Origin of the sequence: Bradyrhizobium ganzhouense (assembly GCF_049949285.1) — a bacterium.
Lineage (GTDB): Bacteria > Pseudomonadota > Alphaproteobacteria > Rhizobiales > Xanthobacteraceae > Bradyrhizobium > Bradyrhizobium ganzhouense.
Map to the genome: position 1 here is coordinate 4,465,334 of NZ_CP181318.1, position 53,162 is coordinate 4,518,495.

63 protein-coding genes (2 of these 63 running past the window's edge) are annotated in these 53,162 nt (G+C 64.5%); 30 read left to right on the forward strand and 33 right to left on the reverse strand.

Annotated elements, in window-relative coordinates:
- Both ACLFLU_RS20350 and ACLFLU_RS20355 read right to left on the reverse strand, forming a co-directional pair.
- Nucleotides 1-1,605: the 5' portion of a xanthine dehydrogenase family protein molybdopterin-binding subunit gene (locus ACLFLU_RS20350; protein WP_426406669.1), read on the reverse strand. 1,167 nt of this gene lie to the left of the window's left edge; the window shows 1,605 of its 2,772 coding nt (coding positions 1-1,605); the start codon lies at nt 1,603-1,605; its stop codon lies beyond the left edge, outside the window.
- 194 nt (nt 1,606-1,799) lie between these two features.
- On the reverse strand, nt 1,800-2,888 hold the full coding sequence (locus ACLFLU_RS20355; protein ID WP_426406670.1) for a hypothetical protein: 1,089 nt from the start codon (nt 2,886-2,888) through the stop codon (nt 1,800-1,802).
- Nucleotides 2,889-3,090: 202 nt separating this feature from the next.
- On the opposite strand from ACLFLU_RS20355, the gene ACLFLU_RS20360 reads away from it, so the two are divergent.
- A complete protein-coding gene (locus ACLFLU_RS20360) occupies nt 3,091-4,713 on the forward strand; it encodes an ABC-F family ATP-binding cassette domain-containing protein (protein WP_426414035.1) in 1,623 nt (540 codons plus the stop codon).
- A 162-nt stretch (nt 4,714-4,875) separates the two neighbouring features.
- Here ACLFLU_RS20360 and ACLFLU_RS20365 read toward each other — a convergent pair whose 3' ends face one another.
- Nucleotides 4,876-5,409 (reverse strand): REP-associated tyrosine transposase, encoded by a 534-nt coding sequence (locus tag ACLFLU_RS20365; RefSeq protein ID WP_426406671.1) that lies wholly within the window; start codon nt 5,407-5,409, stop codon nt 4,876-4,878.
- A gap of 128 nt (nt 5,410-5,537) precedes the next feature.
- Here ACLFLU_RS20365 and ACLFLU_RS20370 point away from each other — a divergent pair, with 128 nt between their 5' ends.
- On the forward strand, nt 5,538-6,413 hold the full coding sequence (locus ACLFLU_RS20370) for an MBL fold metallo-hydrolase (protein WP_426406672.1): 876 nt from the start codon (nt 5,538-5,540) through the stop codon (nt 6,411-6,413).
- Nucleotides 6,414-6,423: 10 nt separating this feature from the next.
- On the opposite strand, the gene ACLFLU_RS20375 is transcribed toward ACLFLU_RS20370, so the two are convergent.
- The 4 genes from ACLFLU_RS20375 to ACLFLU_RS20390 form a co-directional block, all read right to left on the reverse strand.
- Entirely contained in the window at nt 6,424-7,569 is a 1,146-nt protein-coding gene (locus tag ACLFLU_RS20375) for a type II asparaginase (RefSeq protein ID WP_426406673.1), read from the reverse strand.
- A 224-nt stretch (nt 7,570-7,793) separates the two neighbouring features.
- The gene (locus ACLFLU_RS20380; protein WP_148777798.1) at nt 7,794-8,042 is read right to left on the reverse strand and encodes a hypothetical protein; all 249 of its coding nucleotides are present in this window, start codon (nt 8,040-8,042) and stop codon (nt 7,794-7,796) included.
- Nucleotides 8,043-8,136: 94 nt separating this feature from the next.
- On the reverse strand, nt 8,137-9,042 hold the full coding sequence (locus ACLFLU_RS20385; RefSeq protein WP_426406674.1) for a dienelactone hydrolase family protein: 906 nt from the start codon (nt 9,040-9,042) through the stop codon (nt 8,137-8,139).
- Nucleotides 9,043-9,047: 5 nt separating this feature from the next.
- Nucleotides 9,048-10,010: an alpha/beta hydrolase gene (locus tag ACLFLU_RS20390; protein WP_426406675.1), complete on the reverse strand. Its 963-nt coding sequence runs from the start codon at nt 10,008-10,010 to the stop codon at nt 9,048-9,050.
- Between the two features lie 125 nt (nt 10,011-10,135).
- Between ACLFLU_RS20390 and ACLFLU_RS20395 the strand changes: the two genes are divergently transcribed.
- On the forward strand, nt 10,136-10,813 hold the full coding sequence (locus tag ACLFLU_RS20395) for a nitroreductase (protein WP_426406676.1): 678 nt from the start codon (nt 10,136-10,138) through the stop codon (nt 10,811-10,813).
- 127 nt (nt 10,814-10,940) lie between these two features.
- The gene (locus tag ACLFLU_RS20400; RefSeq protein WP_426406677.1) at nt 10,941-11,144 is read left to right on the forward strand and encodes a hypothetical protein; all 204 of its coding nucleotides are present in this window, start codon (nt 10,941-10,943) and stop codon (nt 11,142-11,144) included.
- A 44-nt stretch (nt 11,145-11,188) separates the two neighbouring features.
- Here the strand turns inward: ACLFLU_RS20400 and ACLFLU_RS20405 are convergent, their stop codons facing one another.
- From ACLFLU_RS20405 to ACLFLU_RS20415, 3 genes are all read right to left on the reverse strand, one after another.
- Nucleotides 11,189-12,307: an HD-GYP domain-containing protein gene (locus ACLFLU_RS20405; RefSeq protein WP_426414036.1), complete on the reverse strand. Its 1,119-nt coding sequence runs from the start codon at nt 12,305-12,307 to the stop codon at nt 11,189-11,191.
- A 66-nt stretch (nt 12,308-12,373) separates the two neighbouring features.
- On the reverse strand, nt 12,374-12,691 hold the full coding sequence (locus tag ACLFLU_RS20410; RefSeq protein ID WP_426406678.1) for a PilZ domain-containing protein: 318 nt from the start codon (nt 12,689-12,691) through the stop codon (nt 12,374-12,376).
- Nucleotides 12,688-13,803: a DUF2336 domain-containing protein gene (locus ACLFLU_RS20415; protein WP_426406679.1), complete on the reverse strand. Its 1,116-nt coding sequence runs from the start codon at nt 13,801-13,803 to the stop codon at nt 12,688-12,690. The genes ACLFLU_RS20410 and ACLFLU_RS20415 overlap by 4 nt, the downstream gene beginning before the upstream one ends.
- A 301-nt stretch (nt 13,804-14,104) precedes the next feature.
- Here ACLFLU_RS20415 and ACLFLU_RS20420 point away from each other — a divergent pair, with 301 nt between their 5' ends.
- Entirely contained in the window at nt 14,105-15,052 is a 948-nt protein-coding gene (locus ACLFLU_RS20420) for a helix-turn-helix domain-containing protein (RefSeq protein WP_426406680.1), read from the forward strand.
- Between the two features lie 52 nt (nt 15,053-15,104).
- On the forward strand, nt 15,105-15,695 hold the full coding sequence (locus tag ACLFLU_RS20425) for an NADPH-dependent FMN reductase (protein ID WP_426406681.1): 591 nt from the start codon (nt 15,105-15,107) through the stop codon (nt 15,693-15,695).
- Between the two features lie 11 nt (nt 15,696-15,706).
- On the opposite strand, the gene ACLFLU_RS20430 is transcribed toward ACLFLU_RS20425, so the two are convergent.
- Both ACLFLU_RS20430 and ACLFLU_RS20435 read right to left on the reverse strand, forming a co-directional pair.
- Complete coding sequence (locus tag ACLFLU_RS20430) at nt 15,707-17,788, reverse strand: methyl-accepting chemotaxis protein (protein ID WP_426406682.1); 2,082 nt, start codon at nt 17,786-17,788, stop codon at nt 15,707-15,709.
- A gap of 100 nt (nt 17,789-17,888) precedes the next feature.
- Nucleotides 17,889-18,329 carry a DUF1810 domain-containing protein gene (locus ACLFLU_RS20435; protein WP_426406683.1) on the reverse strand — a complete coding sequence of 147 codons (441 nt, stop codon included), beginning with the start codon at nt 18,327-18,329 and terminating at the stop codon, nt 17,889-17,891.
- A gap of 190 nt (nt 18,330-18,519) precedes the next feature.
- Here ACLFLU_RS20435 and ACLFLU_RS20440 point away from each other — a divergent pair, with 190 nt between their 5' ends.
- Nucleotides 18,520-19,488: a DUF2778 domain-containing protein gene (locus ACLFLU_RS20440; RefSeq protein WP_426406684.1), complete on the forward strand. Its 969-nt coding sequence runs from the start codon at nt 18,520-18,522 to the stop codon at nt 19,486-19,488.
- A gap of 78 nt (nt 19,489-19,566) precedes the next feature.
- Entirely contained in the window at nt 19,567-19,824 is a 258-nt protein-coding gene (locus tag ACLFLU_RS20445; RefSeq protein ID WP_426406685.1) for a hypothetical protein, read from the forward strand.
- 106 nt (nt 19,825-19,930) lie between these two features.
- Here ACLFLU_RS20445 and ACLFLU_RS20450 read toward each other — a convergent pair whose 3' ends face one another.
- On the reverse strand, nt 19,931-21,787 hold the full coding sequence (locus ACLFLU_RS20450; RefSeq protein WP_426406686.1) for a tannase/feruloyl esterase family alpha/beta hydrolase: 1,857 nt from the start codon (nt 21,785-21,787) through the stop codon (nt 19,931-19,933).
- A gap of 520 nt (nt 21,788-22,307) precedes the next feature.
- Between ACLFLU_RS20450 and ACLFLU_RS20455 the strand changes: the two genes are divergently transcribed.
- Entirely contained in the window at nt 22,308-22,799 is a 492-nt protein-coding gene (locus ACLFLU_RS20455) for a MarR family winged helix-turn-helix transcriptional regulator (RefSeq protein WP_426406687.1), read from the forward strand.
- A gap of 154 nt (nt 22,800-22,953) precedes the next feature.
- A complete protein-coding gene (locus ACLFLU_RS20460; protein WP_426406688.1) occupies nt 22,954-24,045 on the forward strand; it encodes a TRAP transporter substrate-binding protein in 1,092 nt (363 codons plus the stop codon).
- 163 nt (nt 24,046-24,208) lie between these two features.
- Here the strand turns inward: ACLFLU_RS20460 and ACLFLU_RS20465 are convergent, their stop codons facing one another.
- From ACLFLU_RS20465 to ACLFLU_RS20490, 6 genes are all read right to left on the reverse strand, one after another.
- Entirely contained in the window at nt 24,209-24,991 is a 783-nt protein-coding gene (locus ACLFLU_RS20465; RefSeq protein WP_426406689.1) for an ABC transporter ATP-binding protein, read from the reverse strand.
- The gene (locus ACLFLU_RS20470; RefSeq protein ID WP_426406690.1) at nt 24,979-26,034 is read right to left on the reverse strand and encodes a dihydrodipicolinate synthase family protein; all 1,056 of its coding nucleotides are present in this window, start codon (nt 26,032-26,034) and stop codon (nt 24,979-24,981) included. The genes ACLFLU_RS20465 and ACLFLU_RS20470 overlap by 13 nt, the downstream gene beginning before the upstream one ends.
- Before the next feature lie 6 nt (nt 26,035-26,040).
- The gene (locus ACLFLU_RS20475) at nt 26,041-26,865 is read right to left on the reverse strand and encodes a GNAT family N-acetyltransferase (RefSeq protein WP_426406691.1); all 825 of its coding nucleotides are present in this window, start codon (nt 26,863-26,865) and stop codon (nt 26,041-26,043) included.
- Complete coding sequence (locus tag ACLFLU_RS20480) at nt 26,852-27,889, reverse strand: NAD-dependent epimerase/dehydratase family protein (protein WP_426406692.1); 1,038 nt, start codon at nt 27,887-27,889, stop codon at nt 26,852-26,854. Before ACLFLU_RS20480 ends, ACLFLU_RS20475 begins: the two co-directional genes overlap by 14 nt.
- 11 nt (nt 27,890-27,900) lie before the next feature.
- Complete coding sequence (locus ACLFLU_RS20485; protein ID WP_426406693.1) at nt 27,901-28,674, reverse strand: ABC transporter permease; 774 nt, start codon at nt 28,672-28,674, stop codon at nt 27,901-27,903.
- An 82-nt stretch (nt 28,675-28,756) separates the two neighbouring features.
- On the reverse strand, nt 28,757-29,404 hold the full coding sequence (locus tag ACLFLU_RS20490) for a TetR/AcrR family transcriptional regulator (protein WP_426406694.1): 648 nt from the start codon (nt 29,402-29,404) through the stop codon (nt 28,757-28,759).
- 100 nt (nt 29,405-29,504) lie between these two features.
- On the opposite strand from ACLFLU_RS20490, the gene ACLFLU_RS20495 reads away from it, so the two are divergent.
- The 5 genes from ACLFLU_RS20495 (at nt 29,505) to ACLFLU_RS20515 (ending at nt 33,079) form a co-directional block, all read left to right on the forward strand.
- Nucleotides 29,505-30,509: an ABC transporter substrate-binding protein gene (locus tag ACLFLU_RS20495; RefSeq protein WP_426406695.1), complete on the forward strand. Its 1,005-nt coding sequence runs from the start codon at nt 29,505-29,507 to the stop codon at nt 30,507-30,509.
- 399 nt (nt 30,510-30,908) lie between these two features.
- A complete protein-coding gene (gene minC / locus ACLFLU_RS20500) occupies nt 30,909-31,607 on the forward strand; it encodes a septum site-determining protein MinC (RefSeq protein ID WP_426406696.1) in 699 nt (232 codons plus the stop codon).
- A 19-nt stretch (nt 31,608-31,626) separates the two neighbouring features.
- The gene (minD, locus tag ACLFLU_RS20505) at nt 31,627-32,442 is read left to right on the forward strand and encodes a septum site-determining protein MinD (protein ID WP_426406697.1); all 816 of its coding nucleotides are present in this window, start codon (nt 31,627-31,629) and stop codon (nt 32,440-32,442) included.
- Nucleotides 32,439-32,720, forward strand: a complete 282-nt coding sequence (gene minE / locus ACLFLU_RS20510; protein WP_426406698.1) for a cell division topological specificity factor MinE — start codon at nt 32,439-32,441, stop codon at nt 32,718-32,720. The genes minD and minE overlap by 4 nt, the downstream gene beginning before the upstream one ends.
- A gap of 173 nt (nt 32,721-32,893) precedes the next feature.
- The gene (locus tag ACLFLU_RS20515) at nt 32,894-33,079 is read left to right on the forward strand and encodes a hypothetical protein (protein WP_426406699.1); all 186 of its coding nucleotides are present in this window, start codon (nt 32,894-32,896) and stop codon (nt 33,077-33,079) included.
- Between the two features lie 62 nt (nt 33,080-33,141).
- Here ACLFLU_RS20515 and ACLFLU_RS20520 read toward each other — a convergent pair whose 3' ends face one another.
- The 4 genes from ACLFLU_RS20520 to ACLFLU_RS20535 all read right to left on the reverse strand — a co-directional run bounded on the left by ACLFLU_RS20520 (nt 33,142) and on the right by ACLFLU_RS20535 (nt 35,596).
- Nucleotides 33,142-33,390: a hypothetical protein gene (locus ACLFLU_RS20520; protein WP_426406700.1), complete on the reverse strand. Its 249-nt coding sequence runs from the start codon at nt 33,388-33,390 to the stop codon at nt 33,142-33,144.
- A gap of 107 nt (nt 33,391-33,497) precedes the next feature.
- Complete coding sequence (locus ACLFLU_RS20525) at nt 33,498-33,890, reverse strand: hypothetical protein (protein ID WP_426406701.1); 393 nt, start codon at nt 33,888-33,890, stop codon at nt 33,498-33,500.
- An 88-nt stretch (nt 33,891-33,978) separates the two neighbouring features.
- Nucleotides 33,979-34,209: a DUF6894 family protein gene (locus ACLFLU_RS20530; protein WP_426406702.1), complete on the reverse strand. Its 231-nt coding sequence runs from the start codon at nt 34,207-34,209 to the stop codon at nt 33,979-33,981.
- Nucleotides 34,210-34,591: 382 nt separating this feature from the next.
- The gene (locus tag ACLFLU_RS20535; RefSeq protein WP_426406703.1) at nt 34,592-35,596 is read right to left on the reverse strand and encodes a hypothetical protein; all 1,005 of its coding nucleotides are present in this window, start codon (nt 35,594-35,596) and stop codon (nt 34,592-34,594) included.
- 307 nt (nt 35,597-35,903) lie between these two features.
- Between ACLFLU_RS20535 and ACLFLU_RS20540 the strand changes: the two genes are divergently transcribed.
- Nucleotides 35,904-36,536, forward strand: coding sequence for a L,D-transpeptidase (locus ACLFLU_RS20540; protein WP_426406704.1), 633 nt, complete (start codon nt 35,904-35,906; stop codon nt 36,534-36,536).
- A 157-nt stretch (nt 36,537-36,693) separates the two neighbouring features.
- Complete coding sequence (locus tag ACLFLU_RS20545) at nt 36,694-36,915, forward strand: hypothetical protein (protein WP_426406705.1); 222 nt, start codon at nt 36,694-36,696, stop codon at nt 36,913-36,915.
- Here the strand turns inward: ACLFLU_RS20545 and ACLFLU_RS20550 are convergent.
- Entirely contained in the window at nt 36,912-37,346 is a 435-nt protein-coding gene (locus ACLFLU_RS20550) for a COG4315 family predicted lipoprotein (protein WP_426406706.1), read from the reverse strand. The two genes, ACLFLU_RS20545 and ACLFLU_RS20550, sit on opposite strands and share 4 nt — an antisense overlap.
- A 125-nt stretch (nt 37,347-37,471) precedes the next feature.
- Complete coding sequence (locus ACLFLU_RS20555; protein WP_426406707.1) at nt 37,472-37,930, reverse strand: MarR family winged helix-turn-helix transcriptional regulator; 459 nt, start codon at nt 37,928-37,930, stop codon at nt 37,472-37,474.
- Nucleotides 37,931-38,033: 103 nt separating this feature from the next.
- Between ACLFLU_RS20555 and ACLFLU_RS20560 the strand changes: the two genes are divergently transcribed.
- The 5 genes from ACLFLU_RS20560 (at nt 38,034) to ACLFLU_RS20580 (ending at nt 42,378) form a co-directional block, all read left to right on the forward strand.
- Nucleotides 38,034-39,956, forward strand: a complete 1,923-nt coding sequence (locus tag ACLFLU_RS20560) for an FAD-binding monooxygenase (RefSeq protein WP_426406708.1) — start codon at nt 38,034-38,036, stop codon at nt 39,954-39,956.
- A gap of 138 nt (nt 39,957-40,094) precedes the next feature.
- A complete protein-coding gene (locus ACLFLU_RS20565) occupies nt 40,095-41,069 on the forward strand; it encodes an SH3 domain-containing protein (protein ID WP_426406709.1) in 975 nt (324 codons plus the stop codon).
- Between the two features lie 174 nt (nt 41,070-41,243).
- Entirely contained in the window at nt 41,244-41,522 is a 279-nt protein-coding gene (locus ACLFLU_RS20570) for a hypothetical protein (protein ID WP_426406710.1), read from the forward strand.
- A 246-nt stretch (nt 41,523-41,768) separates the two neighbouring features.
- Nucleotides 41,769-41,975: a hypothetical protein gene (locus ACLFLU_RS20575; RefSeq protein WP_354112392.1), complete on the forward strand. Its 207-nt coding sequence runs from the start codon at nt 41,769-41,771 to the stop codon at nt 41,973-41,975.
- 25 nt (nt 41,976-42,000) lie between these two features.
- Nucleotides 42,001-42,378 (forward strand): hypothetical protein, encoded by a 378-nt coding sequence (locus ACLFLU_RS20580; protein ID WP_426406711.1) that lies wholly within the window; start codon nt 42,001-42,003, stop codon nt 42,376-42,378.
- A gap of 11 nt (nt 42,379-42,389) precedes the next feature.
- Here ACLFLU_RS20580 and ACLFLU_RS20585 read toward each other — a convergent pair whose 3' ends face one another.
- The 3 genes from ACLFLU_RS20585 to ACLFLU_RS20595 all read right to left on the reverse strand — a co-directional run bounded on the left by ACLFLU_RS20585 (nt 42,390) and on the right by ACLFLU_RS20595 (nt 44,174).
- Entirely contained in the window at nt 42,390-42,959 is a 570-nt protein-coding gene (locus ACLFLU_RS20585) for a TetR/AcrR family transcriptional regulator (RefSeq protein ID WP_426406712.1), read from the reverse strand.
- The gene (locus ACLFLU_RS20590; RefSeq protein WP_128961135.1) at nt 42,959-43,303 is read right to left on the reverse strand and encodes a DMT family transporter; all 345 of its coding nucleotides are present in this window, start codon (nt 43,301-43,303) and stop codon (nt 42,959-42,961) included. The genes ACLFLU_RS20585 and ACLFLU_RS20590 overlap by 1 nt, the downstream gene beginning before the upstream one ends.
- Nucleotides 43,304-43,508: 205 nt before the next feature.
- Entirely contained in the window at nt 43,509-44,174 is a 666-nt protein-coding gene (locus tag ACLFLU_RS20595) for an O-methyltransferase (protein ID WP_426406713.1), read from the reverse strand.
- A 98-nt stretch (nt 44,175-44,272) separates the two neighbouring features.
- Between ACLFLU_RS20595 and ACLFLU_RS20600 the strand changes: the two genes are divergently transcribed.
- From ACLFLU_RS20600 to pdxY, 3 genes are all read left to right on the forward strand, one after another.
- A complete protein-coding gene (locus tag ACLFLU_RS20600; protein WP_426406714.1) occupies nt 44,273-44,917 on the forward strand; it encodes a TetR family transcriptional regulator in 645 nt (214 codons plus the stop codon).
- A 90-nt stretch (nt 44,918-45,007) separates the two neighbouring features.
- Nucleotides 45,008-45,649, forward strand: coding sequence for an FMN-binding negative transcriptional regulator (locus tag ACLFLU_RS20605; protein WP_426406715.1), 642 nt, complete (start codon nt 45,008-45,010; stop codon nt 45,647-45,649).
- A gap of 48 nt (nt 45,650-45,697) precedes the next feature.
- Nucleotides 45,698-46,510 (forward strand): pyridoxal kinase, encoded by an 813-nt coding sequence (gene pdxY, locus ACLFLU_RS20610; RefSeq protein WP_426406716.1) that lies wholly within the window; start codon nt 45,698-45,700, stop codon nt 46,508-46,510.
- 8 nt (nt 46,511-46,518) lie between these two features.
- Here the strand turns inward: pdxY and ACLFLU_RS20615 are convergent, their stop codons facing one another.
- The gene (locus ACLFLU_RS20615; RefSeq protein ID WP_426406717.1) at nt 46,519-47,871 is read right to left on the reverse strand and encodes a hypothetical protein; all 1,353 of its coding nucleotides are present in this window, start codon (nt 47,869-47,871) and stop codon (nt 46,519-46,521) included.
- A 342-nt stretch (nt 47,872-48,213) separates the two neighbouring features.
- Here ACLFLU_RS20615 and ACLFLU_RS20620 point away from each other — a divergent pair, with 342 nt between their 5' ends.
- Together ACLFLU_RS20620 and ACLFLU_RS20625 are read left to right on the forward strand one after the other, a co-directional pair.
- Nucleotides 48,214-48,462, forward strand: coding sequence for a hypothetical protein (locus ACLFLU_RS20620; protein ID WP_426406718.1), 249 nt, complete (start codon nt 48,214-48,216; stop codon nt 48,460-48,462).
- A 290-nt stretch (nt 48,463-48,752) separates the two neighbouring features.
- On the forward strand, nt 48,753-48,899 hold the full coding sequence (locus tag ACLFLU_RS20625) for a hypothetical protein (RefSeq protein WP_187437598.1): 147 nt from the start codon (nt 48,753-48,755) through the stop codon (nt 48,897-48,899).
- Here ACLFLU_RS20625 and ACLFLU_RS20630 read toward each other — a convergent pair.
- Nucleotides 48,880-49,467 carry a bifunctional transcriptional activator/DNA repair enzyme AdaA gene (locus tag ACLFLU_RS20630; protein WP_426406719.1) on the reverse strand — a complete coding sequence of 196 codons (588 nt, stop codon included), beginning with the start codon at nt 49,465-49,467 and terminating at the stop codon, nt 48,880-48,882. The two genes, ACLFLU_RS20625 and ACLFLU_RS20630, sit on opposite strands and share 20 nt — an antisense overlap.
- A gap of 127 nt (nt 49,468-49,594) precedes the next feature.
- On the opposite strand from ACLFLU_RS20630, the gene ACLFLU_RS20635 reads away from it, so the two are divergent.
- On the forward strand, nt 49,595-50,014 hold the full coding sequence (locus ACLFLU_RS20635; protein ID WP_426406720.1) for a nuclear transport factor 2 family protein: 420 nt from the start codon (nt 49,595-49,597) through the stop codon (nt 50,012-50,014).
- A 73-nt stretch (nt 50,015-50,087) separates the two neighbouring features.
- Entirely contained in the window at nt 50,088-51,008 is a 921-nt protein-coding gene (locus tag ACLFLU_RS20640; RefSeq protein WP_426406721.1) for a DMT family transporter, read from the forward strand.
- 12 nt (nt 51,009-51,020) lie between these two features.
- Here the strand turns inward: ACLFLU_RS20640 and ACLFLU_RS20645 are convergent, their stop codons facing one another.
- Nucleotides 51,021-51,869, reverse strand: coding sequence for an outer membrane protein (locus tag ACLFLU_RS20645; RefSeq protein ID WP_426406722.1), 849 nt, complete (start codon nt 51,867-51,869; stop codon nt 51,021-51,023).
- A gap of 242 nt (nt 51,870-52,111) precedes the next feature.
- Here ACLFLU_RS20645 and ACLFLU_RS20650 point away from each other — a divergent pair, with 242 nt between their 5' ends.
- Nucleotides 52,112-52,510, forward strand: coding sequence for a VOC family protein (locus ACLFLU_RS20650; protein WP_426406723.1), 399 nt, complete (start codon nt 52,112-52,114; stop codon nt 52,508-52,510).
- 172 nt (nt 52,511-52,682) lie between these two features.
- Here the strand turns inward: ACLFLU_RS20650 and ACLFLU_RS20655 are convergent, their stop codons facing one another.
- On the reverse strand, nt 52,683-53,033 hold the full coding sequence (locus ACLFLU_RS20655) for a zinc ribbon domain-containing protein YjdM (RefSeq protein WP_426406724.1): 351 nt from the start codon (nt 53,031-53,033) through the stop codon (nt 52,683-52,685).
- A gap of 44 nt (nt 53,034-53,077) precedes the next feature.
- On the reverse strand, nt 53,078-53,162 hold the 3' end of the coding sequence (locus ACLFLU_RS20660) for a hypothetical protein (protein WP_426406725.1). It continues 89 nt past the right edge of the window; 85 of the gene's 174 nt are visible here — the last part of the coding sequence; its start codon lies beyond the right edge, outside the window; it ends in the stop codon at nt 53,078-53,080.

The following is a 53,162-nucleotide window of genomic DNA, read 5'->3' on the forward strand; positions in this document are numbered from 1 at the left end:
TACACCGGTGCCGACCAGCCGGTCGCCCGCCGTTTGCCTGAGCTGCGCGCGCTGCTGCCAGATCGGATGCTTTTCGAGCTTGTCGAGGATCTCGGGCGTGCGCACCGAGACGATGTAGGGGTTGCCGGTCATGGTCCGGCCGTTCTGCTTCAGCGCATTGCGGCGGCGGAATTCGATCGGGTCGAGACTGAGCTCGCCGGCGGCCTCATCGATCAGCGCTTCGAGCGCAGTCATGGTCTGCAGCGTGCCGTAGCCGCGCATCGAGCCGGCGGTGACGCCGCGCGAATGCAGCGCGATGGTCGTGATGTCGACCTTGGGGATGTCGTAGATGCCGATCGCGCCGGTCGCGGCGACCACGGCGACGTTGGCCGAGAAGTTCTGCAGCCCGCCGCCGTCGAGCACGTGATCGGCGGCAAAGGCCTTGATCAGGCCGGTCGAACGATCGATGCCGATCCGCGAGCGCATCTTGACCGGGTGGCGTTTGATGCCGCCCTGGAATTGCTGGTAGCGGTCATGGGCGAGCCGCACCGGTTTGCCGGGAAAACAGATCGCGGCGAGTGCGACATAGAGAATGAACGGCGTGTGGTCGCGGCCGCCAAAGCCGCCGCCGACATGGGCGAACTGCGCGTTGATATGCGACGGCTTGTAGGGCGCGTGCGCCTTAGCCAGCAGGTGCGCAAGCGACTCCGCGGCCTCGTAAGGCGACTGCACGCCGAGCACCAGCTCGAGATTTCCGCCCTTGCCGCTGTACCAGGCGAGCCCGCACTCCGGCTCCAGGAACATCGGATCGACCGATTGCGTCTCGAACTCGCGGTCGAGCACCAGGAGAGAGGCGTTGTCGGCGTCAAGCTCGCTGCGGATCTGCTCGCCGAGCTTGGCCGCCTTGACGTAGTCGGCCGGCATCTCCCTGGCCAGCGGCGACCACACCGGAAGTGCTGCGCTTTGCACCTTCTTGGGCGAGACCCAGCCGGCCTGGATTGGCGAATAGACGTCGGGCTTGTCGGGCGAGGGGCCTGCGACACGGGTGAAGCGGTAGGAGCCGTAATCGGGCGCGATCACCGGGCCGGTTTCTTCGCCGAACTTGACGAAGGTGCCGTCGCGCAAGACGAGGCGGGCCTGGTCGAAGGCGTCGAATGTCTCGAAGATCAAAAGCGCGACCGGCTGGCCCAGATAGAGCGGCGTCTTGCCGAGCGGGCAGAACAGATCGCCGGCATAGAACTGCGGCACCTCCGTGCCGATGCGGTCGAGATCGCTGGCGGTGACGACGACCGAAGGCTTGAGGGGTCCCGACAGGCGGGCGAGGTCAATGCCGGTATAGACGTGTGTGGCGTCATTGGCGCGCACCAGGATCGCGTGCGAGGTGGTCTGCGGCCAGCCGGGCAGGTCATTGGCGCGGAAGTCGGAGGCGTAGAGCTTTGCGCCGGTGACTTTTGCGACGCCGTCGACGCGGCCAGCGCCTTTCGTGGCGGGATTGAAATTGCCGCGTCCAGGCAGCGTCTCATGTGCCGCGAAGGGCGCGTTTGCCGCCGAAGCAAGATTCGACAGGCTGACCGAGATGCCGCCCGCCGATAACCACTTCACGAACTCGCGTCGCGAAGGCCGCATGATCTCATCCTTGTACAAGGTCATAACGGGCTCACGATGCTGACGGCATCGCTGCCAAAGCTCTGCAATCGGTACGCGCCAACGCTGGCCCGAAACTGTCATGATTCGTCATGCGACGATAGAACAGCGCAGCGCCTTACCACCTCGTGAAGACGCGGCGGCATGGCCGCCACGTGTCCCGATGTTTCGCTGCGCTATTTGAGATCCGCGATCGTCGCGGGGCCGGGGCCCGGCGTGACCAAAGTCGGCCATTGCTTCGAGCCGAACGGGACCAGCGGCGGCAGGAACGGCGTCATGCCGCGCTTTCCTGTCTCGGCGATGATCGCGGCGCGGGCGTCGCCTCCCATCAGCTCGTAGTCCATCAAATGATAATTGCCGAAGAACAGCGCGCCGACCGAGCGGTCCGCGATGATCCGTGTCAGCGATTCCAGCATGTCTGACGGCGTCGTGGTGAACGAGACCGTCTCGATCAGCAGCAGGCGCGTGTTGATGGCCTCGGGGCCGAAGAACTGCGCGAGCACGCTGAAGATCACGTTGTTCTGCCGTGCGACGTAGATGGTATTGCTGGCGGCATAGGTCTTCTCCCAGTCGGGACCGAGCTGCGCTTTCCAGTCGGCCAGCACGCCCATCCAGTGCGCGACCTGGGTCTGGGCCGCCCAGGCGACGTTCCTGGCGAGGAAGGGGGCCTGCTGCTTGCCGAAAGCCTCTAACTTCGCGAACGGAATGACGCCGCTCGCCAGGCACTCGTCCATGAAGGCGATGTTGTTCTTCAGGATGGTGCGGTTGTTGTCGCGCCAGTCGGCCTGCATCGGCGTGGCGTCGAGGCTGTCCAGCGCCGACTGCATCCGGCTGCGGAAGGCCAGCATCGCGCCGCGCCAGGATTTGTTGTCGGGATTGTCGACATAGGGGCCGACCACCTCGGCCAGTGCCATGGTGCTGTGGCCGACCGATTTCAGCAGCTGATAGACGACCGGCACCTGCGGCGCGTCGAGCGGCGGCTGGCCCGGCCGGTAAAGGATCAGCCGACCGCCGGCGCCGGAGAACAGGCCGAGGATCACCGGATGCTTGTCGAGGATGTTCTTCTGGAACAGCTTTGCAGCGTCGCCATAGAGCTCGAACATCGCCGTGTTCAGCGCGAGTACGTCCCTCGTGGCAACGTCGGCCGGCGCGGCATTTGTCTTGCCGGAGATCGGCGCCATGTAGTCGGGCAGGGTCTGGGCGGTTGCGGCGCTGCCGCCAAGCATCAGTGCGGCGGCTATGGCCAGGCCAAAGCGAGTTTTCATCGGTATTCCCCCGGGTCACATCTCAGCAAACGTCAGCTCTACGGACGTCCGTCAGATTCGCTGGACGGTGCCACCCGCGCTTGTGGCCTAAAATTGCTAAGGATTTGTCAGGAAGGGACAAAACCCGGGTCCGGCCGGGCTTCCTTTGGCGGCCCGCATGGCCTATTACGCCGCAACGCAACAATTCCCCCAAAAAGACCTCATGATCCGCCTCGACAACGTCAGCAAGCAAGCCGGCCACCAGATCCTGTTCATCGAAGCCTCCGCCGCCCTCAACAAGGGCGAGAAGATCGGCCTCGTCGGCCCGAACGGCGCCGGCAAGACCACCCTGTTCCGGATGATCGCCGGCGAGGAACTGCCCGACGAAGGGCAGGTCTCGACCGATCGCGGCATCACCATCGGCTATTTCAACCAGGACGTCGGCGAGATGTCCGGCCGCAGCGCCGTGGCCGAGGTGATGAACGGCGCCGGTCCCGTCAGCGAGGTCGCGGCCGAACTGCGCCAGCTCGAAGCCGACATGGCCGACCCCGACAAGGCCGACCAGATGGACGAGATCATCGCCCGCTATGGCGAGGTGCAGCACGCCTTCGAGGAGCTCGACGGCTACGCGCTCGACGGCCGCGCGCGCGAAGCGCTCTCCGGCCTCGGCTTCAGCCAGGAGATGATGGACGGCGACGTCGGCAAGCTCTCCGGCGGTTGGAAGATGCGCGTGGCGCTGGCGCGTATTCTTTTGATGCGTCCCGACGTGATGCTGCTCGACGAGCCGAGCAACCATCTCGATCTGGAAAGCCTGATCTGGCTCGAGAAGTTCTTGCACGATTACGAAGGCACGCTGCTGATGACCTCGCATGACCGCGAGTTCATCAACCGAGTGATCTCCAAAGTGGTCGAGATCGATTCCGGCTCGCTCACCACCTATACCGGCAATTACGAGTTCTACGAGCAGCAGCGTGCGCTGAACGAGAAGCAGCAGCAGGCGCAGTTCGAGCGCCAGCAGGCGATGCTCGCGAAAGAAATCAAGTTCATCGAACGCTTCAAGGCGCGCGCCTCGCATGCCGCCCAGGTTCAGAGCCGGGTCAAGAAGCTCGACAAGATCGAGCGGGTCGAGCCGCCGCGCCGCCGCCAGACGGTGGCCTTCGACTTCCTGCCGGCGCCGCGCTCCGGCGAGGACGTCGTCGCGCTGAAGAAGGTGTTCAAGGGTTATGGAGCCAAGCGCATCTATGACGGGCTGGATTTCATGATCCGCCGCAGGGAGCGCTGGTGCGTGATGGGCGTCAACGGCGCCGGCAAGTCGACCTTGCTGAAGCTCGTCGCGGGCGCGAGCGAGCCGGACGAGGGCACGGTGGCGTTAGGGGGCAGCGTCAAGATGGGCTATTTCGCCCAGCACGCGATGGATCTGCTCGACGGCGAGCGCACCGTGTTCCAGTCGCTGGAAGACCAGTTTCCGACCGCGGGGCAGGGATCGCTTCGCGCACTCGCGGGCTGCTTCGGCTTCTCCGGCGACGACGTCGAGAAGCGCTGCCGCGTGCTGTCAGGCGGCGAGAAGGCGCGGCTGGTGATGGCAAAAATGCTGTTCGACCCGCCGAACTTCCTGGTGCTGGACGAGCCAACCAACCATCTCGACCTCGCCACCAAGGAGATGCTGATCACGGCGCTGTCGGACTTCGAAGGCACCATGCTGTTCGTTTCGCATGACCGCCACTTCCTCAGCGTCCTGTCGAACCGCGTGCTCGAGCTGACGCCGGAGGGCATCCATCAGTACGGCGGCGGCTACACGGAATACGTCGCGCGCACGGGGCAAGAGGCGCCGGGGTTGCGGTCGTAGCCGCGATCCGTAGCCCGGATGAAGCGAAGCGCAATCCGGGATCGTGCAGCACAGATCGATTTGCGGTGCAGTTGGTCCGGCCCCGGATTACGCTTCGCTTCATCCGGGCTACAAGGGCGTCGTCAGAATTTTGTAGCCCGGACGAAGGCAGCGCGATCCAGGTCAATCTCCACGCTCTCCGAAATCTCCGTTGATCTCGCCGGCGCCGCCCCAATCGGCAGGCAGAACACCAGCGCGAACATACCGATGAAGCGACGAATATGGCCAGTCAGCCGGTGAGGCGACTAGCCTGTGCTTGACCGGGTTGAAATGAATGTAGTCGGCGCATCGTTCGAAATCCGCGTCGTCGCGAATGGTGTGCTCCCAGAAACGTCTCTGCCACAGAGAAAATTCTCCGCGATGGTTGCGGGAGATGGGTGCCCCTGAAGTGGCCAACTGATGCGTGAAAGAGCTCTTGATCCGTCGCCACCGGCCGGAGAAGTCGGAGTCTTCGTTTGGTAGCGTCATAATGACATGCAGATGATCCGGCAGGATGACGATTGCGTCGATCTCGAAAGGCCTTTCGGTCCGGGCCGTTTTGAATGCTGCGCGTAGCTTTTCCGCATGACCGACCAGCGCCGACGATCTTCGGTCATTCAGCGTCACGGTGAAGAAGAAGGTCCCGCCAGGTAGGAAGTTTCGCCGATAGCGAACCATGCGAGGCTTTCCCGGATTGCGCTACGCTCCATCCGGGCTACAACCAAACCGAGAGGCTGGCAACTCTCTCGTTCTCTTGACGCCTAAGACACTCCCGCTACGCTCCCTGAAAAAGGGAGCGAACAACCATGAATCAACTCAGACTCGGCGACATCACCATCGATGCGGTGATCGAGCGGGAAGGGCCGTGGCGGCGGCCGCAGGATTTTTTCCCGGCTTATGACGACGGCGTGTTCAGGCATCATCTGCCGACGATGGAGCCGGAGGTGTTCGACGCCGCGCGCGGCATGATGGTCATCACCTATCAGACATTTGTCGTGCGCACGCCGCGCTACACCATTTTGGTCGACACCTGTACCGGCGAGGACAAGGGCCATCCGCCGCCATTCGACTTTCCCGGCAAGGAGCGCTGGCGCAACGAGTTGTTCGCGCTCTGGATCGGATTCGAGCAGGTCGACTACGTCTTTTGCACGCATCTGCACATCGACCACACCGGCTGGAACACCACCTTGCGCGACGGTCGCTGGGTGCCGACGTTCCCGAACGCGAAATACGTCTTTCACAAGGGCGAGTATGCGGCCTGGGAGGCCGAGAATGCCAAGGGCAACAACCCGCCCGGCACGGTCTTCCGCGACAATTGCCTGCCGATCGTCGAGGCGGGGCAGGCGCTACTGGTCGACGATGACTACGCGCTGGACGATACTGTCACGCTGACCCCGACGCCCGGGCATTCGCCCTGCCATTGCTGCGTGAACATCTTTTCGAAGGGACAACGCGCGGTGGTCGCCGGCGACCTCATGCATCACCAGATCCAGTGCCGCGAGCCGGACTGGTCGGCGAATCCTGATTGGGATGCAAAGCAGTCGGCGGTGTCGCGGCGGAAGTTTTTCGCCTCCGTCGCGGACACCGACACGCTGATCCTGCCGATCCATTTTCCGGCGCCGACGGTTGGACTGATCAAGCCGCTCGGCGCCGCCTTTGATTACCGCTTCAAGCGCGAGTAAAGCGGATGCTCTAATAGCTGTAGAACATCCGCTGGATCTCCTTGGTGTCGGTCGTCTTGGTCAGCGCCAGCATCAGCAGGATGCGCGCCTTCTGCGGATTGAGCGTGTCCGAGACAACGAAGTCGTGTTCGTCGTCCTTGGCTTCGCCGTTGCGTGCGACGATGCCGTTGCCGACGCGGCTGCTGCGAACGATCACGACGCCCTTCTTGTGAGCCTCGTCGAGAGCCGGCTCAATCGCGGGCCGGGCAAGGCTACCGTCACCCGTACCGGCATGCACGATCCCCTTGGCGCCGGCAGCGACAAAAGCATCGATCGGGACCCGGTCCATGTTGGCGTAGCCGTAGACGATATCGACGCGCGGCAGGGTATCGAGGTTGGAGACGTCAAACTCGGAGTCCGCCGTGTGCCGGCGGGTCGATTGGCGATAGAAGTACGGCTTGTTGCCCTGCATGTAGCCGAGGAAGCCGAGCTCAGGCGTGCGGAAGGTGTCCGCCGTCGAGGTATTGTTCTTGGTGACGTCACGCGCCGCGTTGATCTGATCGTTGAGAGCGACGAGCACGCCTTTGCCGACGGCTTCTTCGCTGCCCGCGAGGATCACCGCGTTGAAGAGGTTGATCGGCCCATCCGCGCTGATCGCTGTCGACGGCCGCATCGCGCCCACGACGACGACAGGCTTCTTGCTCTTGACCACCAGGTCCAGGAAATAGCTGGTTTCCTCGATCGTATCGGTCCCGTGCGTGATCACGATCCCGTCGACGTCATCCTGCGCGAGCAGCGTGTTGACGCGCTTGGCAAGCTTCAGCCAGTAGTCATTGTTCATGTTCTCGCTGGCGATCTGGAAAACCTGCTCGCCCTTGACGTTGGCCACCGTCTTCAGCTCGGGGACGGCGTTCAGGAGGGTCTCGATGCCCACGGTCGCCGCGGTGTAACCGACCACGGTGGTGCTGCTCGTCCCGGAGCCGGCGATTGTGCCGCCGGTTGCCAGAACCATGACGTTGGGCAGACCGACGCCCCTCGCGTTCGCGACGTCAAAACTAATGAGAAGCGCGAACAGCAAGCTCACTGTCGCCAATATCTGATTACGCACCCGAAGTTGCCACATCTTGACGTCCCTTTCCTGGAAAGCCTCGTCGACGCGCCCCATTTCGCTCAGCACTGCATGATCCGTCAGCCGACGGCTTCTGTCTAGGGTTGTAATGCTCAGGGTGATTTGGTTTGTGCGCGCGGGAAGCGCGGTGAGGCGGCGAAAGGTCTTCGCCTCAGTCATTCGGACACAAGAACGTGGATGCCCGGGACATCTTGCGCGAAGACGCGCTTCTGCCCGGGCATGACGAGTTCGTGGAGCGATTGCTAGCTAAAGAAGTAGCGAATTCGCAGCGATCAGGCGCCCATCTCGCACTTCTTCATGAAGCTGTTCTTGGCGGCGCCGGCGAGGGCCTTGCCGTCGGAGCCGACGGCTTTGGGCGTGCAGGCGTCTTCCTTGCACTTCTTCATGAACGAGGTCTTGGCGGCGCCGGCGAGCGCCTTGCCGTCCTTGCCGACCGCCTTGCTCTCGCAGGTGTCGTCCGCAAGTGCCGAGCCCGCTGCAAAGGTGGCAACGATCGCAGCCAGGAAAATTCGCTTCATCATGGGTGTCTCCCTAAACCAAAAGATGGCGCTCCGAATTGGAGCCCGGAATCGTGGCGCAATCAAGCACGATCGCGGCGCGGTATCGGTCCTCGCTTCATTTTTTCCAGCGGTCGAGGAGGCCCGCGGCCTTGACGAGGGCGTCGTCCATGGCCGCCTGATTCCCCGGTGCCGACTGCCGCCGCGACGACGGCTCATCGAAATCATGGGTGGCGCCGGGATAGAGGGTGACGTCGATAGGGCTGCCCGCCTGCCGCGACCGGTCGGCGACGTGCTGGCAGATCGCCGGCGAGACCTCCTCGTCGTCGGCGCCGAGGAACATCGCGATCGGTGCCGTGGTCGAGATGGTCGACGCGAGCAGCGCGGTCTGCCCGCAGCCCGGATAGAATACGAGCGCACCGCGATAGCCAGGCTGGTTGGCTTGCTGGTTTCCTTGCCGGATCATCACGTTCAGCGCGGTGCTGCCGCCATTGGACCAGCCTTGGAGGAAGATCTGGCCGGGGATGAGATCGCCGCGGCCGCGCAGAAAAGCGAGCGCGCCTTCGGCGTCGAGCGGCCGTACATCGGTCTCGTTGACGTCGGCGCGATCAGGGTCGCCATGGGTGAAGCGGCCGAAGCCATAGGCCTTGCCGCGCGGCCCAAAACTGTCCGGCAGCAAAGCGAGATAGCCGCGCGCCGACCAATATTCACCCCACATCGCATGGCGCTTCGACAAGGTGTTTGCGTTGCAGGGCGAGGCGGTGCCGGCGCCAACGAAGGTGCAGTCTTCATTCTCATTGCTGGAATACGGGCCACCGCGCCCGTGCAGCATGACGATGGCGGGCCAGGGGCCGGGCGTGGTCGGCTGGAACAGATAGCCGGTGAGCGCCGTGCGGCCGTCGGCGCTGCGGAAATAGACGGTCTGCGGCGCGGCCGCGGCGACCTGCACCGATAGCAGCAACGCCGCGATCAGGCCGACGATGCGGACCAGATGAGGTCGCAGTTCGAAGCCGCCGGGCCGCAACGCGATCAGACCCCGCGCGCGAGCAACGCCTTGAAGTCGGCGCGTGCACGCTGCGCTTCGGCACGGGCGACCTCGGAGGCGTCCCCGAGACCGAAATAGCCATGGATCAGGCCGGCGCCCTCGTGATGCTTCACCCGCACGCCGGCGGTCTCCAGCGCCCGCGCATAGGCTGTGCCTTCGTCGCGCAGCGGATCGAACCAGGCGGTGGTCACGATCGCGGGCGCGAGGCCTGCGAGCGAAGCGGCACGCAGCGGCGAGACCCGCCAGTCGGCGGCTTGACTGGCGTTAGCGAGATAATGGCCGGCGAACCATTCCATGACGGCACGCGAGAGGAAGTAACCTTCGGCGTTCTCGGCGCGCGACGGAAAGCTCGCGTTCTCGCGGGCGTCGGCATAGAAGCCCGCGACGTCGGTGACGGGATAGACCAGCAGCTGCGCGGCGAGCTTGATGCCGGCATCGCGGCAGGCGATCGCGGTGGCGGCCGCGAGATTGCCGCCGGCGCTGTCACCGGCAACGCCAAGACGTTTTGCATCGCCGCCAAATTCCGCGACACGGTTGAACACGTCGCGCGCAGCATTGAAGGCGTCTTCGAAGGCGCCAGGAAAACGCGTTTCCGGCGGGCGGCGATAGTCGACGGAGACCACGACCGCGCCGGTCTCGATCGCAAGATTGCGCGCCTGCCGGTCGTGGGTCTCGAGGTCGCCCGCGACCCAGCCGCCGCCATGGAAGAACACAACAGTGGGCGCAGGTGCGCTGCCGACGCGATAAACGCGTGCATCAAGTGGGCCGGCGCCGCCCTTCACCTTGATATCCTGCACGGCATCGACTGGCGGCGGGGGCACGGCGGCGCGCGATGCAGCCAGTGCGCGCAAGGAATCGCGGGCGCTCTGTGGCGTCATCGTCGTGGGATCGCGCAGCGGCAGCAGCGGAATGATCTGGGCGATGACGGGATCGAGCGGTGCGGCCATGATCGGGTCCTCACGGGGTTCTTGGTCTTGCTTGCGGGTTAGCATAGATTTCGCGCGTCGCATCGGCAACCGGAGACGTGTTGCAGATGTCATGCAGACGAATGAACGGGCAGGGAGGTCCTGAGGTGGAATTCGAAACGCTGGTCCAGTCGCGCCGCAGCGTGCGCGGCTTCAAGCAGCAGCCGGTGCCACGCGCCGTGGTCGAGGCGATCATCGAGAGCGCCAAGCGCGCACCATCGTCGATGAACACCCAGCCCTGGCATGTTCACGTGCTCACAGGCGCGCCCCTGGAAGAGGTGCGCCGCCGCAACATGGAGGAGATGATCGGCGGCGCCAAGGTCAAGCGCGACATCATCAGCCATGGCGAGTACCAGGGCGTGCATCGTACCCGTCAGGTCGATATCGCCAAGAAGCTGTTCAGCGCGATGGGGATTGCGCGCGACGACAAGCCGATGCGGCAGGACTGGGTGCTGCGCGGCTTCCGCCAGTTCGACGCTCCGGTCTCACTTGTGCTGACCTACGACCGCGTGCTCGATCCCGGCGCCGTCTGCCATTTCGATCTCGGCGCACTCTGCTACGGCATCGTGCTGGCGGCCTGGGACCGGGGGCTCGGCTCTGTCGTCAACGGGCAGGGCATCATGCGCTCCGACATTGTACGCGAAGTCGCAAGGATCCCGGAAGACGAAGTCATCATGACCTGCGTGGCGATGGGCTACCCCGACGACAACTTTGCCGCGAATGCCGTTCGCTCGGATCGCGAGCGCAATGACGAGTTCGTCCGCTACGTCGGTTTCGCCGACTGACACAAAGAGGAGATTATTCCCTCGCGAAATTTTTCGTGCGGATTCGTTACGGCCTCTTGCAATCTCCACCGTGCAGGAGGAACAATACCCGGACTCAAAGGTTTGTTGCTGGCGCGAGGGAATTGACATGCGGCGGCTGGCTAGCCTGGTTCGATGGTTCTTCGGTCCGCGGACGCGGCATCCGATCGATGATGATCCCAGCCTTCCCTTCACGCCTGAAGAGTTCGGTAGGCTGGTCCGCAGTGGCCGGCGCGAGGACATGAAGCTGCTCGCCGAAGGACTGGCCTGCCGCTCGATACCGCGCCGCATCAAATACCGGGCGACGCACTAGGCGCACCCGTGACGTTGTTGCCCGCCCGCTGGTTGAGCGCGCGCTCAACGTGAGAGTGCGACCTTCTTGAAGGAAGTGACCAGCGCTTTGTCCAGCTTTCCGGTCATCCCGCAGAGAATATTATAGGCCTCCGTGCGCGGCATTGTCGGCTTGTAGTGCCGGCGCTCGATCAGCGCGGCGAAGATGTCCGAGATCGTGAGAATGCGCACGATGTCGTTGACGCTCTCGCCGGCCAGCGCATCCGGATAGCCACTGCCGTCGAGATATTCGTGGTGATGTCGGACGGCATCGAGAATTTCCGGCGTGACCTTCTCGTGATCCTTCAGGAACTCGTAACCCGCCGCCGGATGGGTCTCGATCATGGTGCGCTCGTCGGCATTGAGGCGGCCGGGCTTGTCGAGGATCGCAAGCGGTATCTGCGCCTTGCCGATGTCGTGGAACATGGCGGCCGAGTAGAGGCGCTCGAGATCGGTCCTGCCGACGCCGAGGCTGAGGCCGAAGTCGATCGCCACGCCGGTCACGAGCAGGCAGTGCTGGTAGGTTCCCTCGTGGTGACGCCGCACGGTCGTGAGCCATTCGGACAGGCCGTGCTCGGTAATGCGATCGGCGATCTTGCGGCCCGCTTCCTTGGTGCCGTCGACGTCGAGCGGCTGGCCCAGCGTGACGGCCGTGAACATCGATGCGATGGCGGTTGCAGCAGTCTCGACGGCGTTGTCCGGCTGCGACGCGCCGCCTGACGAGGCCGATGCCGGCTTGGCCGGATCAGCCAGCGCCGTCAGCAGCTTGATCTTGTTGAGCGGGCCGGGAAGGACGAGCGTCGCGCCGAGCGCATAAGCTTGCGAGATGCAGACGTGCGAGGAGTGCTCGACGAGGAAGATGCGCTTGGTGGCCTTCGCCAGCCTGGCTGACCGCTTCTTGATCGCCGCGATATTGTCGACGTCACGCAGCTCCGCTCGGATCACAATGGCGAACGGCACTTGTGACAGCTTGGCCTCCGCGTCGAGCCGTTCGCCCGCAACGGTGAATTGCCGTTCGAGCGCCGAGCAGATGCCCGACAATTTGTCGGAGGAATCCGCCAGCACATGCACGAGGGGGCGCGCCGATTGCGCCGCTCGGATGCCGCCGCCTTTGACGGGGCCGGTGATGGTTCGCGCACTCTGCACGGTTGACATGGACTACGCTGGAGTCCTGGAGCTGAACGAGATTGACGATGTCTTGAGCCTGCTTGCCTACTTGGCCGGCGCGGGGTCCGCCTTCGCGCTCGCCGGTTTCTTCTTGTCCGCGTTGATGAAGTGCACGCCGGCCATGGTGCCGTCGATCCAGACAAGCTCGCAACGCCGATAGGCGAGCCCGGTCGACGAGAGCAGCATGAAGAACTCCTTGGCTTGCAGCACGTCGAGGGTGCCTTCGACCTCGATCTTGGCGCCGGTCTGCGACACGTCGAGCAGCACGCAGCTGCGCCGCCAGGTGCCGTCCGAGCCCATCAGGTTCACGGCCAGCTTGTGATCCATCCGTACGCGAAGCGCCTTGCGACCATCGAACTTCATTGGCTAACCCCCATTTTCGCGCCGCGATTTCCCGGATCGCTTGTGTTGGTGCTTGCAGCGATTTCCCCCCAGCGCACCGTCCATTGGCTGGTCGACAAGAGAAGCGTTTCGAAAATCAGCTGCGCGCGTTCGCGCTGGGCGAAGGAGAGGCGAGCGCCGCTACGATTGCTCAGGACCGCAAGCGTGGTCGCCCAGTTCAGGCGCGACGCGCGGCAGGCCATCACTACGCCCTCGCAATCGTCATCGCTCATGACATGTTCAACGATCTCGATCGGCGCGCCCGACAGCACCGACAAGGCCGTGAACAGATTGGCAGTCTCGCCACGGATCGCGAAGCGGTTCACCGCGGAGTCGTTGAGCTTGCCGATGCGGTTGAGCGCGACGATCTCCGGCCTGGCGCTCGCATAGTCGGCCGGGCAAGGCCGCTTTGGTGCGATCGGAGCGGGCGCCGCCGAACCGGGTGCAGGGGGCGTGGCAGAGGCGTTGGGTTTGGCCGCACTCTTGCCGGGCGAAGTGGAGAGCAGTTTGCGCACGACAAGGTCGGGCGTGCCCGGCCGGAGCGCCAGCGCCTTCACGATCGCATCGTCCGCCGCGCCCTTCTCGACGAGCACGGCATAGGCGGCATCGCTGAAGCGGGCGCCGGGGTTCCCGATCAGCGCAAGGCAGACCGCGGGATCGCCGCGTTTGACCAGCGCCTCGACCACAGCTGGTTCGATCCGATCCCGGGCCGCGATCGCGAGTTGATGGCGTTCGCAGCCAGAGGCAGCAATCGCCGCGAGGTCGGCCGCTGAGAGTGCCTGCGATTTGAGCAGAAGCGGACAGGCCACGTCCGGATCGTCGTGCGCAGCCAGGTGTCGCAAGGTGTCCCGCGGGGCCAGGCTCAGTTCGGCCAGCGCGTTGCTGAGCTGAACCAGCGCGTTGGCAGCGACGCGTCCGGTCAAGCGAAGGAGCACGCCGTCGACGACGTTGACGAGCAGTTCCTGGGGCCGATCGCGGCTGGCAGCAAGCAGGCGAACAATGCCCGAGAGGATACGGGCGCAGCGCTCCGGCGGGCAGGCTGCGACCGCTTCTTCCAGCTCAACCAAAATATCGGCAGGCGAATTTGCCATCATGGCAGGAGCCTGAATTAAAATAAATTCGACTATTCCAACGGGCTCTATTGCGCCTCAGAGTTGTTAATTTGGATTTTAGGCTTTGATCCTTCGGGTATCAGTGCACCGTCCGCCGCGCTGGAAACGCTATCGAAAATTGGCAGGAAGCGAACCGTCAACTTGTCGTTTTGAATTGGACCCTCGCCAATTGATCGAGAGACGATAGGATGATTCTTTCGGTCTAACGGGGCACCGAAAGGGGGGAACTGACCGGTACTGTCGCCGGATGCGCGTCGTTTCGCGGCGCTGCTTTTCATTTGCCATGACCAACATTGATGATGCGCCAGGGTTGGCGCCAAAGATATTTCGCTTTTCGGACGTCGACGAATTTCGCAACGCGATCCGTGGTCTGGACTTCGAGTTCACGCCGCTTGTGCGAAGGATTGCGGCCGAGCAGATCATCGTGCAATTGCCCGGCTGCGACGTGAACGTGACGCGGGCATTTCCGCGCATCGTGGACGCGCGGCTCGTCGATGATTGCACCGCGATCGGATTCGCGATGGACGACGTTGACGTTCCCATTCGCTTCAACGGTGCGCAGCGCGACCGCTCGGCCATTGTCGTCGGTAGCAGCGGGGCTGCCTACAACACGATCGAGGAGGTGCAGCGGCAAATCGCCTCCGTCGTGTTTCGCCCCGAGGTGAGGGATCGCGGCTGGCCCGCGACGAGTTCCAGCTTTAAGATATTCGAAACCAGTCCCTCGGCGCTGCATTGGCTGCGCAAGGTGGTCGGGGAGGTGGTGGCCGCCGCGTCAGAGCCGGTCGTTTCAGCCGAGGTGCCGCTGAAGGCGGCTGCGATGAAGGAGTCCCTGCTCGGTGCGGTCGATGCCGCGTTCGTCAATATCGCGCCCGCGCGCTGGACCCAGCGGCCGAATGACGAACGGCAATTTAAGCTGTTCCAGGACATCCGTGCGCTGTTGTCCGACGACCTCTCGCAGCCGATCTACAGCGAGGAGATCGCGCGCAAGCTCGGCCTGTCCGTCCGCACCTTGCACGACGTCGTGCGCCGCTATCGCGGCATGAGCCTGCACCGCTATTTGCGCCTGCGCCGCCTGTGGCTGGTGCGGCAGCGGCTGCTTGCTGGTGCCGGCAGCGTCAAGGCCGTCGCGCTCGCGTTCGGCTTCTGGCATCTGTCCGATTTCTCCCGCAGCTATCGCGACCAGTTCGGCGAGACGCCGTCGGAAACGCTGGAATTCGGGCGAAAACGATAGCGCGGCAAAACGGTTGGGGGCCGTCCCGCCGTTTCGTGCTAATCTGCCGGCCATGAGCAATCGCATCCTCGTCCTCTATGGTTCCTACCGGTCCGACCGCATGGGCATTCGCCTTGCGAATTTCGTCATCGATCGCCTGCGCAGTCGCGGCGAGGAGGTCGAGTTCATCGACGCCAAGGCGATCGGCCTGCCGATGCTCGACCGCATGTACAAGGAATATCCCAAAGGCACGGCGCCCGAGGCGCTGGAAAAGCTCGCCGGCCAGATCCGCGGCGCCGACGGCTTCGTCTTCGTCACCGGCGAATATAATTGGGGCATTCAGCCCGGCCTGAAGAATCTCACCGACCACTTCCTGGAAGAGTGGTTCTGGCGGCCGGCCGCGATCGTGAGTTATTCCGCCGGCCGCCTGTCCGGCGCGCGCGCCTCGACCGCGTGGCATGGCACGCTGTCGGAAATGGGCATGGTGGTGATCTCGAGCACCATCGGCGTCGGGCCGATCGCCCAGACGCTGTCAGCCGAAAGCGCGCCGATCGGCGACGGCGGCAAGGCGCTGGAACGCTCGTTCCCGCGCTTTGCCGATGATCTCAATTGGTGGATCGAGGCGGCCAAAGCGCAGCGCGCGCGCAAGGCGCCGCCTTATTGAAGGCTCGCGGCCTACGCCGCCCTGACTTCGCCGAGGAAGCGGTCGAACTGACCGGCGAGATCGCGCGACTGCGTCGAGAGCTGTTCGGCCGCGCCGAGCACTTCCCTTGCGGCCGCACCGGTGTCGTCGGCGGCGCGCTGCACGCCAGATATATTCGTGTTGACCTCCTGGGTGCCGCGGGCAGCTTCCTGCACGCTGCGGGAAATCTCCCTGGTCGCCGAACCCTGTTGCTCAATCGCGGCCGCAATCGCGGTGCCGATCTGGTCGATCTCGGCGATGACGTCGGCGACGTTGCGGATCGCAGTGACGGTCTCGTCGCTTGCGGACTGGATCGCCGTGATTTGCTCGGAGATCTCGGTGGTCGCCTTGGCGGTCTGGCCGGCCAGCGACTTCACCTCAGAGGCGACGACGGCAAAGCCGCGGCCGGCGTCGCCGGCGCGGGCGGCTTCAATGGTGGCGTTGAGCGCCAGCAGGTTGGTCTGCTCGGCGATGCTCTGGATCAGCGTGACGACGTCGCCGATCTTCTGCGCGCCCTCGGCGAGAGCGCGCGCGGTGTCGCCGGTGCGACGGGCGTTGTCGACGGCGCGGGCCGCGATCTCGGTGCTTTGGGCGACCTGACGGCCGATCTCCGCGATCGATGAGGTCAGCTCTTCCGTCGCGCTTGCGACCGTCTGCACGTTGGTCGAGGTCTGCTCGGAGGCGGCCGCCACGACCGCGGCCTGGCTGTTGGTCTGGGCAGCCGTCGAGGTCATCGACTGCGCCGTGGTCTCCATGGTGGAGGAGGCCTGCGACAGGCCGCCGACGAGCTCGGTGACCTTGGCTTCGAAGGCGCGGGTCAGTTCGTCGAGCGCCTGGGCGCGGCGCATCTTACCGTCGTTCTCGGCCTGCTTCTCGGCCGTGAGCCGGTCGGCGCGGATCATGTTGTCCTTGAACACCTGGACGGCGGCGGCCATGGCCCCGATTTCGTCGGAGCGCGCGGCGCCGGGGATCTCTTCCGCAACCTCGCCGTCGGCGAGCCGCGACATCCGGGTCGTCAGGCTGACGATTGGAGCGCAAACGCGGCGGCGCACCATCACGATGAGGCCGGCGCTGGCGATCAGCACGGCGAGAAGGCCTGCGAGTGCGATCGTGAAGCTGGTGCGCGCGGCGGCGGACGCGCCGGAGAGGATCTGCTCGGCGTTGTCATAAAGCGCGTCGCGAACGCCGATGATCGTACCTAAGCCGCGCTGCGACGCTGCGTAATAGGTTTCGACGTCGTGCTCGTACTTGCCGCTAGCGGCACCGTCCTTGACCAGCTTGAGCTCGCGGCCAAAATCCTCGACATAGCCCGAATTCAGCGTCTCGAGCGCGGCGCCGACATTGGCCGCGGTCGCGGGATTGCCGCGCAATTCCATCAGCGACATCACGATCTGGTCGTTGCGGCCCTGCATGCGGGCGACGTCGGCCTTCTCGGCATCGGTCGCGACCCTCTTGCTGCCGACGAGGTTCTTGTGCACGCTGGCATTGAGGCCGCCGATGTCGCGCAGCGTCATGGCGATATTGGCGTAGCTGGACTGGCGATAGGCATCGCCGTTGAGGATCGCCATGCGGCGGACCTGCTCGTTGAGCAGCGCGGTCACGCCGGCGTTGAGCACGGCGTTGTCGGCGACGATCTTCTTGGCGGCGTCCTTGCGCGCATCCGCCGGTCCCGCGATCGCCTTGTCGATGGCGTCGCGCAGGGCGGTGAATTTCGAATTGATGCCGTCGATATTGCTGCCGATGGCGTTGCCGTCGTCAAAGGAGCCGGGCAGCTCCTTGCGCAGCGCGTTCATCTTGTCGCGCGCGCCGTCGGTCTGCTTGCGCAGCTTGTCATGTTCGGAATGCTGCGCCGGGTCGACGGTCGCAGGTCCGTAGAGGATGTTGGTGGCGAAGCCGCGCTCCGGGTTGAGATAGCGCGGGATGTCGCTGACGGCGCGGACGATGGCGAGCCGCCCTTGCGCCTCGGTGATGCGCTCCATCGTCTGGTATTTCGTGACGGCGACATAGACGGCGAGGCCGCCGCCGACGGTCGAGAGCGAGACGATGGCGGTGGTCAGCAGCGTACCGATTTTCATGATCTGTCCGGCAATTGGCGCAGTGAGAGAAGGAAATTCTCCGAAAAATAGGGGGAGCGTATTAATCGCCGGTTTACGCTGGCGGCCGCTGCTGTCGCAGTCAGTTGGCCTTTCGATCGAGAGAGGCGAGGATCTCCAGCGTCGCGCCGTCAGGTTGACCGGCGAAGTACCGGGCGAGCGCCTCGTCGAAGACAGGCTCGTCGGAGACGGCGCCGAACAGCGTCATCGACGAGCGGAATTTGGCATCGTCAGGCGCGCCGAGGATCGCGTTGATGGTCCGCCCGTCAACGGCAAGCACGAGGCGGGTGCATTCGATCAGGCGCGGGCCGAGCACGGGGTGGGCGAGGTAGGCCTCGGCCTCGGTGCGCGAGCCGATGGCGTAACGCTGCGACATGGCGCTGAAGCCGAGGCCGGCGACCTGCGGGAAGATGAACCACATCCAGTGGCTCTGCTTCCGGCCCCGGGACAGCTCGGCCTGGACGGCGCCAAAAACTGGGTTTTGGGCCTGAACGAAGCGGTTGAGGTCGAAAGGATTGGTCATAGAATACCCCGGGGGTGCCTCTCCGGCCGCGATTATGCCTAACTTTTGGCTCCCAATGTGGTAGCTGGTATAGAGTCTCCGGGTGGGGGTTGGGTCCCCCGGGGGTCGATTTGGGGATCTGATGGTTTCCGACCGCGCAAGCGCCGAGAGGCTGTTGTCGCGCCGCCGAATCGGGCGAGCCGAGGCAATATTGCTGTCTGTGGCTGCCATCGCGCTGGCGCTGGGCGCCGCCGCATGGGTCGCGGATATCGGCGATTCCACCCCGCTGGTCACCGCCGCGCTGCCGCCGGCCAATTCTCCCTCGTTCGACGACCGCTTCGCCTCGCTGTCGGGCAACCCGCCCGCCCGTGAGCTCGGCCTGCGGACGATGGAGCGCTCCGCCCTGAGTGCGGTCCAGCTCAAGCTGCGCGATGCCAAGGCGATGCTCGCCCAAAAGCTCCAGGGCGATGACTGGCGTTCGACCCTGACCGATCGCTCGACCTTGACCGATGACGACCGGACAGCGGTTGACGAGAGGCGGCCCTCGCAACGTGCCGACGCCGTGCCGGTGCCGCGTTCGCGTCCAGTCCAGGCGGACTTGAGCGCCCAGATCGCCTCCAGCCAGGCCTATGCCGACACCACTCCCAGGGTCGACAACCGCAACTTCTTCGAAAAGTTCACCGACAAGATCAAGCTGGCTTCGCTGACGCCCGACAGTGGCCTGTTCGGCAAGGCGCCCGATCTGGCCGCGCTCGGCTACGATTCGCGGACGGCGGTCTATGACATCAAGGCCAAGGCGCTCTATCTGCCGAGCGGCGTCGCAATCGAGGCCCATTCGGGCATGGGCGCGCTGATGGACGACCCAGACCATGTCGACCAGCGCATGGTCGGTGCGACCCCGCCAGCGACCTACGACCTCAAGCCGCGCGAAAAACTTTTCCACGGCGTTCGGGCGCTGCGCATGACGCCGACGGACGGTACCAGCGCGCTCGGCCGTGTCGGCCTGCTCACCCACACCTACATGCTCGGGCCGCGCGGCGATTCCAACGGCTGCGTCTCGATCAAGGACTATGATCGCTTCCTCAAGGCCTACGACAATGGCGAGTTCAATCGCCTGGTCGTGGTGCCGAGCCTGGGCAGCCCGGCGACTGTCGCGCAGCGCGCGAGCACCGATTCCTGATATTCGACCTGAAGTCTGCCTGCTGCGGCAGGGCTGCCGTTTTCCCTTCGTTAAGCCGTTGTCGTCCAGAAGCAGCCCATGAGTGATCCAGCAAGCTCCGAGACCCCGCTGCGCACGACGTTCAAGATCAAGCTGAACGGTGACACGCTGGCGATCGCGACCGTCGGCCAGGCCTATCAATTCCTCACCAACTTCAAATCGGTCGAGTGGATGGAATTCCGCTCGCTGCATGACGATGCCGTCCACGCGCTGGAAGGCGCCGCCGACAATGCCATCCTCGTGGTGCAGGCGACGAACGCGGTACGCGTGTTGTTCGTGAGCGCGAAGCTGCTCTGAGCAAGAGCTCTTTCCATCGCGTCATTGCGCAATGACGAGGCCAGGGGTTGAAGCGATCAATCCCGTGCCCCGGATGCGCTGCGTCCGGGGCACGAGAGCAGGCAGCTCAATGCCTGTCGCTGTCGTGGCCATCGTCATCATCGTGGAAGTCGTGGTCGCCGCCGCGGCTGAAACCGGGATCGACGCAGACAAAGTTCGCCGCATCGCTGGTCAGGCCGCTGCCCTTGTACGCGGGAATCCTGGGATAGACGCAGAGCGGCCGCGTGCCTCCGGTCGGGAAGTTCTGGGCAATGCGCGGATCGAACACGCCGCCAGTCGGGTAGGGCGAGGAGGTGTTGGTATTGGCCGCGACGATGCGCTCCGGCGCGATGCCGTTTTCGACCCAGTCCGTGATCGCCTTGAGCTCGTTCGTCGCGAAGCTGGTGGTGGCCGCACCGCCGCCGCAATGGGCCATGTTCGGCACCATGAACAGCCGTGCAAAATCGGTCGCGTGATTGTCCATGCGTTGGTTCATCTTGCGGTACCAGCGGGCGATCGCGGCGCCCGAGAAGATGCCGTCATTGACTGAGGACGAGATGATCAGCTTGCCGCCGCGTGACCTGAACGGCCGAAGGTCGGTTGCGACCGCTGCCATGAAGTCCATGGAGCTTTCCGGATAGGCCGCGGTCTTCGTGAAGATCTTCGGCGCGTCGGTGTCGAAGTTGAATTTGAACACGAAGGCTTCCTGACCGTTCGGTCCGTTGACGGGCGTGACGACGGGCGGCGTCTGGAAGATCATCGGGATCGCGCCGGCGCCGAGCGTAAGGTTGATCGCGGTGTTGACGCCAGGCACCGGAGCGGTGACGACGTTCCATAATTGCCAGCCTGCGCCCGGAGCGGTGGGCGGCGTCCAGATTCCGGCATCCCAGAACCAGTTCGAATAGAGCCGCTCGCCTTTTGAATTGACCGGTCCGGCGTAGATCTTCTTGAGCGCATCGACCTGCGCGCCGGTAAGGCAGGTGCCGCCATGCGGCGTGCTGCCGTGCGAGCCGGTGCCGCACGTGTAGCTCGCGAGTGCCGGATACACCTTCTTGGCCGTGCAGGCGTGGTAGTTGTCGATAATGCCGTCGACGAGGCCATCGAGCGCGTCGCAGGCGCTCAGGATCGCCGCCGATGCCACCTGAAGGTCCTGCTGCGGGAACGTGTCGGGAATGAAGGGTTGTCCGTTGACATCCTTGCTGGTTGAAAGCGTGCCGAGCACCTGCTCGTTCCAGGCTTCAGCCAGGCCCGCCTGCGGCAGGTTGAAGCCGGGATTTTGCGAGATCACGCCGTCGAACAGCCAGGGCGATCGTTGCGACGCGACCATCGCGTCGCGGCCGCCGTTCGAGCAGCCCATGATGTAGGAATAGACGGTCTCGAGGCCGTAGAAATAGGAGATGATCTGCTTGGCGGTCGTCGCTGTCTTCTCGATGCCGTTATAGCCGTAGTCGCGTCGTGCCTGCGCATCGATCGCGAAATGCGCGGAGCCGCCGGCATTGGCGTCGTCGTCCTGATAGCCGCCGACGGCGTTGCTGGCGTTGTCCTCGTGGCCGCCGTCATCGGCCGCGACCGCCCAGCCCTGGCCGAGCTCGACGCCGGCCGCACCTTGCGGGTCGGCATTGAGGCTGCCGTCGGTGCCGCCGCCGCCCATCATCTCGAAGCGGCCATGCCAGGTGTTGGGCAGGTTGAGCGCAAAGCCGATGCCGTAGGTGAAGTGATCGGGATCCTGCGTGGAGACACGCTTGTTGATGATGCCGACCACGTTGCAATAGCCCGACTTCTGCGTCGCGCTCAGGATCTGCGTGTTCGGCAGAGTGAGCCCGGTGAGGGCGGTGCAGGACGAGCGCGGGGCTACGCCGCTCGGCGGCAGTCCGTGTGCAGCCGCTTGCGGGCCGAACGACGCCCAAGTGGCGACGATCGTCGAGGCGAGGAAAAATCGTTTCATGTCATGCCCTCCCAGTTTCAACGTTGATGATTGAACGAAAGCACCCGACGCGCCGCGAACTGGCGAGGCGCCGGATGGTCAGGGACGTTTTCTGAATCGCTGTTGGGAGACATGCGCGTGCGTCGGCAATGAGCCACGACGCGGTTGCGCGCAAAACCATTCTGCCGCGATGCGCTGTGGCACGCGGATCGTCGCCCACCCCTGATGACGGCACGGACGTTCGCTCCCCTTGAACCTGCTCGTGGTACGGCAGGCTTTTACGATCCTTAGGCGAGCCATGTTGCCGTGTCAACATGACGCATTGCGCGATATTGCTGTGCAACCTGTCGTAGAAGCTGTACGCGCCGGCGCGATGATCCGCGCGGCTTCTCGATCCGGCCGCGTTGCGTTAGACTCGCTGTCCGAATCCTCGAGATGCAGCCGGATGCGCTTGCACCGGCTTTCCGAAAGACGCACGTCAATGCAGCCAGGCAAGGCACGGGTCGGGAAACGGATTGCGCGACCGCAGCGGGCGGCACGCGTGACAAAGCCGCCGCGACCGGCGCCGCGCATCGTCCCCGGCACGAAGACGGCCAAGGTGAAACCGCTTGCGCTGGGGGACCTCTCGCAACTGCTGGGCTACAGCATTCGCCGGGCGCAGCTCTGGATCTTCAAGGAATTCAGCCGGCAGTTGGCGGCCTTCGAGATCAGTCCCGCCCAATTTTCGGTGCTCTGCGTGATCGACGCCAATCCCGGCGTCAACCAGCTCGCTGTCGCGCAGCTGTTGTCGATTGAGCGGGCCGGGCTCGGCAGGCTGGTGGATCATCTGGAAGGCCGTGGCCTGGTGCGGCGTACTGCGTCGGCGGTCAACCGCCGCTATTACGTGCTCTATTTGACCGAGGCCGGCGCGGCGCTGCTGGGCCGGCTGAGGCCGGCGGCCGCGGAGAGCGACAAGGCGCTCGCAGCCAAGATCGGGCCGCGCGCCTACAAGGAATTGCAGCGGGCGCTGTCGGTCTTCGTCGGGGACGCCTGAGCGATCCGCGGCGGCATGCCGAGGCGGCCTGATTTGGCAGGCCGCCCCTCCTTTGTCATGGCTTGAACTGCATGGCAGGAACGGGCAAACGGTCCGCGAAGACCGTGGCTTGCGCCACCCATTTCAAGCCAGACTCATAGGGAGAGACGCCATCATGAAACGCCGTACATTCCTCAAGGGCGGCGCAGTCGCCGGTGCGACGACGCTGGTTGCTGCACCTGCGATCGCGCAGAGCGCGCCCGAGATCAAATGGCGTCTGACCTCGAGCTTCCCGAAGTCGCTCGACACCATCTACGGCACGGCACAGACCTTTGCGAAATACGTCGCTGAAGCCACCGACAACAAATTCCAGATCCAGACCTTTGCCGCCGGCGAGCTCGTCCCCGGTCTGCAGGCACTCGATGCCGTCAGCGTCGCCACGGTCGAGATGGCGCAGACGCCGCTCTACTTCTACATCGGCAAGGAGCCGGCGCTGGCCTACGCCACCGGAGCGCCGTTCGGCATGAACCACCGCCACCAGGAATCCTGGTGGCACTTCGGCGGCGGCGCCGAGCTGGTCAACGAGGCGCTCAAACCCTTCAAGACGCACGCGATCCTCTGCGGCAATTCCGGCACCCAGATGGGCGGCTGGTTCCGCAAGGAGATCAAGACCGTCGACGATCTCAAGGGCCTCAAATTCCGTATCGCCGGCATGGGCGGCCATGTGCTGGCGCGCCTCGGTGTCGTGCCGCAGCAGCTCGCGGGCGGCGACATCTACGCGGCGCTGGAAAAGGGCTCGCTCGACGCGGTCGAATTCGTCGGTCCCTATGACGACGAGAAGCTCGGCTTCCAGAAGGTCGCAAAATACTACTACTTCCCCGGATGGTGGGAAGGCGGCGCCATGCTGCACATGATCGTCAATGACGAGAAGTGGGCGAGCTTGCCGAAGCAGTATCAGGCGATCGTCAATCAGGCCGCGTCCGCGGCCGGCGCCTGGATGCTGGAGAAGTACGACAGCGTCAATCCGGCGGCGCTGAAGCGGCTGATCGCAAACGGCGCGGAGCTGAAGGCGTTCCCGCAGCCGGTGATGGAAGCCAGCTACAATGCGGCCCAGGAGCATCTGAACGAGCTCGCGGCCAAGAGCGATCTGTTCAAGCGCACCAAGGAAAGCCACGACGCGTATATGAAGGAGCTGCTGTTCTATACGCAGATCGCGGAGAATTATTACGACAACTATTTGCTCAGCAAGATGCGCAACAAGACTTGACCTGAAAGGGGCGGCGCTTCGATCTCGATCCGAAAGGACGCCGTCATTCCGGGGCGCGCCTCTTGGCGCGAACCCGGAATCCATTTCACCGCGCGTATTAGAGCCCGATGGATTCCGGGTTCGCGACTTCGTCGCGCCCCGGAATGACCGCAGAGGGAGCGTCCTACGCCGCGCCCAATCCCAGCTTCGCGTAAATCCGCCTTGCATAGGCGCCGAACGCATCCGTGGTCTTGAGCGGAAGATCGCGCGGGAAGGGCAGGTCGATCGGGAAGTAATCGGCCATCTTCGCGGGTCCCGCGGTCAGCACCGCGCAGTGCGAGGACAGGAACACGGCCTCCTGGATCGAGTGCGTGACGAAGATGATGGTCTTGCCGCTCTCGCGCCAGATCCGCAGCATCTCCAGATTCATCTGCTCGCGTGTCAGCGCGTCCAGCGCGCCGAACGGCTCGTCCATCAGGATCAGTTTTGGATCGTGGATAAAGGCGCGCGCGATCGCGGTGCGTTGCTGCATGCCGCCGGACAGCTCTCGCGGATATTTCTGCTCATAGCCGGCAAGGCCAACCAGATTGAGCAGATCGCGCGCCCGCTCGCGCGCGGCCTTCATCGGCAGGCCGACAATCTCGGCCGGCAGCAGCACGTTGTCCAGGATGGTGCGCCATTTCAGCAGCAGCGCCTGCTGGAACACCATGCCGATGTCGCGGGTCGGATCAAACGGGCTGCTATCGTTGCCGATCGTCACCGTACCGCCGTCGGCGCCATGCAGGCCCGCAAGAATCTTCATCACCGTGGTCTTGCCGCAGCCGGACGGGCCGACCAGCGAGACCAGCTCACCTTCCTTCACGTCCATCGTGACGTCGGACACCGCGAGAAATTCGGCGCCGCCGCTGCGATAGACCTTCCGGACGCCTTGCAGGCTGATGAAGGGTTTAGAGCTCATGCCAGCCATTTGCTCAGATTGGCCGCGACGAAGGAATCGTCGCTGAGGTCGGCATGTTCGCGATATACGCGGTCGATCTCGTCCTTCTGGCCGGGGCTGAGGCCCTCGTTCGGATCGAGGCACCACAGGCCTTGCATCAGGCCCTGGCGCCGCAGCACTTCGTGGCAGCCGGCGATGCAGCCGTGAAAATTGTTGGCGACGTCGAAGAAGGCGCTGTTGCAGTCGGTGACGCGAGCGTCGAGGGCAAGCAGATCGGCCGGGACGCTGTCCTTGTGCCGCGCCGCCTTGCAGCGCTCGAACTGCTTGATGGCGCTCGCGGTCCAGACCGACCAGTGGCCGAGCAGGCCACCCCTAAAGTAGGTGCGCGTGCTGACGCCCTTGTCGCGCAGATCGAACGGCAGCATCAGGTCGAGCAGGATGTGATCGTCATTGCCGGTGTAGAGCGCGACGCGGTCGAGCGCGCCCGCGGCTGCGACGCCGCGCAGCACGTCGAGCGTCCGATAGCGGTTGAACGGCGCGATCTTGATCGCGATCACGTTGTCGATCGAGGCAAAGCGCTGCCAGAACCGGCTCGACAGGATGACGCCGCCGACGGCCGGCTGGAGGTAGAAGCCGACCAGCGGAATTTCGGCCGCGACAGCTGTGCAATGCGCGATGATCTCGTCCTCGGAAGCACTCTTCATCGCGGCGAGGCTGAGCAGGCCGGCGTGATAGCCGATGTCGCGCGCCGTGCGTGCTTCGGCCGTTGCCTGCCGGGTCGGGCCGGCAAGCCCCGCCACCATCGCCAGCGGTCGCTTGGTCCAGCCCGCCGCGGTCTCGGCCGCAAGCTCGAGCACGGGGCGGTAGAGGCCGACGTCGCGGATCGCGAATTGCGTGGTGTGGACGCCGACGGCAAGGCCGCCGGAGCCCGCGTCGATGTAGTAGCGCGTCAGGGCGCGCTGATGCTTTTCGTCGAGCTGGCGCTCGGCGGTGAGCGCGAGCGGATGCGCCGGCACAACGGTGCCCTCGGCAATCAGCTTGCGGATGTCGCTGTTGATCTGGCTGTGGTGCATGATGTCCTATCCGAATTCGGGGCCGGCGACGGCGAATGGCAGTTCTTCGGCCACGGTGGTGGCGGGGCCGAACCGCATGCGCTGGAACGGCCGCTCGATGGTCCAGCCAGAGGCGGTCAATCCCTCAAGGAACGCAGCCTGCGGGGCGACGGCATCGATCAGCAGCGGTCCGGTCTCGGAGCGTACGATCGTTTGAACCAGGGTCAGCGCTGCCGCGGCATTGTCGGCGAATAACGGGCCGATGTGGCGGGCGGTGCGGCCGTCGCGCACCAGCGCGATAGCTCCGTTCGCGGAGACGATGCGCGAGCCGGAGCGCTGGGCGAAGGCAGAGAGCAGGGCGGTGCGATCGAGCCCGGTGGCGCGCCGGTCGCGCGCGCGAAGCGCGTCGAGCGATGCGGCCGGCGGCGCTGGGGCCGCGGGAGCCTGTGCCGGCTTCGCCAGCTTCAGCCGGCGCAATTGCAGCGTCGGGGTGAAGCCGAGCGGCCCGTAGACAGCAACCCCGTCCGGCGTTGCGTCGAGCCAGCTGGTCAGGCCGTTCTTGCGGGCGGTTTCCAGGCAGGCATCCACGAGGCGCGTGGCGAGGCCGCGCCGGCGGTGACTTGCGGTCACCAGCACCATGCTGATCCAGGCGTTGTTGCCGGAATAGGGTAGCAGCGCGGCCGTTGCGACCAACAGCACGCCGGTGCGGATGCCGAACACGACGCCGTCGCGCAGGAAGACGCGCCAGTCCTCTTCGGTCTGGTTCCAGTGCGCTTCCGTCGACAGCACGAGCCCCGCCATCGCATCCTCGGGGCCAAGCTTGATGACGGGAGGCCCGTCAGTAGCGGCCATCGCGCACCTCGTATTTAGTCGGCTTGCCGAGGCTCGGCATCGCGCGGGAAACCCAGTCGGCGGTCCAGGCGATCAGCTGCTCGGTGTCGACGACGGGCAGGCCGAACAGCCCGACGGCTTTCGTCGTGTCCGTCAGCCACGCCGTCGGCTGTTCCTGGCCTGTCAGCACCGGCGCGCGGCCGAAGCGGGCGCCGAATTTCTGTGCGAGATCGCGCACCGCCAGGATCTCGTGGCCGCTGACATTGATTGGCGAGGTCGGCGCGGTGCAATGCGCCAGGCACCGCAGCGCCTGCGCGGACGCGTCGCCCTGCCAGATGAAATTGACGTGGCCGAGGCTGACGTCGATCGGCGTGCCCGTCAGCACCTTGGTCGCGATGTCGTGCAGCACGCCGTAGCGCATGTCGATCGCGTAGTTGAGCCGGAACAGCCGGCCTGGCGTCGAAAATTTGTGCGAAAAATACTCGAACATGCGCTCGCGGCCGACGCAGGATTGGGCGTATTCGCCGGGCGGGTTCGGCGCCATGTCCTCGGTCGAGCCCTTGCCGTCGACGGGCACGAAGGGATAGACGCAGCCGGTCGAGAACGCCACGATCCGCGACGACGGGAAGGCCTGCGCAACCAGCGCGGGCACATGGGCGTTCATGGCCCAGGTCAGCGACAGATCGCCCTCGGCGCCGAACTTGCGGCCGGCCATGAAGACGATGTTCGGCGCCTTCGGCAGCGCGTTGATCGCGGCTTCATCGAGCAGGTCGCAATTGATGGTCTCGACGCCGCGCGCGTGCAGCCAGTCCTTGACACTGCCGTCGCTGAAGCGGGCGACGCCGATGACGCGGCGTTCGGGGGCGGCGGCTTTGGCCAACCCTGCCAGCGTCGGCCCCATCTTGCCGGCGACGCCGAGGATCATGATGTCACCCTCGACCTTTTTGAGATCGTCGATCAGCGCCTGGGTCGGACGGCAGAGGAGGTCGTCGAGGGCGGCGATATCCGGAATCGTCTTCGGCAGCGTCTGGCGGGTGAGCAGCATGGCTAGATCCTTTAGTTCTGCCTGGCGTCGCCGACCACGAACATGCGTTCGAGGACGAGCACCAGGCCGTAGAGAGCGATGCCGAGCAGAGTCAGCAACACGACGGCCATCACCATCGCGGGCGTGTCGAGCGACGACTGCACCTGGATCATGAGGTAGCCGAGCCCGCGCTCGGAGGCGATGAACTCGCCGACGATGGCGCCGGCGACCGCGAGGATGGCGCCGACCTTCATGCCGGAGAACACGTAAGGCAGCGATCCCGGCAGCTGGATCTTGCGGAACAGTGTCCAGCGCGAGCCGCGCAGCGATTTGACGAGATCGAGCAGGTCCGGCTCGACCTCGCGCAAGCCGCGCGCGGTGGTGAGCAGGATCGGGAAGAAGCAGATGCTGAAGGCGATCAGGATGTTCGGCAGGATGCCGTAGGAGAACCAGACGATGAAGAGCGGGCCGAGCGCCACCTTCGGGATCATGTTGAGCGTCACGAACAACGGCAACAGCACGAGGCTGAGCAGCGGCGCCCAGCTGAAGATCACCGCGAGCGCGACGCCGACGAAGGCGCCGAGCGCGAAGCCGCCGAGGATCTCGACTGCCGTCACCAGCGTGTTGGCGCCCCAGGCGTAGCTCGCGGTTCCCAGCGTCTGCACCGTCGCAAGCGGCGAGGGGAGAATGAATTTCGGCACGTGGAAGGCGTCGACTGCGACCTGCCAGAGCACGAGCACGGCCAGATGCACGATCAGGACGATCGCAAAGCTGCGCGCCGGACTGCTGGCTCCGTCACCTGCCACGTTTTGCTCCCTATTGCCACGGCCCCGACGCCGCGGCGGCAAGCCTAACCGGCCTTGGGGCAAGTTTCAACCAGTTGGTTGATTATGGCCGGAGCGACTGCAGCACCAGATCGGCGACATGCCGGCGGCGGGCGCCGCGCTGGGCGCGGCTCGACAGGTCCTTGCCGAAGATCGCCGACAGCGTCGGCGTGTTGGAGAAGAAGAAGTAGCTCAAACCTGCGATCGAGATGTAGAGCTGGACAGGGTCGATCCCCTTGCGAAAAATTCCGGCGCGCACGCCTTCACGGAGGATGTGGGAAACGCTCTTCACCAGCGGCGAATGCATCGCCTCCAGCCGCGTCGAGCCGCGGACGTGGCGGGCGCCGCCGCGGTTCTCGTCGTTCAAAAGCACGATGAAATCGGGGTTGTCCGCGAGATGATCGAACGAGGCCTCGATCAGGCGGCGGATCGCCTTGTCCGGCGGCAGGCCCTCGAGATTGAGCTTGCGCTCCTGCTCGCGGATGTCCTCATAAACCCATTCGAGCACGGCGAGGTAGAGCGCGTCCTTGTCGCCAAAGTGGTGGTAGACCAGCTGCTTGTTGACGCCGGCGCGCTCGGCGATCTCGTCGACGCGGGCGCCCGCAAAACCGTGGCGGGCGAACTCCTGCCGCGCCGCGGTGAGCAGCTTCTTGCGGGTGGCGACGGGGTCACGGCGCTGCGGCACGGTGTCGCCTGATCGTTTTGCGGGCATTTCCAACCAAACAGTTGACAAGTTGAGGGCGGGCTTGTTGCATTGGTAGCCTCACATGAGGAGAGCGACAAGCCGGGTCGCGGCAACGGGGAGACAGGCGATGAAACGTTTGCAGGCGGCTCTTCTGACGCTGGCGCTGGGTTTGCCGGCAATGCCGGCAAGCGCTGGCGAGGCGGTGAATCTGATCCTGAACTGGACGCCGACGGCCGACCATTCGCCGTTCTATTACGCCAAGGCGCAGGGCTGGTACGAGAAGGCCGGCATCGACCTGACCATCGAGGTCGGCAAGGGCTCCGGCGTGTCCGCCGCCAAGGTCGGCTCCGGCGGCTCGCCGTTCGGCATCGCCGACCTCGCCACCATGCTGGTCGCCAAGAGCAAGGGCGCCGACGACGTCGCGCTGATGAGCATCTACGCCAACACCGGCCAGACGTTCTACTGGCTGAAGAGCTACGGCGTGAACGGCGTGAAGGATTTTGCCGGCCACAAGATCGGCAATCCGCCCGGCGACGCCTCGCGCGTGATGTGGCCGGCCTTTGCCAAGGCCGCCGGCCTCGCGCCCGACTCCGTCAGCTTTGTCAATATCGGGCCGACCGCGAAGATCGCCGCGCTGAAGAGCCACACCGTCGACATCATCAGCGACTTCTACAACGAGCACGATCTGAAGGTAATCGAGTTCGGGCAGGACCTCGGCTACGTCAATTGGAAGGACATCGGCCTCAACCCCTACGGCAATTCGCTGATCGTCAACGGCGCCTACCTCCAGAAGAACCCGAAGCTGGTCGAGGAATTCGTGCGCATCTCGCAGAAGGCCTTTGCGGCCTGCGTCGCCGACGTCACGCCGTGCCTGAAGGCGCTGCTCGACCAGGTCTCCGGTCTCGACAAAGAGAACCAGGAGCGCCAGTGGGAGCGCATCAAGTACCTGATGACCGACGAGTTCACCACCACCAAGGGTCTCGGCTGGATCGACGGCGAGCGGATGAAGAAGGACTACGAGCTGGTCCAGACGTATCTGGGCATGGAAAAGCCGTTCGACGTGACCACAGCGTTTTCGACCAAGCTGCTGGATCCCGCGATCAAGATGGATGCGAGCAAGGTGAAGAAGTAGGGGGCTCGGCTTTCTCCTCATCATTGCGAGCGAAGCGAAGCAATCCAGGGTCTCTCCGCCGAGGCAGTCTGGATTGCTTCGCTGCGCTCGTAATGACGATGTTGATGCAGTTGAGCGCCAATCTATCACCGTCACCCTGAGGTGGCCGCTTCTTCAGCGGCCCTCGAAGGGCGACAGCCCGGCTGGCTCCTCGGCCGTGCATCCTTCGAGGCTCCCCGCGCGATGCTGTGCATCGCGCGCCTCGCACCTCAGGATGACGGGGATAGATTGAGGACCGCGGCGGTAGGTCGGCCCAGCCGCTAGCCTCCCACCCACGTAACCCCATGGAAAAATTAACCAGTCATTAACCGTATCGGTCGCATCGTTAACCATTCAATAACGGGGAACGAGTCGGCCGCTATGGAGGCTGCAGCAAAAGTCCAACGCCAAATGGTGCGCCTGCGCGGGCGCTCCTATGTGGCCTTCGTGTTCGTGCCGACGGTTCCGATCCAGGACTGGCTTGCGGAGATCGACGCCACCATCGCGCGCTCGCCGGGCTTCTTCGCCGGCCGGCCCGTGGTGATCGACCTGTCCTCGGTCGATCTCAGTCAGGCCGGAATCGGTCATCTCCTCACCAGCCTGCAGGACCGCAACATCCGCGTGCTCGGAATCGAGGGCGTGGAGGAGGCGCGGCTGACCCCGTTCATGCCGCCGCTGCTCTCGGGCGGGCGCAGCTGCGTGATCGAGCCGAGCGCACCCAAGAAGCTCGAGTCCAAGATCGAGACCAAGCCGACTTCGCTGCTGCTCGAAAGCCCCGTGCGCTCCGGCCAGACCGTGATCTTCCCCGAAGGCGACGTCACCATTCTGGGTTCGGTCGGCTCCGGCGCCGAGATCGTCGCCGGCGGTTCCATCCACATCTACGGCGCGCTCCGCGGCCGCGCCATGGCGGGCGTGAACGGTCACACCAGCGCGCGCATCTATTGCCAGAAGATCGAGGCCGAACTGCTTGCAATCGATGGGTTTTATCAGACCGCGGACGACATCGACGAAGCCCTGCGCGGCAAGCCGGCCCAGGCCTGGCTTCAGGCCAACACCATGCGAATTACTGCGCTGAACTGACCAGAAGGAGATATTTGAGATGGCCAAGGTACTGGTCGTGACATCAGGCAAGGGCGGCGTCGGCAAGACGACCACGACCGCCGCGCTGGGCGCTGCGCTCGCGCAACGCGGCGACAAGGTCGTCGTCGTCGATTTCGACGTCGGCTTGCGCAACCTCGACCTCGTGATGGGCGCCGAACGCCGCGTCGTGTTCGACCTCATCAACGTGGTGCAGGGCGTCGCCAAGCTGCCGCAGGCGCTGATCAAGGACAAGCGGCTGGAGAACCTCTGGCTGCTGCCGGCGTCGCAGACCCGCGACAAGGACGCGCTGACGGAAGAGGGCGTCGGCAAGGTCATCGCTGATTTGCGCAGCCGATTCGATTGGGTGATCTGCGACAGCCCGGCCGGCATCGAGCGCGGCGCCTCCATGGCGATGCGCTTTGCGGATGAGGCCGTGATCGTCACCAATCCGGAAGTCTCCTCGGTGCGCGATTCCGACCGCATCATCGGCATGCTCGATTCCAAAACCGTACGGGCCGAGAAGGGCGAGCGCGTCGAGAAGCACATTCTCATCACCCGCTACGATCCCTCCCGCGCCGCGCGCGGCGAGATGCTGACCATCGACGACATCCTGGAAATCCTCGCAACGCCCCTGCTCGGCATCATCCCGGAGAGTCAGGACGTGTTGAAGGCCTCCAATGTCGGCACGCCGGTGACGCTGTCGAACGCAGACGGCGCGCCCGCGCGGGCCTATATGGACGCGGCGCGGCGGCTGTGCGGCGACACCGTGCCGATGCAGGTGCCGACCGAGCGCAAGGGGTTCATTGATCGCCTGCTGCGACGGAGGGCTGCATGAGCATGGGTCTGCTTCGGCTTCTCCGCGGCAACAAGGCGTCCGCACCCGTCGCTCGCGAACGGTTGCAGATCCTGCTTGCCCATGAACGCGGACTGCGCGGCCAGCCCGATCTGCTCGGCGTGCTGCGTGAGGAAATCCTCGCTGTCGTGTCCAGGCACGTCACGCTGGATCCGACCAAGGTCATCGTCCGGCTCGAGCGCGGCGACGAGGTCTCGACCCTCGAGGTCGATATCGAGGTGCCCAACGATTTCGAGCGCAAGAAAATGGCGGTCGGGTAGGGGACCCGGCCGAAGACTCCGGTTTGGGGTGGGTGAAAAGGCGGTCCGCTGGGCATAGCGGGCCGCCTTTGTCGCATGTGGTGCAAGCGGAACGAGACGCGCGGCTCGATCGTTGTCGGAAACCCGCGGGACGCGAGCGACGCACCGCGGCTTGGTCAAACGGGAGAGCGCCCATGATGTCCGAGGTCCAGGTTCATACCGTCGCCCGGCAGATGCTGGAAAAGCATGGCTTCGCTGCAATTGCGAAGGCGGCCGAACAGGCCCAGGCCTGCGAGGGCCGCGGCGAGGCGGATGAGGCGAAGGAATGGCGCCACATCGAGGATGCCATGAATATCATCCGCGGTCCGCACCAGAGCTGATTGCCGGATCGCGGCTTCAATTGAACCTGCCAAGGCCGGCCGGTTCCCGCCCGGTCGGGGGCCTAGCGCTCGTCCTGGTCGGTGCCTTGCGTCACCGGCTTGTGCTGCGTCTGCGGTTGCGCGCGCTCGCCGGTCTCCTTGCAGGGGAGTTGCTCCCAGGATCCGTCCGCCGCCTGCTGATAGGCGCTGCAGGACGACGAGGCTGCCTTGTCCTCGCCTTTCTGGGCATCGGAATTCTTCGCCAGCGCGGGCGCTGTCAGCACGGCGCTCGCCGCGAGCACGCCGGCGAAGACGAGATGAGTGATCCGCATGGGGTTCTCCAGTTTGAAGACGCCCCGCATGCTGACCAGGAATGTGACGATTATGGGCCGCGACGGCGGTTCCGTCGCGGCGTGCTTAACAGCGCGAGAGAAGCCGGTTAACCGCCCTTGCTGCGGATCAGGCCGGCGAGATTGGTCTTCTGCTTTTCGCACCAATTGCTCATGCCGAGCCGGCGCTGGTCGAGGTCGGTCGCCTGGGTCGCCACCGCGACCTCCGCCATGATGTCGTCCGACTGCTTCTCGCCCATCTTGCCGCCGGTGTGCATCCAGGCAATGGCCTTGCGTACCTGCTCGGTGGTGCCGTCCGGCAGCTGCATCTGCTGCGCCTTCTGCACCAGGTCCTGATAGGCGACATCCGTGTTCGGGCATTCGACCTTGGCGGCAAAGGCCTGCAAGACCATCGTCACATAGGTCGAGCGGGTATGGTCGTCAGCTGCTTGGGCGGGAGCAGCAATCAGCAACAGACCTGCCATCAGGAAACCGTAGCGCATTCTTGTACCTCCCCGGATTTTCGGGGGAGGCTAGCGGCTGAAGCGCCGCTTCGCAATGGGGCGCGCGGCCGTGAAGCTCGCCGAGGCGCTAGCGACGCCAGGCCGGCACGGGATCCAGCGGCGTGCGATAGACCTCGTTGTGATCGCGATCGGTGACGCGCACCGCGCAACCTTTCCGCTGCAGCTCAGGCTTCACCTGCGACAGCTCGTTCGCGAGTTGAACGGCGCGATCGGAGGCGACCTCGATGTCTTCGAGGATGATTCCGCCCTGGTTCTTGAACTCTTCACCTACCACGAGATCGAAGGAGTAGTACGGCATCTGAATTCCCCGGTGTGACGACCAAGTCTTCAAACGAAGTCTTCAAACGAAGCCTTCAACGGAAGTCTTCAAAAACCTGGGGGATCATACCACTGAGTCGATATTTATCCGATAAACGGAGCGCGCAATCTCTGTGCTTATGGCGCAGAAATCATGTGCAACGCTCGATCGCCTTAAGATTTTATTAAATATGTCAGCCTGATCATAAGGCATGGAATTGCAGCAGAACCGGGCTCCGGGAACCGGCAGCTGCAAGAGAAGGCCGGCGGCATAGATCCCGACGGCCTTTTCTCTTTTGCGGACGTTGGCGCATTACCGTAGTCCCACGGACTCACATCATCGCATCGAGTCAGACAGCTTTGCGTTGTCGTTTGATGCAGACCTAGTGCACCGGCATCGGTGGACGTACGACAGGTCCATCATCATCGGCAACGGCTTGTGTCGTCGCGACCGGTGGTGCCACCGGCGGCGGGACCGCGGCAGCCTGCGAAGGCGGCGCCGGAGGTGCGATCGGCGGCGGCGAATAAGCCGGCGTGTAGGTGTGTGATACGACCGGCTTCGGTCTGCGAACCGGCGGCGGCATCGGCGCCGGAGCTCGTGGCGGCAGCGCGGACACGCGCGCGCGCGGATCGACCGGCGGTTTCGCCTCGGCGACCGGCTTTGGCGCTGACGGCTTCGCCATCTCGCGGACCATCTGCTCCTGACCCGCTTTCAACTCGGCGATGTTGGCCTTGAGCTGCTCGATCTGCTGCGCCATCGCGGCGATGTCGCGCGTCATTGACTCCACTGTTTGCGTGGCATCGGCTTGTGTCGTGGCAGGCGCGGCAGCGGTAACTGGCGCTGCAGGCGCCGGCGCAGATTGATCCGCGGCCTGATCCTGTGTGACGGGCGGTGCGGCTGGCGCGGTTGCGACCGGCGCTGTCTGCGATGTCGATGGCCACAGCGACATCAAGGCCGGTGTCCATTCGGCAAGCATCTGCTTTGCGGCGTCGCCGTGCTTCTCCCAACCGATGGTGGCGGCAGCGCTACCGCCCGCGAACAGGAACGTGAGGAACGCGCCGCGCAGCCATTTGCCGGCGGCCGATCGCTTGGGCCGGCTGCGACTATCGCTCGCGGTCACGCGCACGGCGGTGTCGACCGAAGGCGCTGCCGCTTGCGGTTCCGGGGCAGGGCTGACCTTCGGCTCCGGATGAATTTTGGGCTCCGGCAAGAATTTCGGCTCCGGACGGGCCGTGAACTCTGGTGCCAGCGTGGGCGCCTCGCCGCTCACACGCGAAGCCCGCACCACGTCCGGCGAAATCTGGACGGCGTCGTGCGGATCGTTATTGCTGACCGTGTCCTTCACGATCTCATCGACGATCTGCCGGCTGTTCAACGTCGCGAGCATCGCAGCTCCTTTGACCCCTTGGTCGTCCGCATTGGCGCGAGCCGATCTGTTACATTGACCCACCCCAAATCTCATCAGGTTGGCCCGATGTCGCACGAGTCCAGCCGGGTTTGACCAAAGCAAGGCGAGGCGATGGAGACATCGCGGCCGTCTTCCGCCGTTTGTGGTCATGGAACCCAGCTGTACCGAACACGGGCACGTGTTCCGCATTGCCTTGTTTTCAGCACGATTTGGGCAGCATTCTTAGGGTGCTGGGGGCGCTGCTATCCGCTATCGGGGGCCGGCGGTGCCAAGATCTCTATTCGCTATGTTCGTCGTTGCCTTGCTGCCGCTCGGCGGCTGCATGCAGACGACTCTCTCGCCATCGACGGATGCGAGCATGACGGCGCGCGACCGGCAGTTGCTGGCGCACACGCCTTACGCCCAGGCCAACGTGCCCGAGCAATATCTCCGTCATATCGTCGACTATCCGCGCAAGGAGCAGCCGGGCACGATCCTGGTCGATACCGATGCGCGCTACCTCTACTACGTGCTGCCCGACGGCAAGGCGATCCGCTACGGCGTCGCGGTCGGCGAAGAGGCGATGGCCTTCTCGGGCGTCGCGCGTGTCGGCCGTCTGGCGGAATGGCCAGACTGGGTGCCGACGGCAGAGATCCAGGCGCGGCTCGGGCCGTACCCGGCGCGCGTGGCCGGTGGTCCCGCCAATCCGCTGGGCGCGCGGGGCATCTATCTCTATACCGGCAACAAGGACACGCTCTACCGCATCCACGGCACCAACCAGCCGGAATATATCGGCCAGGCGATCTCCTCGGGCTGCATCCGGATGCGCAACGAGGACGTGATCGATCTGTTCGACCGGGTGAAGCTCAACGCGACCGTCGTGGTGTTGCCGCCCGGACAAAGCGCGCAGGTCGATGCGGGGCCGAGCTGGCGCGGGTGAGGCAGCTGATCTGACCTGTCACGTCAGCCGCATCACCGAAGCTTGAATGATGGGACTGCGTCGAGCGACGTCCAGCCCGCTGCAAAAGTGAACTGCTTCACAGGCGCCTCGTGCCGGTTGCGCTATGTCTCAATGGCTCGTTGCCATTGGAGGCATCATGCAAAATTTTCTTGATCCATTGAATGACGACGACCGTCGCGTTGTGCGCAAGTGGCGTTTGGCCACGCTTGGCTTCTACGGATCGATCCTGGCCGGACTGGTCGTGTACTCCGTGCTGCACTGGAATCCGGAGGTGAATTACGCCTCGGTCGATGCCACGGCTCACGCCAAGCTCGCGGGCACGTCAGGCGGTGATCGACACGCGGCGTTCCGGCCTTAATCCTCGGGCCGAGCGACGCGCCATTGCAACGTCGTGGCGGTGCCATTGGCTTCGCCCGGCGCCTTGTCGGCCACTGACGTGTAGAGCGGTCGGTAGCGGAAGGCCCACATCTTGCTGCCGTCGCTGCGGGTAATCGGCGTGAAATCGCCGGTCGCCTGTGCATTCGCGGGAGCAGCCAGCGGAATCCAGGCCTCAGCGCATTTGCCGTCACAGCTCGACGTCTTGCCGCTGGTGTCACGCTCATAGAAGTAGAGCGTCATGCCCTTGAGATCGACAAGCTTGGGGCCCTGCTTGGTCACAACGTAGCGCGCGGGAGCGGGCACCGCCTCGCTCTTCGGCGCAGCAGGGGCTTCGCCGCCGCCATGCCCATTCGCGAGCGCATGACCGGTGGACAGCGCGATGACTGCGGCGGCAATGACAAACCTGAACATCCGAAACTCCAAACCGGCAAAGTTAATCGCGCGTTAAGCGCAGAATTGGAGACGACGGTAGCAACCGAAGGTTAGTTCCAGGTTTCGCAGGTCTGCGACAAATGGGTCCAGAACTGCGGGTATGTCTACACCTCACGCAGGGGGGCGCGGCTGAGCTCGTTGCCGGCGGCGATGGCCTTGCGTAGCAGCCGCATCAGATCCTCGCCTTCCTTGGTGCTGAGGCCGCGCAGCATGATCGCTTGCGCGGATTCGACCGCGGGTGTGATCTTGCGCAGCGTGCGGCGGCCCTCGTCGGTGATCTCGAGCTCGCGGGCGCGGCGGTCGCGGCTTGAGGCGCGCCGCTCAGCAAGGCCCTTCTGCACGAGGCGATCGACCACGCCGGTGATGGTGGTCCGGTCATAGGCGATCAATCCTGCGAGCGTGACCTGGTCGAGCCCGGGATTGGCCTTGATGGTCGCAAGCGCTGCGTACTGCACCGGGGTGAGGTCGAAGCCGGCTTCGCCGACCTCGGCCAGAAACACGGCGACCGCGATCTGCTGGAACCGCCGCGCCAGATGGCCGGGCATATCGTTGTTGTCTTTCACCGAATTCTCCGTGCGGGCAGGGACGGCGGACGATCGTTGACAAGTATACTGATAGTCAGCATACTGATCAATATCGAACAAGACGTCAGCGGGAGAGGTGCTCATGCAATTCCATCTCAATGGATTCCAGCCGGGCGATCCCGAGATTGCCGATCCCGCCGAGCGCTTTCAGGCCTCGGGTGCCGTCGGCGCCGTGCCTGACGAGGTCGATGTCCTCATCGTCGGCTGTGGCCCCGCGGGCCTGACGCTCGCGGCCCAGCTCGCGCAATTTCCTGATATCAAGACCTACATCGTCGAGCAGAAGCCGGGCCGGCTCGCCGTCGGCCAGGCCGACGGCATCGCCTGCCGCACCATGGAGATGTTCCACGCCTACGGTTTCAGCGAGCGTGTGCTGAAGGAGGCCTATTGGGTCAACGAGACGACGTTCTGGAAGCCGGACGAGGGCGCGCCGGAGAAGATCGTCCGCAGCGGTCGGGTGCAGGATGTCGAGGACGGGCTGTCGGAATTCCCGCACGTCATCCTCAACCAGGCGCGCATCCATGACGGCTTTCTCGACGTCATGCGAAAGTCGCCGGCCAAGCTCGAGCCCTATTACGGAAGGCGTCTGCTCGACCTCCAGGTCGATCCGGCCGCAGGTCCCGCCGACCATGCCGTGACCGTGCGCCTCGAACGCGGCGATGCTGCGGACGACGGTAAGATCGAGACGATCAAGGCACGCTACGTCGTCGGCTGCGATGGTGCGCGCAGCACGGTGCGCAAATCGATCGGCCGCGAGCTGCATGGCGATTCCGCCAACTACGCCTGGGGCGTGATGGACGTGCTGGCGGTGACCGATTTTCCAGACATCCGTTTCAAGGCCCTGATCCAGTCGGCGAAGGACGGCAGCCTTCTCATCATTCCGCGCGAAGGCGGCTACATGGTCCGCCTCTATGTCGAGCTGGCAAAACTCGACGTCGGCGAGCGCGTCGCCAACCGCAACATCACCGCCGAAGACGTGATTGCGAAAGCACAGCGGATCCTTGCGCCACACAAGCTCGAGGTGAAGGAGATCGCCTGGTGGTCGGTCTACGAGATCGGCCAGCGCCTGACCGACAAGTTCGACGACGTGCCGGAGGCCGAGATCGACACACGCCTGCCGCGGATCTTCATCGCCGGCGATGCTTGCCACACCCACAGCCCGAAGGCGGGGCAGGGCATGAACGTCTCGATGCAGGATGCCTTCAATCTCGGCTGGAAGCTCGCAGCTGTCCTGCGCAAGCAGTGTGCGCCGAGCCTGTTGCATTCCTATTCGGCCGAGCGACAGGCGGTGGCGAAGGAGCTGATCGATTTCGATCGTGAATGGGCCGGGATTCTCGCTTCCGCCGCGAAAGCCGGCGGCGCCGATGCCGCCAAGACGCAGGATTACTTCGTCAGGCACGGCCGCTACACCGCGGGCACGGCGACGCATTACACGCCGTCAATCCTCACCGGCGCAGCCTCGCATCAGCATCTCGCGCAAGGCCTCGTCATCGGCAAGCGCTTCCACTCCGCGCCAGTGATCCGGCTCGGGGATGCGAAGCCTGTTCATCTCGGCCATGCGGCGCAGGCCGATGGCCGCTTTCGCATCTATGCGTTCTCCGGCGCCGAAGATCCGGCCGCTGCCGGCTCCTCCATTCGCGCGCTGTGCAATTTCCTCGCAGAGGCCAGGGAATCGCCGCTCAGGCGATACACGCCAGCCGGTGCCGACATCGATGCCGTGATCGATCTGCGTGCGGTGTTCCAGCAGGACCATCGTGCGCTCGCGATCGAGGCGATGCCAACGCTGCTGCTGCCGCGCAAGGGGCGCTACGGCTTGCTCGACTACGAAAAGATGTTTTGTCCGGACCTCAAAAGCGGACACGACGTTTTCGAGATACGCGGCATCGATCGAAAGGCCGGCTGCGTGGTCGTGGTGCGGCCCGATCAATACGTTGCACAGGTGCTGCCGCTCAATGATTTTGCGGCGCTCGCCGGGTATTTCGACGCCTTCATGTTGCAGGTGAACTGAAGCGCGCTCCGCCGATGAATGGCGGATGAATATTGAACCGCATGCGGTGCGCTTTTCGATCTTTTGGCTGATGCGACCTTTGTGCGCGGAACGCTTTATTCTGCTCGCGCGTTCCGCCTCCCAGAGGAGGACTTCGCCATGAGACTGAGAACCGCTTTAGTTGCCGCATTGCTGCTTGCACCGACCGCCGCATTGGCCGCGCCGGGCATCGTCACCGTCTCGACCGGTCTGCGCGCCGGCCCGGGTGCGGGCTTTCCCCTTGTCGATCGCGTCCCCGAGGGCGCCCGCGTCAACATCCATGGTTGTCTGCGTGGCAATGCCTGGTGCGATGTGAGCTTCTCCGACGACCGCGGCTGGGTGTCGTCGCAATATCTCGAATATCTCTACCGCAATCACTACGTCTATCTGCCCGACTATGCCGACGAGGTCGATGTGCCCGTCGTCCCGTTCGTGCTGACCTCGTACTGGTCGAGCTACTACGAAGGGCGCCCCTGGTATCGCCGTCACGCTTACTGGAATAGCTACTGGACCTCGCATGAGCGCTTTGCGTCGCGGATGACGATCGATCCACACGCCGCACGCATCGGACGCGCGGCGACGCGTGACGCTGCGGTCGCGCTGGGCCGCGACGCGCATGCCAAAGACAACGTTAAGGGCAATGTCGCGGTCTCAGGTCGTGATGCCGCGACGGCGTGGCATGATGCGGCCATCGCGAAGCGCGACGCTGCGGTTGGCGTCGATCGGAATCGTGCCGAACGGAGCCAGCATATCGTCAACGAGCGGGCCGCGGTGCAGGGGCGCAATCCCCGTGATGCGCAGGCGCGCATGATGCACGAACAGGCGGCCAGCCGCGCCGCCGTGCGTACGCAGCCGATGGCGCGAGCACATGAAGCGCAGCGCATGTCGGCTGCACCGGCGGCTCGGCCCGCGATGCCGCATATGGCTCAGCCGAATGTCAGCCATGGTGCGCCGATGAATGCTCATGCGCAGATGCCTGCGCCGCGTGCGGCTGCGCCTGCGATGCCGCAGCATCCCGGTGGAGGCGGCGGCGCTCCGCACATCAATGCCGCTCCGCACGGCGGCGGCCCAGGCGGCGGTCACGAGAAGCACTAGCATTTGCCAACGAAAGCCCGGCCTTCGTGCCGGGCTTTTTGTTGGGCTCGCCAGGCCGGGTTCCGTGCGCGTACAATTTAAGAAAGTTCTTCGCCGGCAGATTTCATCGATCGTAATCTGTGTACTCAAAGCTGTAGGCATCCACTCGGGGCAGCGGGGCACGGGAGGATGACGATGAGACAAAGCCAGGCGGAGACGCGCCGCCAAAATGTCGCGAAGCGGTCGATGACCAAAGAGGCCAGACAGCTGGCCGGCCTGATTGCCGGCTTGCGCAAATCCCTCGACGGCATCCAAAAGGAGCGGACGAGCACGAAACTCTCCGGCGCCGAGATGGGTCTGCTCGACGAGCGCCGCAACAATTTGTTGCTCACCATTGCTGCCCTGGACGACCGTCTTTCGGCTGTGCAGGGTCTGATCGATCTCGGCCGTCCACACATCATCCGCGTCCACTGAGCGGATCTTTGGGCATTATCGGCTCCGTCGCGGCGGCGATGGGCCGGCGCCCGGCTGGCGGCTCAGCACCGCATAGGGGCGGCGAATAAGCTCCCGGCAAGCAGAATCGCATTGATGATGCGGCGTATGACTGACCTCCGTCGCTCGGCTGGAACCGGTGCCGGCGCACAATGCTGCCGCGGACGGCACCAAATTGCCACGCTCCCGGCGAATTGCCGCCAAAGCCCGCTGCCACGAGGAGAACGGGTGCAGGGCAACGCAAGGGGACAAGCATTGGCCTATAAAATGATCGCAGAACGCGACAATGAGAAGTACAGTTTTGCCCGCGAGAGCCGGTTGCTCATCGTGGCGAAGGCGAAGGTTTGGGCGAGCGAAGGATGGCGGGTCGTCATCACCGATCAGGACGGCAAGGCCTACGCGCCGCCGGAGTTCGATCAGTTGCTGGCGGCGTGACCGCGGGACGGGCTAGGGGACAACATTGAGATCGCACATTCGACCGGGGCGCGAGCTCGTCGCGCCTCTGGTGATTCTTGGAACCATAACTGCTGCCGCGATCGGGCTGACGGCACCGCTTGCGTCCGCGCAAAATCTCGACGCCGGCAAATCGCCCGAAAAGCTGTTCGCCGACGGTTGCACGGCCTGCCATCGCAGTCCGCGGGGGCTTGCGAAAGGCCGCTACACCCTGACGCTGTCCTGGTTCCTCCAGGACCATTATTCGGCGGGCCCCGATACCGCCAAGGCGCTCGCGGCCTATCTGGTGTCGGTCGATACGCCGCCGCCAGGCGCTGCGGCGAAGCCTGGCCCGAAGTCGGCGAAATCCAAGCCGCGTCCGCCCAAGCCGGTGCAAGGTCAGTAGTGCAGTCTCGGCTATGCGCGCCGATAGGTTTGCGCGATCAGCCGGTCGTGCACGGCGCGCAAATCGGCGTTCATGCGGGTCTGTCCCGTCGTGACGAAGGACAGCCAGGCGCCGTCTGCGGCCAGACGCACGATCTGAAGCTCGGGCGCCGCATCGGTGCCACGGTGGCGTTTCAGGCGCGCCTTCATCCAGTCGTTCCAGAGCTTGCGCAGCGACGGGTCGGTGACGACCACCATGCTCAGCGCGGCCCAGGGCGTGGCGAAGCCGAACGCCTTGCCGGTGAAGACCGCATGCACATAAGCGCGCGTAAAGCTGCCGCGCGGCTTGGGGTCCGCCTCGATGGCGGCGTCGATCTCGGCATCGACGCGGGCGAGCAGATCGGCGAACAGGCCCTCGATCAGCGCCTGCTTGCTCCCGAAATGATGAAACAGCCCACCCTTGGTGACGCCGGCCGCCGCTGCCACCGCCTGCACGGTGACACCGGAGACGCCGTGGTCCATGGCGATCGCCGCGGCGTGGTCGAGCAGGGCGCGCCGCACCTGCTCGGGCTGCTTGGCGCGGGTATAGGCACTCGCCGGCATCAATGCGCCGTCGTCTGCGAGAACAGGTTGATGACCACGACCCCGGAGACGATCAGGGCGATACCGACGAAGGCTGCTGCGTCGAGCATCTGGCGGAATAGGACGAAGGAGACGGTGGCGGTCAGGATGATGCCGACCCCGCCCCAGATCGCATAGGCGATGCTCAGGGGAATGACGCGGATCGCGACCGACAGGGCATAGAACGAGGCGACATAGAACAGCACCATCGCCAGCGTCGGCCAGGGCCGGGTGAATTGCGCAGACTGCTGCAGGAAGGCGGACGCCGTCACCTCGAACACGATGGCGAGGGCAAGCGCGGCATAGGAGGTGAAGGCGGACGTCATGGCAATCTCGGGCGTGGCGCGCGAAAGATACCGCGCGGTAGGTATGTTTAGCACGCGCAACATGGCTTTTGTCGGAAGCAAATATCATGTGTGAGTGACGAGCCTGCGACAGGGGGCCTGACGACTGCAGGGGCCGACAATATGAAGCCGCCGCGCGAGGAAGCGCACGGCGGCTCCGAGGTGTCGCGAGCTGTTCGAGGCAGTCCTAGTTGATCCGCACGGTGAGTTCGACGTCCTCGGCGAAGGGCGTGGACATGTAGCCGCTGCCGGGCTTGCGGACGCGCGCGAGATAGTCGGGGCTGAAGTCGGCATTGTCGGCGACGATGATCGCGCCCGGCTTCAGACGGTCTTCGAGCAGATCGAGGATCTCCGGATAGAGCGCCTTGGCGCCATCGAGCAGCACGAGATCGATCTGATCGGGCAGATCGGTGCTCAACGTCGTCAGCGCATCGCCTTCGCGGATTTCGACGAGATCGATCAGCCCGCCGTCCCTGAGGTTTTCCCGCGCCCGTGCCGCCTTGGATGGCTCGAACTCGCTGGTGATGAGGCGGCCGCCGCCATTGTCGCGCAAGCCTGCGGCCAAATGCAGGGTCGAGATGCCGAACGAGGTGCCGAACTCGACGATCACCTTCGCGCACGAGCTGCGCGCCAGCATGTAGAGCAGGTTGCCGGTCTCGCGCGAGACGGCGAGCGGTGCATCCTTCAGGCGGGTGTAGAGGTTGCGGTAATCGGTCTTGCTCTGCATCATCTTTGCGCGCTCGGCGTCGGTCACATCGGCGAAGGCGGTCCGCATTGCGCCGCGTGCTGCTTCGTCCTGGTCGAACAGGCGATCCAGCAGCGGCGCAAGCGAGGTGATAGTCGGGGTGGTCATTTCGTGTCTCCAGAGTTCGCGGCAAAGCGTGGGCTTGCGTGCGAATTGAAATACGACTAATTCGTCGCATTTCCTATTCGCATTCCCCTGAGCGCATCATGGCCGATCGTCGAAGTCGTTCAGTTTCCTCACGAAAACAGCCGCAGCAGGTCCGCTCCAACGAGCTGGTGACGGCTATTCTGGATGCCGCTGTTCAGGTTCTGGCGAAGGAAGGGGCGCAGCGTTTCACCACCGCGCGGGTGGCGGAGCGGGCCGGGGTCAGCGTCGGATCGCTCTACCAATATTTTCCGAACAAGGCGGCGATCCTGTTTCGCCTGCAAAGCGACGAGTGGCGAAGCACGAGCGAGCTCCTGCGCGGCATTTTGGCCGACCAGACGAAGCCGCCCTTGGTGCGCCTGCGCGCACTGGTCCACGCCTTCATACGCTCCGAATGCGAGGAGGCCGCGATCCGCGGTGCGCTCAGCGATGCCGCGCCGCTCTATCGCGATGCACCCGAGGCGCAGGACGCACGCGCGGCCGGCGAGGGCATCGTCGCGATCTTTATGCGCGAGGTGCTGCCAAAGGCCTCGGAGGCGACGCGCGAGCTCGCCGGGGAGCTGATCAAGACGACGCTGAGCGAGGTCGGCAAACGGTTCTCGGAAACGCCGCGCAGCGAGGCGGAGATCACGCGCCATGCCGACGGGCTGGGCGATATGTTCTGCGCCTATCTCGACGAGCTTGCGGGCCGCGGAAATCATTCCTGACATCTGCGTTTGCAGCCCAATATCATTTCGGATTTCGTGGGATCATGGGTTAGCCTTGCATCGTCCTTCGTCCAGCCCGAGTGCCGCGCCATGCATGTCCTTCGGCCCCAGTTCCGCATCGAGGAGCAGCGCGCGCTGGAATTTGCGGGCCGGCGCGGCTTCGGCGTGATCGTGGCGGCGGATGCGAGCGGCCCGCGCGCCTCGCACGTGCCGTTCGTGCTGGATCAGCGTGATGGGCGCGTGATCGTGCAGATCCATTTCACGGCAAAAAACCCGCTGGTCGAACTTGCCGACGGCGTCAGGCGTTTCCTGCTGATCGTTGCCGGCGACGATGCCTACATCTCCAACGACTGGTACGCCTCCCCTGACAATGTCTCGACCTGGCTTTACGAGGCCGTGCATCTGTCGGGCGTGGCGCATCTGCGCGGGCACGATGAGAACCGTGACCATGGCGATGCGCTGCTGGCGGTCGCCGAGGCGCGCCTATCAAAACAGCCCTGGGACCTCCAGCAGATGGAGCCGGGCAAGCGCGAGAGCATGCTGGCTGCGATCCGCGTCGTCGATCTCATGGTCGATCAAATCGAGGGGCAGGCCAAGCTGAACCAGCACAAGCCTGATGCAGACCACGTCGCGGTGGCCGATCAATTGGCGCGGTCAGAGGAGAGCGGGCACCGGCGGTTGGCGCGGAAGATGCAAGCGTCGCGGCCGAGACTCGGCTACGACTTTTCGTGATCCGGGCCACGCTTGCCTAACGACACGATTGACCCTACGGACCTCTGCATGCTCGTCATCTCGATTCAAAGCCAGGTGGTCCACGGCCATGTCGGCAACAGCGCGGCGGTCCATGCGATGCAGGCGGAGGGCGTCAACGTCGCCGCGGTGCCAACGACGCTGCTGTCGAACCATCCGCGCTATCCGACCTTGCGTGGGCGGGTGCTCGACGCCGAGCTGGTCGCCGATCTGCTCAGAGGCGTTGAAGAGCGGGACCTTGTCGATGAGGCCGCCGTGCTCGTCACCGGCTATCTCGGCTCGCCCGACAACGCTGTCGTCATCGCCGATTTTGTCGAGCGAGCGCTGTCGCGCAATTCGAAGCTCGTCTATCTCTGCGATCCCGTCATCGGCGACGACGGCCGCGTTTATGTCGCCGACGGCATTCTGGATGTGGTGCGGCACCGCTTGTTGCCGGCCGCGCATTTGATCACGCCGAACCAGTTCGAGCTTGAGCTGCTCTCCGGCGTCAAGATCGCAGACACCGACGGCCTGCGCGCTGCGGCGGCCGTAATTACGGGACAACGGCGGATCGACGTCGTTGCCACCGGCTGCACGCTCGCCGACACCCCAGTGGGGCAGGTGGAGACGGTCCTGTGTGCAGACGGGCAATTGTCACGCTTTGCGACGCCGCGCCTGCCGATCCGCCCCTATGGCACCGGCGATCTCCTCACCGGCCTGATCGCGGCGCACCTCGCCAAGGGCACGGCAATCGAGGCGGCGGTGCGGCTTGCGGTCGAGACCATCTTTGCCGTGCTCGTTCGCACGCAAGCCGCAGGATCGGAAGAGATGCGCCTCGTGCCGTTGCCGGTCTCAGAAAACTGAGCGACGGCTCAGGTCGTTCGCTTCGCGATGGATTGCGCCGACTTCTGCGGCTTTGCCGGGCTCTTCTGGTCCCGCGCCGCCTGGGCCTTCGGTAGCCTGGCGCGGGCCACCGCGCGCGCCTTCTTCGGTTTGGTGTTGGCGGCTTCCTTGCGGTCGGTCGCAACGCCACGCTTCGAGATATATTCCTGACCGTCGATCGGGCCGACATGAGGCGGATCGCGGTCGAGATAGGGCCGGCCAATGCCGAGCGCCTTGCCGTTGGTATCCACCCACTTCCACAACACCTCGGTCGAGACCCAGCGCTGGGCGCGGTTGTCGCCCTTGGTGCTGACGATGTCGGCCGCCATGCCATGACCGTAGCCGCCGCGAAGACTGCCGCCGTGATAGGAGCGGTTGGAGGCCGCCTTCAGGCCGCTCGCAATCTCCTGGCGATAGTCGTCACGGAATGCGCTGGTGATTCCCGGCGAGAGACCGGCAGCTTCTGCCGCAAGCAGCATGCGAAAGAGCTTCTGCTTGAAGCTCTTGTCCATGCCGCCGATGACGTAATCCATCAGCGCCATCTTGGCGTGGTCGGCCGCCTTCGGATCCTTCCAGGCAAAATCTTCGTCGACGAGTTTCGTGAAGCTGCGCATCACCGTGACCATCTTGCCCCTGCGCTTGGTGGTAACGGCGCGGCGGTCCTCGACCTTGATCGAGTCTTCCTTCGGCGTGCGCTGATAGAGTGCCCAGAGATAGCGGTCGATGCAGGCATCCATGGCGAAGCATTCATCGAGCACGGCCACGCTATCGGCGGGCGGCGACGTCTTGCTCTCGGCCACGGGCCCGCTCGCGATCGCTGCGGGTGACAGCGCATCCTGCGGCACGACGTCGCCGGGATCGGCGGATGCAAGCTTGATGGCGGGCTCCGGCGCGGGCTCGGCCTCAGCCTTGGCCTCGCTGGCGACGGAAGCAGCTTCGCTGATGACGGCTGCAGCCTCGCTTGCGACCGGAGCCGGTTCAGGTGCGATCTGAGGCGTGGGTGAGGGGGCCGCAACCATGTCAGTCGGATCGGCCGAGGCGAGCTGGACGGCGGGGGCGGGTGGCTCGGGCGGTGGTGCTTCGACCAGTGCCACGCTCGGTGTCGCAGCCGCGGCGGCGGCGATATCAGCAGTCAGGGCGATGCCATCATCGATCGTCGCCGCGCGCGGGATGTCGGCAAGCTCGAGACGGGTGAGATCCTTGGCGCGGGAGACGGCGGCTGCATTGGCGCCGCTGTTCTCGATCAAAGCAGGGGCATAGGCGGAGAGGGACAGCGCCAACCAGCCGACCATCACGGCCGAGGGGCACGAGACCGCCACAAGAAGAGACCGCCGATCATTCATGATCCCTGCCTCCAAGGTTCGTCACCGAACCAGATTGCACAGCCAAGCACGCGGTGCGTCAATTGTTCGGGGGACGATGTGGCGGTGCAATGGCGCAAATCCCCTAGAAAGGGCTTTTCGCGCGAGTGTTGCCCGAATGCAACTCTGGTTCCCGCAGAGTTTTCGGCGGTCGAATAGCTTGATGGGCCGCTGAACCGGCCGCGGGCGAGGGATTCATCCAAGGCATTGGGCGCGTTAAACATATCGCCATGCGCGACGCGCGATATTGCGTTGCGGCAACGTATGTCGCAATGCAGCAAATCAGCCTTACATGTGCTCCGAACTTCTCTTTGGAGCATCACCATGAACAAGAAGACTTTGTCGATCGCAGCCGCTGTCCTCACTCTTGCGGGCACGACTGCCACCTTCGCAGCCGAGCTGCCGGCCTATGAGGCCAACGGCATTCCGGCCTCGCCCGTGCAGGTTCGCGTGCTCGGCGCAGCCCATGTCGAGCAGCAGGTGACGGCGCCCGCCACCAGCGTGACGGCGCTCCAGGCCGCTGTGCTGACGCCGCGCAAGCTGAAGACTGCAACCGTGGGCGCCGCCCGCTAAGACCGGCATCGCGCTGGGCCCGAGAGCCCGGGTGCCAAAACCTTCACGACGTTATGGCCGGGCTTGTCCCGGCCATTTCTTTTTGTCCGTGGCCGTCACCTTCCATCTCATGTCGCGTGTTGATGCGCTGACTGAGAACCCTTCAGCAGAAAAATTCCTCGCAACGCGCGACTTGTGTACCGGCGTTCAAAACGAGTGTGATCTCTTTAATACTTGTTTTGCAGATCGCGGCGCTTGATACGGGCGCCGCATATTGGCGGCCAAGAATCGTTTTCATACTGGAGTCCGTCATGCCTGTTGCGCAGAAAGCCGTTGTTGTCGCCAATTCGCCGCGCGAGTTCATCGTCCGGCATGTTGCAATGTTTGCAGCCGCCGCGTTGTTCGTGTTCGTGCTGAGCCTGACTTATGGGCTCGATCTCAGCCCCGGCTTCTTCTGAGCGATGACACCCTCCGCACTGTGCGCAAGCTTGACGGCGAACGGCCATAGAGCTCGGCGAAGGCGGCATTGAAGCGGCGCAGGCTGCCGAAGCCGGACTGGAACGCGATGTCCGTCATGGTGTGCTCGCCGGCATCGAGCAGGCGCTTGGCGCGCTGGACGCGAAGCGTCTTGGCAAGCTGCTGCGGCGTCGCGCCGACGTGGCGCTCGAACAGCCGTGCCAGATGACGCGATGAGATCCCAAGTCGCGCCGCAAGCGTCACCACCGAACCCTCGTCGAGCGCACCCTCATTGATGAGCTTCATCGCGCGCGCGACTGTCGAGCGCGTGCCGTTCCAGGCCGGACAGAACGGCACGGTCTCGGGGCGGCAACGCAGGCAGGGCCGGAAACCGGCAGCCTCTGCCGCAGCCGCCGTCGGGAAATAGGTCACGTTGCGCGTCAGCGGGTGCTTGGCCGGACAGACCGGCCGGCAATAGATGCCCGTGGTCTTTACCGCGGTGAAGAAGCGGCCGTCATAGCGGGGATCGCGGCGCAGCCGCGCGGCGTTGCAGGTCTCAAAGTTCAACATGGACGAATGATAGCGCATGCCGGCGCGGGCGGAAGAGCCGCGAGATGACCGAGTCCGATTGTGGCGAGCCGCATCACGCATCACGGCGCTAGAACACGACCCTCACATCAATGCAAGGGAGCGCATCGTGACCAGCCCGAAGGACATCGTACTCAACGCCTGGAAAACCTTCTCGTCACGCGATGCGGATCGCATTGCGGCGCTGTTCACGGACGATGCCGAGTGGATCGCGCCGAAGGGCAACGCCACGGCGGTCGCGCTCGATCACACTGACCACATGGTCGGAGCGAAGCAGATCGCGCGCTTCATCGCGCAGGAGATGCACAAGATGTTTTCTGGGATCGATATCGCCTTTCGCGGGGTCTATGCCGACGGCGACACTGTGATCGTGGAAGAGCGGATGCGCGCGACGCTTGCCGGCGGCAAGGTTTACGAGAACGACTATTGCTTCGTGTTCACGGTGGCCGGCGACCGCATCCGCGAGGTCAGGGAATACATGGATACGCGCAAGGGCTGGCGCATGGTCTTTGGCGAGGAGGCACGATGATGGGACCATCGCGTGCCAGCCCTGCAGCCGCGTGGGTTGAGCAGATGTGCGCCCTGACATAAAGGCTTGGCCCATGGATCAGCGGACGAGCGGCGCTGACGCTCTCACTCAAACGAACGATGCGAGGCAGGCGCTGGTCGGCGTCGTTTGCGGGCTGTCGGCAGCGCTGTTCTGGGCACTCGGCTTTGCCGGCACGCGGCACGGCTTGAAGGTCGGCTTCACGCCGGTCGATCTCTTGGTGCATCGCTACGTCTGGTCGGGTATCGCCTTCCTGCCGCTGGTGCTGCGCGCCGGCATCTCCGATCTCTGCGGCATCGGCTGGGCGAGGGGCCTTGCGCTGATGGTGCTCGGCGGCCCCGTGATGTCGCTGATCTCCTACACCGGGTTCCTGTTCGTGCCGCTCGGCCATGGCAGCGTGATCCAGCCCTCCTGCGCGACGCTCGGCGGGCTGTTGCTCGCCGCTCTGTTCCTGAAGGAGCGGATCTCCGCCTCGCGATTGGCCGGCGCGATCGTGATCGTCGCCGGGCTCGGCGTGATCGGCGCGGAATCGATCGGCCATATCGGCGTCGATGGCGTGCAGGGCGATCTGATCTTCGTGCTGACCGGCTTGATGTTCGCGGGCTTTGGCGCGCTGCTGCGGCATTGGCGAGTCGCGGCGGTGTCGGCCGCGCTCGTCATCAACGTGCTGTCGCTGCTGCTGCTCCCGATCTACATCGCGACCGTCGGTCTTGCCCACGTCGCCGCGATCGGCATCACCGAGAATGCCATCCAAGCGCTGGCGCAGGGCGTACTTGCAGGCCCTGCTGCGCTCTATCTCTTTGCAGTCTCGGTGCAGCGCCTCGGCGTCGCGCGCGCGGCGGTGTTTCCGGCCTGTGTGCCGGCGCTGACGCTGCTCACCGGATGGCTGCTGCTCGGCGAGCCGCCGACGGCGCTGCAGGCCGCCGGCCTCGTCACGGTGCTGTGCGGGTTCTATCTGGCGCAGCGACAGAGCTGAGGCGCAGCCAGCTCAGTATTTGGCGACGAGCGGAGTGCTGCCGAACTTGTAGTTGACCGTCAGACGTGCCGTGTCGACGACAAAGCGCTGGCCTTGCGTGATCGTCGTCGTGGGTAGGAAACCCGTCGTGTCAAACGCTGTAACCGATGAGCGTCCGAGATCGACATGAAGGTACTCGAGCCCAACGTTCCAGGTTCCGAAGGCCTTTGAAACGCCTGCTCCCGCGCTCCAGCCCACGCGGGTCTCGGCAGCATTCCCGACGAAGTTGATGCCGACGCAGCCGAGGCCACCTGGGGTACAGGCTAATCCAATGCGGCTCTCAGTCCGACCGTAGGCGAGACCGCCGGTGCCGTAGAACAGCCAATCATTCGCGGCGTAGCCGACCTTCCCGCGCAATGTGCCGAACCAGCTGATCTTCGCGGACAGGCTTTCATCGGCGTTGGCGCCCGTGGTCGCAAAGGATGTCGTGACCAGGCGACTGGCGCGAAAATCCGCGGCCTGAATGTCCGTGACGGCGCCAACAACCCACTTGCCGAACTGCTTGTCGTAGCCGAACTGAAGTCCGCCAAACACGCCATTCGGGTTGAGGTTCGGATATTGATTTCCGCTGGCAAAGCCGGGGAGACCGGTGGTCAGATATGAGGTGATGTTTCCCACGTTGCCGGGATTGACGAGGCTGAGACGGGGATCGGTATTTTCACCCCAGCCATAACCGACATTCCCGCCGACATAGAACCCGGTCCAGTCGTAGATCGCTGCCATTGGCGGCGCCTTGACATAGGGCCGGGCGGCCAGATCCGCCGCCTGGGCGCCGGTCAGTCCAATGATGATCAAGCCCGCGGCGAGTGTCAGTCGATTCATGAGGCAGCCCCAACTTCCGGATCAAATCGCCCGGAAAATACCTCAGGTTGTCTGGGGCAGATGTAGTGAAATTGACACACTGGAGGGGAAAGGGAACCCACCGGCGCGGCTACAAGGCTGCGTGCCCTTGCGCCACATCTTAGCCGGGCCGGGTAGGTTCGCCTACCGCCGGCGTTTGTTACCCCGAAGGCAGCGCAGCGACATCCGGGCTATCATTGCTTCAGTACCGGGGAGCCGACGCCATGACCCTCCTGCTGAACATCGACGTTCCCGACGTGGAAGCTGCCACCACCTTCTATACCGCTGCGTTCGGGCTCACGATCGGCCGCCGCTTCGGCACCGACTTCGTCGAGCTCCTGGGCTGGCCGGCGCCGGTCTATCTGCTGACCAAGCAGGCCGGCACGCTGGGGGCAGGCGAGGACCGCCGCCGCTACGACCGGCACTGGACGCCGCTGCATCTCGACGTCGTCGTGGATGATGTCGACGCCGCCGTCGAACGCGCGCTCCGTGCGGGGGCGATCCTGGAGGCGCCTGCGCGCGACGCGCCGTATGGACGGATCGCGATGCTGGCCGATCCGTTCGGGCACGGGTTCTGTCTGCTGGCGTTCAGCGCGCAGGGGTATGACGCGCTGCTCCCATGAGCAAAACCGCGAAAACAACCCCATGCACAATAGAAATGCTTGACGAATTTCTCGTTTCGGCGAACCCGAAGAAGATTTGACCCGTCGGGCAAAACAGGCGCATGATGGCATGATGGGCGGTTGCGCGGATCGGCACAGGCGTCGTCCGTTCGACCCGCATTCGCCCGGCAAATCATGCCTTCTTCACAAACTCCGACTTCAGGTTCATGGCGCCGATGCCGTCGATCTTGCAGGCGATGTTGTGGCCGTCGGTCGCATCCTGGAGACGGATATTGCGAACCTTGGTGCCGCCCTTGACGACCGACGAGGAGCCCTTGACCTTGAGGTCCTTCATCACGATGACGCTGTCGCCGTCAGTGAGCACATTGCCATGGGCATCGCGCACGCCGGCCTCCTGCGGAGCTTGCGCGGCCGCATCGCCCGCAGCGCTCCATTCATGGGCGCATTCCGGGCAGATCCAGAGGCCGCGATCCTGATAGGCATGCTCCGACTGGCAGGAGGGGCATTTGGTGGCGTCGGTCATGATGGGTCTCGATCTCTAAGCTAAGCAGGGACAGTGGCGGGGCGTCAGCGAAACAACGCGACGAAGATCACGTAGAGCCAACCCAGGATCCCGTGGATGATCGCCCATGGGATCGAGTGGTTGTCGGTG

Coding starts and splice junctions, on each gene's coding strand:
- ACLFLU_RS20470 (WP_426406690.1), bottom strand. CDS start 26,034: ATGCACCACAGCCAGATCAACAGCGACATCCGCAAGCTGATTGCCGAG.
- ACLFLU_RS20515 (WP_426406699.1), top strand. CDS start 32,894: ATGATGTCCGAGGTCCAGGTTCATACCGTCGCCCGGCAGATGCTGGAA.
- ACLFLU_RS20400 (WP_426406677.1), top strand. CDS start 10,941: ATGCGGCGGCTGGCTAGCCTGGTTCGATGGTTCTTCGGTCCGCGGACG.
- ACLFLU_RS20620 (WP_426406718.1), top strand. CDS start 48,214: ATGAACAAGAAGACTTTGTCGATCGCAGCCGCTGTCCTCACTCTTGCG.
- ACLFLU_RS20640 (WP_426406721.1), top strand. CDS start 50,088: ATGGATCAGCGGACGAGCGGCGCTGACGCTCTCACTCAAACGAACGAT.
- ACLFLU_RS20650 (WP_426406723.1), top strand. CDS start 52,112: ATGACCCTCCTGCTGAACATCGACGTTCCCGACGTGGAAGCTGCCACC.
- ACLFLU_RS20550 (WP_426406706.1), bottom strand. CDS start 37,346: ATGTTCAGGTTTGTCATTGCCGCCGCAGTCATCGCGCTGTCCACCGGT.
- ACLFLU_RS20560 (WP_426406708.1), top strand. CDS start 38,034: ATGCAATTCCATCTCAATGGATTCCAGCCGGGCGATCCCGAGATTGCC.
- ACLFLU_RS20625 (WP_187437598.1), top strand. CDS start 48,753: ATGCCTGTTGCGCAGAAAGCCGTTGTTGTCGCCAATTCGCCGCGCGAG.
- ACLFLU_RS20525 (WP_426406701.1), bottom strand. CDS start 33,890: ATGCGCTACGGTTTCCTGATGGCAGGTCTGTTGCTGATTGCTGCTCCC.
- ACLFLU_RS20445 (WP_426406685.1), top strand. CDS start 19,567: ATGAGTGATCCAGCAAGCTCCGAGACCCCGCTGCGCACGACGTTCAAG.
- ACLFLU_RS20545 (WP_426406705.1), top strand. CDS start 36,694: ATGCAAAATTTTCTTGATCCATTGAATGACGACGACCGTCGCGTTGTG.
- ACLFLU_RS20370 (WP_426406672.1), top strand. CDS start 5,538: ATGAATCAACTCAGACTCGGCGACATCACCATCGATGCGGTGATCGAG.
- ACLFLU_RS20360 (WP_426414035.1), top strand. CDS start 3,091: ATGATCCGCCTCGACAACGTCAGCAAGCAAGCCGGCCACCAGATCCTG.
- ACLFLU_RS20390 (WP_426406675.1), bottom strand. CDS start 10,010: ATGGCCGCACCGCTCGATCCCGTCATCGCCCAGATCATTCCGCTGCTG.
- ACLFLU_RS20365 (WP_426406671.1), bottom strand. CDS start 5,409: ATGGTTCGCTATCGGCGAAACTTCCTACCTGGCGGGACCTTCTTCTTC.
- ACLFLU_RS20630 (WP_426406719.1), bottom strand. CDS start 49,467: ATGTTGAACTTTGAGACCTGCAACGCCGCGCGGCTGCGCCGCGATCCC.
- ACLFLU_RS20475 (WP_426406691.1), bottom strand. CDS start 26,865: ATGGCCGCTACTGACGGGCCTCCCGTCATCAAGCTTGGCCCCGAGGAT.
- ACLFLU_RS20480 (WP_426406692.1), bottom strand. CDS start 27,889: ATGCTGCTCACCCGCCAGACGCTGCCGAAGACGATTCCGGATATCGCC.
- minD (WP_426406697.1), top strand. CDS start 31,627: ATGGCCAAGGTACTGGTCGTGACATCAGGCAAGGGCGGCGTCGGCAAG.
- ACLFLU_RS20495 (WP_426406695.1), top strand. CDS start 29,505: ATGAAACGTTTGCAGGCGGCTCTTCTGACGCTGGCGCTGGGTTTGCCG.
- ACLFLU_RS20420 (WP_426406680.1), top strand. CDS start 14,105: ATGACCAACATTGATGATGCGCCAGGGTTGGCGCCAAAGATATTTCGC.
- ACLFLU_RS20590 (WP_128961135.1), bottom strand. CDS start 43,303: ATGACGTCCGCCTTCACCTCCTATGCCGCGCTTGCCCTCGCCATCGTG.
- ACLFLU_RS20570 (WP_426406710.1), top strand. CDS start 41,244: ATGAGACAAAGCCAGGCGGAGACGCGCCGCCAAAATGTCGCGAAGCGG.
- ACLFLU_RS20425 (WP_426406681.1), top strand. CDS start 15,105: ATGAGCAATCGCATCCTCGTCCTCTATGGTTCCTACCGGTCCGACCGC.
- ACLFLU_RS20585 (WP_426406712.1), bottom strand. CDS start 42,959: ATGCCGGCGAGTGCCTATACCCGCGCCAAGCAGCCCGAGCAGGTGCGG.
- ACLFLU_RS20430 (WP_426406682.1), bottom strand. CDS start 17,788: ATGAAAATCGGTACGCTGCTGACCACCGCCATCGTCTCGCTCTCGACC.
- minE (WP_426406698.1), top strand. CDS start 32,439: ATGAGCATGGGTCTGCTTCGGCTTCTCCGCGGCAACAAGGCGTCCGCA.
- ACLFLU_RS20535 (WP_426406703.1), bottom strand. CDS start 35,596: ATGCTCGCGACGTTGAACAGCCGGCAGATCGTCGATGAGATCGTGAAG.
- ACLFLU_RS20465 (WP_426406689.1), bottom strand. CDS start 24,991: ATGGCTGGCATGAGCTCTAAACCCTTCATCAGCCTGCAAGGCGTCCGG.
- ACLFLU_RS20655 (WP_426406724.1), bottom strand. CDS start 53,033: ATGACCGACGCCACCAAATGCCCCTCCTGCCAGTCGGAGCATGCCTAT.
- ACLFLU_RS20450 (WP_426406686.1), bottom strand. CDS start 21,787: ATGAAACGATTTTTCCTCGCCTCGACGATCGTCGCCACTTGGGCGTCG.
- ACLFLU_RS20490 (WP_426406694.1), bottom strand. CDS start 29,404: ATGCCCGCAAAACGATCAGGCGACACCGTGCCGCAGCGCCGTGACCCC.
- ACLFLU_RS20530 (WP_426406702.1), bottom strand. CDS start 34,209: ATGCCGTACTACTCCTTCGATCTCGTGGTAGGTGAAGAGTTCAAGAAC.
- ACLFLU_RS20565 (WP_426406709.1), top strand. CDS start 40,095: ATGAGACTGAGAACCGCTTTAGTTGCCGCATTGCTGCTTGCACCGACC.
- ACLFLU_RS20460 (WP_426406688.1), top strand. CDS start 22,954: ATGAAACGCCGTACATTCCTCAAGGGCGGCGCAGTCGCCGGTGCGACG.
- pdxY (WP_426406716.1), top strand. CDS start 45,698: ATGCTCGTCATCTCGATTCAAAGCCAGGTGGTCCACGGCCATGTCGGC.
- ACLFLU_RS20540 (WP_426406704.1), top strand. CDS start 35,904: ATGTTCGTCGTTGCCTTGCTGCCGCTCGGCGGCTGCATGCAGACGACT.
- ACLFLU_RS20645 (WP_426406722.1), bottom strand. CDS start 51,869: ATGAATCGACTGACACTCGCCGCGGGCTTGATCATCATTGGACTGACC.
- ACLFLU_RS20595 (WP_426406713.1), bottom strand. CDS start 44,174: ATGACCACCCCGACTATCACCTCGCTTGCGCCGCTGCTGGATCGCCTG.
- ACLFLU_RS20615 (WP_426406717.1), bottom strand. CDS start 47,871: ATGAATGATCGGCGGTCTCTTCTTGTGGCGGTCTCGTGCCCCTCGGCC.
- minC (WP_426406696.1), top strand. CDS start 30,909: ATGGAGGCTGCAGCAAAAGTCCAACGCCAAATGGTGCGCCTGCGCGGG.
- ACLFLU_RS20410 (WP_426406678.1), bottom strand. CDS start 12,691: ATGAAGTTCGATGGTCGCAAGGCGCTTCGCGTACGGATGGATCACAAG.
- ACLFLU_RS20605 (WP_426406715.1), top strand. CDS start 45,008: ATGCATGTCCTTCGGCCCCAGTTCCGCATCGAGGAGCAGCGCGCGCTG.
- ACLFLU_RS20380 (WP_148777798.1), bottom strand. CDS start 8,042: ATGATGAAGCGAATTTTCCTGGCTGCGATCGTTGCCACCTTTGCAGCG.
- ACLFLU_RS20600 (WP_426406714.1), top strand. CDS start 44,273: ATGGCCGATCGTCGAAGTCGTTCAGTTTCCTCACGAAAACAGCCGCAG.
- ACLFLU_RS20415 (WP_426406679.1), bottom strand. CDS start 13,803: ATGATGGCAAATTCGCCTGCCGATATTTTGGTTGAGCTGGAAGAAGCG.
- ACLFLU_RS20355 (WP_426406670.1), bottom strand. CDS start 2,888: ATGAAAACTCGCTTTGGCCTGGCCATAGCCGCCGCACTGATGCTTGGC.
- ACLFLU_RS20435 (WP_426406683.1), bottom strand. CDS start 18,329: ATGACCAATCCTTTCGACCTCAACCGCTTCGTTCAGGCCCAAAACCCA.
- ACLFLU_RS20520 (WP_426406700.1), bottom strand. CDS start 33,390: ATGCGGATCACTCATCTCGTCTTCGCCGGCGTGCTCGCGGCGAGCGCC.